Origin of the sequence: Mesorhizobium sp. M1322 (genome assembly GCF_040318085.1) — a bacterium.
Taxonomy (GTDB): Bacteria; Pseudomonadota; Alphaproteobacteria; order Rhizobiales; family Rhizobiaceae; genus Mesorhizobium.
In genome coordinates this window covers 1-57671 of record NZ_JAMYLP010000030.1, presented here as the reverse complement: position 1 = coordinate 57671, position 57671 = coordinate 1, and the positions used below count along the sequence as shown (strand labels likewise).

Genomic DNA, 57671 nt, shown 5'->3' with positions numbered 1-57671 from the left:
GACTTCGTTCCTTGCCGGCGTCGCGCGGACGGTGATCGACCGCAATGTGACGATCAACAACATGCTGCCGGGCAAGCTCGACACCGACCGGCTGCGCCCTCCGCATGAAGCCGGCACGCCGGAAGATCCGGCTGCCGCCGCCGCACGCAAGACCCAGGCAGCAGCCAACGTTCCGGCCAAGCGGCTCGGCACGCCGGAGGAATTCGGCCAGATCTGCGCCTTCCTGTGCTCGGTTCATGCCGGCTACCTGACCGGGCAGAACATACCGGTCGATGGCGGCCTCTATGTCAGCGCGTTTTAGTGGTGGAATCCAAGGTTTGGCACCCGCATGAACGGCGGGGAAGGACATTGCGAACGTTGGAGCCGTAGGCATAAGGTCCGCAATGCAACACTCGTCTCTCATAGCCTTCCTCAACGGCGAGAAACCGCCCGACGAGCTTTGGCAGGAGATTGAAACCGAGGTGACCGCGTGCGTGACCGCCACGACTACGCTTGGCTGCGTGGGGCATGTCATCATCACTGACGGGCCAGATACGATAATTAATCGTCGACATGTGGATGTGCTGGTTAGTCGGCTGGCGGACGGCATCCTACCGGTCCAAGCAGCCGCTTACATTGCCGATGCACTGATCTTTGCGGACGATGGCGTCTCGGAGGTTCTGTTCTTCCTGTCAGACGAGAGCGCGCGCCTTTCGCGAGAAGATGTGCGAGCCCTGCGGAGCCGCCTTTCGACGGGAGCGTAGCGTCTTTATCGGAAGAGCATGGATCATAACTGTGGGTACGGAATACGCCTCTGAAGAGATTTGGCGCACGTCGCTTGCGGCAGCGCGTAGCTATCTTCGTCACCTGCAGGCTCCTGAAAACCTGCCATATGCGGCGAAATCAATTTGTCACGCCATCCGCCGTATCGAGCGGATAAGAGCGGCCGGACTTCTTGAATGGCAGGAGCGAGACAAAAATACGCGTTTCCCCTGACCGCTTTCGACCCGTTACGGGCGCCCTCAGGCCAGCCGAGACACGACGACATTATGCTCAAAACGGCGCTCAGTTCACAAGGACTAGGGTTAATCCGCATGCTATGTCCTGCCTCGCAACCGAAAATGAGACCGGCGGATGGCGTCTTCTATCTATCGCTTTGTTAAGCAAAAACTGCTGTCACACGGTGTTCGAAACACGGCGGACGGCAACCTTGCAATTACCGACAGGAGATTGTTCCTTGACTTCGTTCGTCTAGAACGAGCGGTTAGGCTAGAGGATTTCGCGACAGTCCAGTCTGCCGTGGTGGCGATTGAAAATCGTTCCTTATCAATGGGTAAACGTCACATTGCGGTGTTTGCATATATGTATCTCAGGTTTTCGGATGCGACCCCAAAGCTTACCCATCTGGACATCGGCGTAGGGTGTCGTCGACAGAGCGACTTGTCGGTGAGGGGGCTGCCGTGTGGTACGACCGCTATTCTAAAAGTTTCTTTCGTGCACTTTATGAGAGCAACAGCGCCACAGCGGACTAGTGAAAGAATACCTAATCGTCCGCAAACCAACCGAAGCAGACATTCGGCGTCGCAGCTCGCCGCAGCACCCCGCCCGTCGTCCCAACATTTCAATGGCAGACTGCACAGGCAGGGCGGCGGTGCAAAGCCATAAGCGTCGCGCTTTGCGACACATCACCTCTCGAAAAGCCACGGCTGCATGCTAAGAGACTCAAAACAGCAAACGGACTGAACTGAGGAGCGGCCGGCATGGAAGGCGACAACAAAAAAGCAGCCCGCTCGGACCTCGACGAAGCCGCCCTCTATTTTCACAAGCACCCACGGCCTGGAAAGCTTGAAATCCAGGCAACCAAGCCGCTCGGCAACCAGCGCGACCTGGCGCTCGCCTATTCGCCCGGCGTCGCGGCGCCCTGTCTGGAAATCCGCGACAATCCGGCGGCGGCCGCCGACTACACGGCGCGCGCCAATCTGGTTGGCGTCGTCTCCAATGGTTCGGCGGTGCTCGGCCTCGGCAATATCGGACCGCTGGCGTCCAAGCCGGTGATGGAAGGCAAGGCGGTGCTGTTCAAGAAGTTCGCCGGCATCGACGTCTTCGACATCGAGATCGACGCGCCTGATATCGAGCGCATGGTCGAGACGATCTCGGCGCTGGAGCCGACCTTCGGCGGCATCAACCTCGAGGACATCAAGGCGCCAGAATGCTTTGAGGTCGAGGAACGGCTGAAAGCCCGCATGGCCATACCGGTCTTCCACGACGACCAGCACGGCACTGCGATCATCGTCGCCGCCGCCGTGCTCAACGGGCTGGAATTTGCCGGCAAGACGATTTCCGACATCAAGATCGTCACCTCCGGCGCCGGGGCAGCGGCCCTTGCCTGCCTCAACTTGCTGGTTTTGCTGGGCGCGCGCATCGAAAACATCTGGGTCACCGACCGTTTCGGCGTCGCCTACAAGGGCCGCGTTGATGAGATGGACCGCTGGAAGGACCCCTATGTGAAGGACACCGAGGCGCGCACGCTGGCCGATGTGCTGCCGGGCGCCGACGTGTTCCTAGGTCTTTCGGCCGCCGGCGTACTGAAACCGGAATTGCTCCAGCACATGGCGCCAAAACCGCTGATCCTGGCGCTGGCCAACCCCAATCCCGAGATCATGCCGGAAGCGGCCCGGGCGGCGCGACCCGACGCGATGATCTGCACGGGCCGCTCCGATTTTCCCAATCAAGTCAATAATGTACTTTGTTTTCCTTACATTTTCCGTGGCGCACTGGACTGCGGCGCCAGCGCCATCAACGAAGAGATGAAGATGGCCGCGGTGCGGGCGATCGCGGCCCTTGCCCGCGAAGAGCCGTCGGATGTCGCCGCCCGCGCCTATTCTGGCGAAACGCCGATCTTCGGGCCCGATTTCCTGATCCCCTCGCCCTTCGATCCCAGGCTGATCCTGCGCATCGCTCCGGCGGTGGCCAAAGCCGCCTGCGACACCGGCGTCGCGACGCGGCCGATCACCGACTTTGCCGCTTATATCGACACGCTGAACCGCTTTGTCTTCCGCTCCGGCCTGGTCATGAAGCCGGTGTTCACGATGGCCAAGACGTCGAATGCCAAGCGCGTCATCTATGCCGACGGCGAGGATGAACGCGTGCTGCGTGCCGCCCAGGTGGTGCTGGAAGAAGGCATCGCCGAGCCAATCCTGATCGGCCGCCCGCATGTCATCGAAGTCAGGCTGAAACGTTACGGATTGCGCATCAAGCCGGGCGTCGATTTCGGTCTGATCAATCCCGAGGACGATCCCCGTTATCGCCACTACGTCGACCTTTTAATCGAACTCGCTGGCCGGCGTGGCGTCACGACGGAGGCCGCGCGCACCATGGTGCGCACCGACAACACGGTGATCGCCGCACTTGCCCTCAAGCGTGGCGACGCCGACGCCATGGTCTGCGGCCTGGAAGGACGTTTCGAGCGGCATTTGCGCAATGTCACCCTGATCATCGGCCCGCGCGCCGGTATCAAGGATCACGACCTGTCGACACTTTCCATGCTGATCTCGCAGCGCGGCATCATTTTCCTCACCGATACCCATGTCACCGTCGATCCGACGGCGGAGGAGATCGCCGAGATGACGGTGCTGGCGGCCGAAGAAATCCAGCGCTTCGGCATCGAGCCCAAGGCCGCCCTGCTGTCGCATTCGGATTTCGGCTCACGCGATTCGCCAAGCGCACTCAAGATGCGGCAGGCAGCGGCGATCCTGGCGTGCATCGCGCCAGACCTGCAATGCGACGGCGAGATGCATGCCGACTCGGCTCTGTCGGAGCAGCTGCGCCAGCGCGTCTATCCGCATTCGCGGCTGAAAGGCGAAGCCAATCTGCTGGTCTTCCCCAATCTCGATTCGGCGAACATCACGCTCACCGCGCTGCGCGCGATGATGGACGCGCTGCATGTCGGACCGATCCTGCTCGGCACCGACAGGCCGGCACATATACTGACGCCGTCGGTGACGTCACGCGGCGTCGTCAACATGACCGCGCTTGCCGTGGTCGAAGCGGCCCACAAGGCGCAGGCGGTCGTAAATCTGGGCTAAAACGGCCTTTCGCGGTAAGCTAAGTAATAACTGCAAAGCGGTAGCTTTCGCGGCGGGCGGTTAAACGGAGTTCACGGCGAATGACGGGCGGAGGGTGGAAGCTGACGCGTGCCGCGGCGCTGCTCGCCGTGGCGTTATCAGGCTTTGCCGTCACTGAGCTGCAGGCCGCCTCCGGTGTTTGCCGCCAGCTGGAGGCCGATCTCGCGGCCGCTTCGCGCGGTGGCGGCGGCAAGCCGGCCCTGCTCCGGAAATACGAGGACGCGATCGTGCGGCAGCGCGAGCAGATTTCAAAGGCAGGCCGCCAGTCCGATAGCGCCGGCTGCGGCTTTTCGCTGCTCGGCCGCAATCGCAACGCTTGCGCCGCACTCGAGGCCACGCTCGAGCGCATGAACGCCAATCTCGATGACTTGCAGGCCAAGCGCGCGCAGCTCGCCGGCGGCGGCTCGCGCCGCGATCGCGCGCGCATATTGGCTTCGCTCGATGCGAACGGCTGCCGCGACAACACTATAGTTCCGAGGCGTGCGCCTGTCCTCGAAGCAAACCGTGAAAACGGCAAAGGAAGTCTGCTCGATCGGCTTTTGGGCGACGCCAGAAGTCAGCCCGATGCGCTGGACGAGCCGAGCGATCCCGACCAAGAACGCGGTGTCCGCGCCATGATCAATCAGCCCGATGGCATGATCAATCAGCCAGACGGCATGGACCTGCCGCGCCTTGGCGGCGAATTCCGCACAATGTGCGTGCGCACCTGCGACGGCTATTTCTTCCCGATGTCGAATGCCGCCTCGCTGGGCGATTTCGAGCGCGACCAGAAGAATTGCGATTCAAGCTGCCCCGGCACCGAGATGCAGGTGTTTTATACGCGCGGCATAGGCGACGATTCGGCTGACATGACGTCTTCGGTAACCGGCAGGCCCTACAGCGAACTGCCGACCGCCTATCTCTACAAGCAGCCCGAAACGTCTCGCCTGCCGGCCTGCGGCTGCAACGCTGCACAGAACTTCGAGATCATTGCCGGCAATCCGCCAAGCCCCGAACAGACCGAGGCCGATGTAGAGACCACGCCGCTCAATCCGGTGCCTGTCGCCAAACCCGATCCAGGCGCCGACCCCGAGACTTTGGCTAATGTCGAAGGCGGGCTCGATCGCGAAGCCATCAAGCGCCTCGCCGTCAAACCCTCGCCGACGACCTTACCACCTCCGGAACAGCGCAAGGTCAGGGTCGTCGGGCCAACGTTCCTTCCCGACCCAGCAGCGGCAAGAGATCTGCAAGCTCCGGCCCCGAATGCTGCCCCGTAAGCGCCAGCCTGAGCGGCATGAACAGCGCCTTGCCCTTGCGGCCGGTCACTTCCCTGATCCTGCCCGTCCACTCCTTCCAGACCGACCCGTTCCAGGGGTCTTCCGGCAAAAGGTCGAACGCCTGGCGAAGGAAATCGCGGTCGATGTCGGAAAAGTCCGGCTGCTCCTGCGGGCCGTCGCGAAGTGTGCGCCACCAGATTGCTGCATCGGCCAGCCTGTCGAGATTGCCGCGGACCGCCAGCCAGAAAGGCTCGGCCTGTTCGCCGGAAACGCCGAGCACGATCAGCCTGTCGCGCGCCTCGGAAAACGGCATATGGTGCAGCAGCGTGCGGTTGAGCACGAAGAGCTCGTCCGGGTCGAATTTGGCGGCGGATTTCGAGGTCGCGGCCGGATCGAAGCGCCGGGCAAGCTCGGTCATATCAGGCACCGCCACGACGTTTTCCGAGGTGCCGACAAGCACCGCCAGCGAGGCGACGGCCATCGGCTCGATGCCGGTCTCCCGCAGGCTTTCGATGGACAGCGCGCCGCTCCTCTTCGACAGGCCCTCGCCCGATGCGGTGGTCAATAGATTGTGGTGGCCGAACACTGGCGGCTCGGCACCCATTGCCTGGAACAGGGCGATCTGCACGCCGGTATTGGTGACGTGGTCGTCGCCACGGATGACATGGCTGACGCCCATCTCGATGTCGTCGACTACCGAGGGCAGAGTATAGAGATAAGTCCCGTCCTCGCGCATCAGAACCGGGTCGGAAAGCGAGGCAAGGTCGACGGTTTCCTCGCCGCGCACCAGATCGTTCCAGTGGATTTCGGTGCGCTCCGGCTGCAGCGGGTCGCTGGTGAAATTGGGCAGCAGAAAGCGCCAATGCGGCCGGCGGCCATCGGACTGGTATTCGGCGATCTGCTCAGGCGTCAGCGTCAGCGCTTCGCGGCCGTAGACCGGCGGCAGGCCGCGCGTGCGCCGCACCTTGCGCCTGAGATCGAGCTCTTCCGGTGTTTCGTAACAAGCATAAAGAAGGCGCGCCGCCTTCAACTTCTCCATCGCCGCATCGTAGATCTCGAAGCGCCGTGACTGGTACTCGGTGGCGTCCGGAAAAATGCCCAGCCAATGCAGGTCGTAGAGGATGGCGTCGGAGAATTCCTGCGTCGAGCGGGAGACATCGGTGTCGTCGAAGCGCTGGATGAAGCGGCCCTTGTTGTTCATGGCGAACAGCCAGTTGAACAGCGCAGTGCGGGCATTGCCGATATGAATGCGGCCGGTGGGTGATGGGGCGAAACGAACGGTAACTGTCATGAACGGGGCGTACCGGAAGGTTTTGCTGTTGACAAGACACGCCCCCGCGCTTGGCCGCAGACATAGAACATGACGAAGGCGATGAAAAGGCGGAAGCGCCGCGCGTCCTAGCGCATCGGCCCGAAATCGGAACCGATTTTCGGAAAGCACGATGCGCAGATTCAAAGTGTTCGAGCGTACTTTGTGCGTCCAAGTGGACGCACGTCGCTCTAATGGACACACGGCGCTGTAAGTGTCAGATCGCCAGCCCCTTGGTCAACTCAAGCGCCTGGCGCTCGAACAGCCGGCGGTAGATGCCGCCCTGCAGCCGGATCAGTTGATCGTGCGGGCCCTCCTCGACGATGCGGCCGCGATCGAACACCAGAAGCCTGTCCAGCGCCCGCACCGTCGAAAGCCGGTGCGCGATGACGAGCGTCGTGCGGCCGACCATCAACCGCTCCATCGCCTGCTGGATCAGCACCTCCGATTCCGAATCGAGGCTGGATGTCGCCTCGTCCAGAATGAGTATCCGCGCATCGGCAAGGAAAGCCCGCGCGATCGCCACGCGCTGGCGCTCGCCGCCCGATAGTTTCACGCCGCGCTCGCCGACCAGCGTGCCATAGCCTTTCGGCAGGCCGACGATGAAGTCGTGCGCGCTTGCCAGCCGTGCCGCGTGCTCGATCTCGGCCTGCGTGGCGCTCGGCCGGGCATAGGCGATGTTTTCGGCCAGCGACCGGTGAAACAGGATCGGCTCCTGCTGGACGATGGCGATCTGCCCGCGCAGCGACGCCTGCGTCACCCCAGCAATATCCTGGCCGTCGATCAGGATCGTTCCCGCGTTCACGTCGTAAAGGCGCTGGATCAGCTTGACGAAGGTCGTCTTACCCGAGCCCGAATGGCCGACCAGCCCGACGCGTTCGCCCGGCGCGATGTCCACCGAAAAGTCGCGATAGAGCGGCAGTCGGTGGCTGCCATAATGGAAGATGACGTTGTCGAAGCTGATGCGGCCGTTGGTGATACGGATCGGCTTGGCGCCGGGCACATCCTCGATGCCGAGTGGCTCGGACTGGAAGTCGACCAATTCCTCCATGTCGTTGATCGAGCGCTGCAAATTGCGGATATGCGTGCCGATGTCGCGCAAATAGCCTTGCAGCACGAAGAACGAGGTCAGCACGAAGGTGACATCGCCGGCGCCCGCCTGCCCCCACGACCACAAAAGCAGCGAAAAATCCGATCACCGCTGTTCTCAGAAGCAGCAGCATCGACCCTTGCGTGGTGCCGTTGACGGTGCCGCGCACCCAGGTGCGGCGCGTGCGGGCGCGCCATCTGGCGACGACCTTGGCAAGGCGCGTTTCCTCGCGTTCCTCGGCGCCAAAACCCTTGACCACCGCGTTGCAGCTCACTGCATCGGCCAGCGAGCCGCCCAGGCGTGTGTCCCATGCGTTGGCGAGCCTTGCCGCAGGCGCGACATAGCCAAGCGACAGCAGCGCCGTAACCGCGATGAACAGCACCGAACCTGCGGCAACGACAGCACCCATCAGCGGCCAGAACCAGCCGAGCAGCAGCGTCGAGCCGACAAGCATGACGACGGACGGCAGCAGCGCGATCAGGATCGTGTCGTTGAGCAGGTCGAGCGCCCACATGCCGCGGGTTATCTTGCGCACGGTCGATCCGGCGAAGCTGTTGGCGTGCCAGTCGGTGGAGAAGCGCTGGACGCGATGGAACGCGTCGGCTGCGATATCCGCCATCATCTTCAGGGTCAGCTCGACGATGGCCATGAAGGCGAGGTTGCGCAGCACAACACCGGTGAGCGCCAGCGCCACCAGCATCGAAAACGCCGCCATCGCCGCATTCCACGCGACAGCGTCGGCCGCGGCACTGCTGGCAACGGCGTCGACCAGCCGGCCGGAGTAGAGTGGCGTCAGCACGTCGGCCAAGGTCGACAGCAGGAACGTGCCCATGATGAGCGAAAGCCGCCACGGCTGGCGCCGCCAATGGCTGAGCGTGAAGCCAAGGACGCTGCGAAAGGCGCCCGCGCGCAAATCGATCTGAAAACGAGCCATGATGTCATTCGGGCGCAAACGAGCCCGGTCCCGGTAAAGTCGAAAAATTGAAGAAACCGCGTTGGGCGAGTTAGCACCCAGGAATGCGGAGGTTCGGCATATTTGGCGGCTCGCCCGAAGACGGGCGGCGACCGGCATCGACGAAGGCCTGTTGTCAGACGGGCTTGGCTATGAAGGTGAAAACCTTCCGGCGCGCCGTCTGAGACCTAGGCTTCGCGGCCTCGCATAACGATGTCAAATCCTGCCATTCGGTCCTCCCATTAGAGCGACGTGCGTCCATTTGGACGCACAAAGTACGCTCCAACTTTGAATCGGCGCATCGTGCTTTCCGAAAATCGATGCCGATTTTCGGGCGATGCGTAGGAATCGCGGAACCGGTCTTATAGAGATGCCTCAACGCGTCGCCAAGCCAGAGAGCGACCAAAAGCGCATCTGGTCCAACCGGTGAGACGATTTTGCAACAATCGCGGGTTGTGCGCCGTCGTCGTCCGCTCAGGCTGCCGGAATACGATCGAGCCGCATGTAGCGGCCATCGGTGGACGGCCTGAAGCCAAGTTTTTCGTAAACCGCGTGGGCATCGTTGGTCGACAGGCTCCAGTGCGTCACTGTCTTGCAATCAGGATGATCGATAAGCGCCTGGACAAGCCGCGTGCCGATGCCTCGCCCGCGAAATTCCGGCCAGATGATGACGTCGGCCAGATAGGCAAACACCGTGCGGTCGGTGATCGCCCGGCCGAAGCCGATCTGCTTGCCGTCGGCATAGGCGCCGACGCAAAGCGAGTTTGCGAAGGCGCGGCGGTGAACTTCGTCGCTGCGCCCGCTGCCCCAGTAGCTTGCCATCAACAGGTCGGAGGTTGCCCGGAAGTCGATCCGTGACACGTCGAAGCTGATTTCACAGTCAGGCATGGCTGTCCCACTGATCGTCCGGCCACAGCCATTTCAGCAGCCATTTCACAGGAGCGAGAAACGGCGCTTACCCGCCATCCCTGAACCGGTTGGTGATGGGATAACGGCGGTCGCGGCCGAAATTCTTTTTGGTGATCTTCACGCCGGGCGCTGCCTGCCGGCGCTTGTATTCGGCGATGTAGAGCAGGTGCTCGACGCGCGTCACCGTTGCCCGGTCATGGCCGCGGGCAACGATCTCGTCGACCCCCATCTCGTTTTCGACCAGACACTCCAAGATGTCGTCCAGCACCGGATAGGGCGGCAGCGAATCCTGATCTGTCTGGTTCTCGCGCAGTTCAGCCGACGGCGCCTTGTCGATGATGTTGTTCGGGATCACCTCGCCGGAGGGGCCCAGCGCGCCCGGCGGCACATGCGTATTGCGCCAGCGCGATAGCGCATAAACCTGCATCTTGTAGAGGTCCTTTATCGGGTTGAAGCCGCCATTCATGTCGCCGTAGAGCGTGGCGTAGCCCACCGACATCTCGCTCTTGTTGCCGGTGGTGACCACCATCGAGCCGAACTTGTTGGAGATCGCCATCAAAATGGTGCCGCGCGCGCGGCTCTGCAGGTTTTCTTCGGTGATGCCTTCCTTGGTGCCCTCGAAAAGCTGCGTCAGCGTATGCAGAAATCCCTCGACCGGCTCGAAGATCGGCACGATGTCATAGCGGCAGCCGAGCGCGCGGGCACAGTCCTCGGCATCCTTCAGTGAATCCTTCGAGGTATAGCGATAAGGCATCATCACGGCGCGCAGCCGCTCCTCGCCGAGCGCATCGACGGCAAGCGCTGCGCAGATCGCCGAATCGATGCCGCCGGAAAGGCCGAGCACCACGTTCTTGAAGCCGTTCTTGTTGACGTAGTCGCGCAGGCCCAGCATGCAGGCGCGATAATCGGCCTCCTCCTTTTCCGGGATTTTCGACATCGGCCCTTCGGAGCAGACCCAGCCATCAGAATCATTTCCATTTTGCGCGCCTGCGGCGCGGTTGCGCTTCCAGGTGGTGACGTTGACCGTCTCCTCGAACTGGCTCATCTGAAAGGCCAGCGTCTTGTCGGCGCCGATGGCAAAGGATGCACCGTCGAAGATCAGTTCGTCCTGGCCGCCAAGCTGATTGGCATAGATGATCGGCAATCCGCATTCGATGACCTGGCGGATGACAACCTGTTGGCGGACATCGACCTTGCCGCGATAATAGGGCGAGCCGTTCGGCACCAGCAGGATCTCCGCACCGCTTTCGGCCAGCGTCTCGCAGATGCCGACGTCGCCCCAAATGTCTTCGCAGATCGGAATTCCCAGGCGCACGCCGCGGAAATTGACCGGCCCCTGCATTTCAGGGCCGGCCTGGAAGACGCGCTTCTCGTCGAATTCGCCGTAATTCGGCAAATCGAGCTTGTAGCGCTCTGCAAGTATCTTGCCGCCATCGGCGAAAATGATTGAATTGTGCGTGCCGCTCTTGCGCTTCAGCGGCGTGCCGATGAAGACGCCCGGCCCGCCATCGGCGGTATCGCCGGCGAAATCCTGCGCTGCCCGCTCGCAGGCCTTCAGGAACGCCGGCTTCAGCACCAGATCCTCGGGCGGATACCCAGCAAGGAAAAGCTCGGTGAACAGCACGAGGTCGGCGCCCTGGCGGGCAGCGTCCGCCCTCGCCTCGCGCGCCTTGGCGAGATTGCCGGCGACGTCGCCAACCGTCGGATTGAGCTGGGCGACGGCGATGCGCAATATGTCGGAAGCGGTCTGGTCGGTCATGCCTGCTGACTTAGCGCGCCAGAATTCGCCGGGCAATGGCGATCATTTGGACCACCCAGACCGAATGACACATGTCATTCGTGTCAGACCGATCGGACCGCCGGATACCGATCAGGCCTATTCGCCCATATATTCGCGCAGTGCCTCCGGCGAGTGGTTCTCGCCGATCGACATCGCCAGAATGCGCGAAATATGCCGGCGCGGCAGGCTGGTTTGCGCCGCCCAGGCATTGATCTGGCTCTGGATCTTGTCGAGATCCCTCTTGGAGGTCAGGCTTTCGGCGATGTCCAGGTCGGCGTCGCGCAGCGCGACCGCCATGTCGGTTGAGACGATGAAGGCGTCCCATTCCAACCAACGCAAAAAATACTGGCCGGTGTTGCCGCCGAGCCGACTGCCATGCTTGGCGAGATAGGCCATCAGCCCGACCTGGTCGTCTTCAGGCCAATCGGCGAGGAACTTACCGAAGCCGCCATGCTCCTTCGACACCCGCTCGACGAAAGCCGCGTTGTCGCGGACGGATTTGATCTTCTGCGGATTGCGCACGATTCGCTCGTCGGCTGTCAGATCGTGCCAGAAATCATCGGGCTGGAACAACAGCCGCTTCGGCTCGAAGCGGAGGAACGCTTCTTCGAAACCAGGCCATTTCTGCTCGATGACACGCCAGACAAAACCAGCGGCGAAAACACGCTCGGCCATGGTCGAGAGGATGCGGTCGTCGGTAATGTCCGCCACCGCGGCATTGTCGGGCATAGGTCCCAGCAGCGACGCCAGCGCCGCTTCCCCGCCCTTGCGTTTGGCCGCGCGGGCGCGGATTTTCTGAAAATCCATCATTGTTTTTCCTCACCTAATCGCGTCAATCTACCACTTCCCGTGCGAACCAGTAGCCTCTACCTCTATCGCTGACGACGGAGTCGACGATGAACAAGACGATCGAGGAACTGGCGAACCGTTGGCTGAAGCGAAAGCCGGAGGGCCTCAGCGCACCTGAAAACCGGGTGCTGCAATCAACGCTCGAGCGCACCACGATCTCCAAGGATACCAACAAGGCCCTCGCCTTTCACCAGACCTTTGGCGACCGCCTGGCCGACACCATCGCCCGGATCGGCGGCTCGTGGTCCTTCATCCTGACATTCATTGCCTTCCTGATCCTGTGGACGGCGGGCAATGTCTGGCTTTTGACGCGCGACGCCTTCGATCCCTATCCCTTCATCTTCCTCAACCTCGTGCTTTCCATGGTCGCTGCCCTGCAGGCGCCGGTGATCATGATGGCGCAAAACCGCCAGACCGAGCGCGATCGTATCGATGCCGCGCACGACTACGAGGTCAATCTCAAGGCCGAGATCGAGATCATGGCGCTGCATGAAAAGCTCGACGAACTACGCCACAGCCAGATCATCGGCATGCGCGACGAGATCGCCCGGCTGGCCGAGCAGGTGAAGCGCATCGACGAGATTCTGTCGAAGCAGCGGACGCGTCCATGACGGATGCCATCCATAATCTCATCGCACAATATGGGCTGATTGCCGTCTTTCTGGGCTGTGTCGCCGAGGGCGAAAGTGCCGCCCTCCTTGGCGGGTTTTTCGCGCATCAGCATGTCTTCGTCCTGTGGCAGGCGTTTCTGGCGGCCTCCATCGGCGCCTTTGTCGGCGACACTTTCTTCTTCACCCTCGGACGGAGCTTCGCCGATCATCCGCTCGTGATTAAATTGAGAGGTCGGCCAGGCTTCAGTCACGCCTATCGTCTCGTCTCCAACCATCCCGACATTTTCGTGCTGTCGAACCGCTTCATTTACGGCCTGCGCCTTGTCGGCGGCATCGCGGCCGGATTGTCAGGCATTGCCGTGACGCGCTTTGTCATTCTCAACGTCATTTCATCCATAGTCTGGGCCGGATTGTTCACCACCATCGGCTATGTGTTCGGGCTGGGCGCGGAGCGCATCGTCGGCCAGGCGTTGGCTCGTCACGAGCGATTGCTGATCGCGCTGGCGATTGCGTTGGGCGTGGCCGTCCTTGCCTGGTTAGTCGCTCATCACATTGCCAAAAAGGAGCGTAGCAAGGAGACGTGAGGATCAGTCGATGCCGAGCGCCCGGTCGCCGCGATCAAGGATCAGCGGAATGATCAGGTCTTCCTCATCGGCAAGGTGCCGGGTCAGCATGGCGATCAGCCGGCTGTTCTCGTCGGCATAGGCATCGGCGGCAAAGCGCTGCTTGTCCTCGCTCTCCTGAAGCGTGCGGATGAAGGCGTTTGCGGCCTCGGCATTGCGCCTCCAGCCCCTCATGGATCGTGTGATGATCTGCATCGAGAATCTCGAAGCCGCGCTTCAGCCGGACCTCAGCTTTGGCGAATACCGGGAAATAATGATTGTCCTCGACGTTATGGTGACCGTCGAGATGACCGAGAAAATGGTTGAGGCGCGGCGCGGACCAGCGCGCGAACTCCGGCGCCGTCAGCCTGCCCTCGCGATAGTCGCCGATGCCGTTGGTCAGCATGCCGCCGAGCTCGCGGAACATGTCGTGCCGCTGCAGCCACATAGTGGCCATGCCATGGATGTTGGTGTGGCCCTGCCAGACCTCGCGCGGGTATTTTTCGGTCAGCCAGCGCAGATCGTCCGGCAGGCCTGCCCGCTCGAGCAGCAGAAAATCGGCACCTTCACCCATTACGGTCTCCTTTGGTGACCGTCATATAAGAGGTGAGATACTAGATCGGTAGCCCCGTAATGCGCTCGATGATTGCGATGCCCCAGACGCCGGCAACGATCACCACCGAAATCAGCACCGCCAGCGAACCGCAGTCCTTGGCGAGCTGGATATCGACGTTGAACTCCCGGCTGAACGCATCGCATGCCGCCTCGATGCCGGTGTTCAGCACTTCGACCATGATCAGCAGCAGCACCGCGCCGATCAGCAGCGCGTAGCCGCGCCACGACAATGAAACAAACCAGCCGAGCGGCAGCGCCAGCACGAGCAGCATCAGCTCCTGCTGGAAGGCTTTTTCGCTGGCGGCCAATTTGCGAAACGCCCGCACCGAATTGAAGAAAGCATCGATCAGCCGCTGCATACCATACCTTTCCGAATCACCGGCAGGGGATAGCGCAATGGCCGGATCAAGGGAATAAGGCGATCTCTGCAAAAATCATTCGTCGGCAACCTCGTCACTCATGCGCGACCTTGGTCGACGGCGTCGACTTCTCGAACTGCGGCAGCCCGTCGTCGATCGTGTAGTAGTCGCCTTTGTCGCCGACGAAGATGTGGCATTGGCCTTGAAGTCCCGTCGGCTCATCGAATAGTCCCGCCAGAACCGAGATGTAGGTATCTTGCTGTGGCTTCCAGAACAGCAGCGAGCCGCATGTCTTACAGAAACCGCGTCTGGCAAACGAAGACGCTTCGTACCAGGTGATGCTCTCGGTACCTGATATTGTGATGTTCCCTTCGGGGACATTGGTTGCAGCGTAGAAGTGACCACTCTGCTTCCGGCATTGCGAGCAGTGACAATAGATCACGCCGCGCAATGGCCCCCGCGTCCTGAAGCGCACGGCTCCGCACAGGCATGACCCGGTATGAGTGTCGTCCATCTCGTTCTCCCAACGCAGTCGCCATCCCGGCATTGCGGCAGGATTCCAGTTTTGTAGCCACAGCGCACGAGCAAATGCGACATAAAGCGGGCGTGGTCGAACTGCCAGTTATGAAACCGACCGGCGACCCGATGGCGCCAATCGGCGCTGCGGTAAATTGCGATTGACAAAGATTGCCAAACTCTCATTTATCGAGCGAAGAAGAGGCAGAGGAAGCGACATGGCAACGATGAACGTAAGTCTTCCGAGCGATATGGTCGAATTCGTGGAGCATGAAGTCTCCCAAGGCGGGTACGCTTCCTCGAGTGAAGTCGTCAGGGAAGCGCTGCGCTTGCTGCGACACGAAAAAGCCCAACAGGCGGAGAAACTCGCCATCCTTCGGCGCGAAATCAGTATTGGGTTGGAAGCCGCCGACGCGGGACGCTTCTCGAAGAAAAGCGTAAGTGACATTCTCGACGAGGTGATGCTCGAATCGCCCAGGAGATGAGACACGAGCTTACCGAACCCGCCGAACGCGATATCAGGGACATCTTGCGAAACACGATGCAGATGTTCGGTCCGCAGCAAGTCCGGGCCTACGCCCGCATCATCGAACTTGGTATCCAGCTAATCTCGGAAGATCCGGATCGACCAGGTTCCATCGAGCGCGCCGAACTCGCCACGGGTGTTCGACTGCTGCACCTGGAGATCGCTGCGAGAAGGCGCGGAGGTGCTGCACATTGCCTTTATTATATGAAGGGCCGCCTTTCGGACGAAACGATCGGGGTCATTGTCGTTCGAGTGCTTCATGAGCGCATGGAACCACGGCATAGAGTGATCAGAGCACTCAAGAATGTGGCAAGAGCCAAGGCAGGTAGCCCGAAAATACCCGACGGTGATGAGCCGTCCAGTGGTCCGGGTTCCTCAGGAGCTGGGGATATCTCCGGCGCCTCTTGATGATGGCGACTGAATCAGCCGTTCACGGCCTGCTTGTGCTGGACCGGGTGGCTCTTCTTGAGCAGGTCCGAGACCAGGAACGCCAGCTCGATCGCCTGGTCGGCGTTGAGGCGCGGGTCGCAATGGGTGTGGTAGCGATCCTGAAGCTCCTCGGCGGTGATGGCGCGGGCGCCACCGGTACATTCGGTGACGTTCTTGCCGGTCATCTCGATATGGATGCCGCCCGGATGCGTGCCTTCGGCGCGATGCACCTCGAAGAAGCTCTGAACTTCCTTCAGGATGCGATCGAACGGCCGCGTCTTGTAGCCGGCGGCCTCGATCGTGTTGCCATGCATCGGATCCGACGACCACACCACATTGCGGCCTTCCTTCTGCACCGCGCGCACCAGCTTCGGCAGATGCTCGGCGACCTTGTCGGAACCGAAGCGCGCGATCAGCGTCAGCCGGCCGGGCTCGTTTTCCGGATTGAGCAGATCGATGAGCTGCAAGAGGCCGTCCGGCGTCAGCGACGGGCCGCATTTAAGGCCCAGCGGGTTCTTGATGCCACGGCAATATTCGACATGGGCATGGTCGGGCTGGCGCGTGCGATCGCCGATCCAGATCATGTGCCCGGAAGTGGCGTACCAGTCGCCTGAGGTCGAATCGACGCGGGTCAGCGCCTCCTCATAGCCGAGCAGCAGCGCCTCGTGGCTGGTGTAGAAGTCGGTCTCGCGCAGCGCGTAATTGGTCTCCGAGGTGATGCCGACGGCCTTCATGAAGTCCATCGTCTCGGTGATGCGGTTGGCGAGCGACTCGTATTTCTCGCCTTGCGGGCTGTCCGAAACGAAGCCCAGCATCCATTGATGCACGTTTTCCAGGCTGGCGTAGCCGCCCTGGGCGAAAGCGCGCAACAGGTTGAGCGTCGCCGCCGACTGGCGATAGGCCATCTCCTGGCGTGCAGGATCGGGAATGCGCGACTTGGCGTCGAACTCGATGCCGTTGATGATGTCGCCGCGATAGCTGGGCAGCGTCACGCCGCCCCTGGTCTCATTGTCGGACGAGCGCGGCTTGGCGAACTGGCCGGCAACACGACCGACCTTCACCACCGGCTGCGCACCGGCGAAGGTCAGCACCACGGACATCTGCAGGAAGACGCGGAAGAAGTCGCGGATGTTGTCCGCGCCGTGCTCGGCAAAGCTCTCGGCGCAATCGCCGCCCTGCAGAAGGAATGCGTCACCGGCAGCGACGGTCGCAAGCTGCTTCTTCAGCTTGCGTGCCTCACCTGCAAAAACCAGCGGCGGAAACGTGGCGAGCTGGGCTTCCGTGTTCTTCAGCGCGGCAAGATCCGGATAGGCAGGAACCTGCTGGATCGGCTTTGCTCTCCACGAATTCGGCGACCATTTCGTCATCGTTGCACCCAACGTTCTTTCCAGCGGGTGCTATCGCCCGCCATTTCGCCCCAATATGGGGATCGCGGCTCCATACACGAAGCCGATTTCCTATTCTAGACCGGATTTGGACGTGTGGCGAATGGCCGTGATGCGCCAGAACCGCCGGCGTAGTCGTTGACCAAAGCACCAGCAGCGCCTTGCTAGGCAGCCTTCTCCACCAGCCGAGCCAGTTGCGTCATGACGACGGCCGCCCCTGCCAGACGCTTTTCAGGTGTTGGCCAGTCGCGGCTGAAGACGACGCTCTGGTCGGGCCGGATCTTGGCCAGCGAACCCTGCTCGCCGATGAACGTGACCAGCCCGACAGGATTGGAAAACTCGCGCTTGCGGAAATGGATGACAACGCCTTTTGGTCCGGCATCGAGCTTTTCGACATTGGCCTTGCGGCAGAGCGCCTTGATGAAGACGATCTTCAGCAGATGCTTCACCTCCTCCGGCAGCGGGCCGAACCGATCGATCAGTTCTGCGCCAAAGGCATCGATCTCCTCGGTGTTTTCGAGGTCGCCGAGGCGGCGGTAGAGCGCCAGCCGCAGCTGCAGGTCCGGAACATAGCTTTCCGGGATCATCACCGCCGTGCCGACGGCGATCTGCGGCGACCAGCCGCCATCCTGAACCTCGCCCGAATCCTTCACCTCGGCGACGGCTTCCTCCAGCATCTGCTGGTAGAGCTCGAAGCCGACCTCCTTGATATGGCCCGACTGCTCCTCGCCGAGAAGGTTGCCGGCGCCGCGGATATCGAGATCATGGCTGGCGAGCTGGAAACCGGCGCCCAGCGTATCGAGCGACTGGAGGACCTTCAGCCGGCGCTCGGCGGTGTCGGTCAGCTTGCGGTTGGCCGGCAGCGTGAACAGCGCATAGGCGCGCACCTTCGAGCGGCCGACGCGGCCGCGCAACTGGTAGAGCTGCGACAGGCCGAACATGTCGGCGCGATGCACGATCAGCGTGTTGGCGGTCGGGATATCGAGGCCGGATTCGACGATGGTGGTCGACAGCAGCACGTCGTACTGGCCGTCGTAGAAGGCATTCATGATGTCGTCGAGCTCGCCGGGCGGCATCTGGCCGTGAGCGACAGCCACTTTCAGCTCGGGCACGGATTCACGAAGGAACTCATGGATTTCCGCTAGATCGCTGATGCGTGGCACGACATAGAAGGAATGGCCGCCGCGGTAGCGTTCCCTGAGCAGGGTTTCGCGGATGACCAGCGGGTCGAAGGGCGAGATGAAGGTGCGCACCGCCAGGCGGTCGACCGGCGGCGTGGCGATCAGCGACAGTTCGCGCACGCCGGTCAACGCCAGCTGCAGCGTGCGCGGGATCGGCGTCGCCGACAGCGTCAGCACATGCACATCGCTCTTCAGATCCTTCAGCCGCTCCTTGTGCTTGACGCCAAAATGCTGCTCCTCGTCGATGATCAACAGGCCGAGATTCTTGAATGAGATCGACGAGCCGAGCAGCGCGTGAGTGCCGACGACGATGTCGACCGTGCCTTCGGCGATGCCCTTCTTGGTCTCGGCCAGATCCTTGGCGCCAACCAGCCGCGAGGCCTGGGCGACGCGGATCGGCAGGCCGGAGAAACGCTGCGAAAAGGTCTTGAAATGCTGGCGCGACAACAATGTCGTCGGCACCACCACCGCGACCTGAAACCCTTCCATCGCCGCGATGAAGGCGGCGCGAAGCGCAACTTCCGTCTTGCCGAAGCCGACATCGCCGCAGATCAGCCGGTCCATCGGCTTTCCGGCGCCCAGATCGCCCATGACCGAATCGATCGCCGTCTGCTGGTCGTCGGTCTCCTCATAGGGAAACCGCGCGGCGAATTCGCCATAGAGACCGTCCGCCGGCACCAGGGAGGGAGCGGCGCGCATATGCCGCTCGGCGGCGATGCGGATCAACTGCCCTGCCATGTCGAGCAGCCGCCGTTTCAGCCGCGCCTTGCGCGACTGCCAAGCGCCGCCGCCAAGCTTGTCCAATGTCGCTTCGGCCGAATCCGAGCCATAGCGCGACAGAAGTTCGATGTTCTCCACCGGCAGGAACAGCCGGTCGTCGCCGGCATAGTGGATTTCGAGGCAATCATGCGGCGCCCCGACCGCCTCGATGGTGCGCAGTCCGATGAAGCGGCCAATGCCATGGTCGGTATGGACGACGATATCGCCGGAGGACAACGCCGAGGCCTCGGCGATGAAGTCGGAAGGACGCTTCCTGCGCTTCGAGCGACGGATCAGCCTGTCGCCCAGAATGTCCTGCTCGGCGACGACGACCAGTTTCTCGGTCTCGAAGCCGGATTCGAGCGGCAGCACGGCAAGTACCGCCTGCCCCGGTTCGAGCTTTTCCGCCTCGGCCAGCGTGGCGACCGGCTTGAGATTGCCGAGATGATGTTCGGCCAGGATCTGGCCCAACCGGTCTAGCGAACCTTCGGTCCAGCCGGCGACGATGACGCGGCGGCGAGCGGCCCGCTCGTCGGCAATGTGTTTTACGACGACGTCGAAGACGTTGATGTTGGGGTCGGCGCGTTCCTCGACGAAGCTGCGGCCATGCCGCGAGCCGGCATGGAAGATTTTCTTCGCGCCGGCATAGGGCGCGTTGAAGGGCGTGAAGTCGATCGCTTCGCGCGGCCCAAGCGCGGCGATCAGGTTTTCCGGCGACAAATAAAGCAGGTCCGGCGGCACCGGCTTGTACGGAACGGCGTCCTTCAGCGCGCCGTCCGCCTGCTTCCTGCGCGCCTCGTAATGGTCGAGGATCAGCGTATGACGTTCTGCCAGTGCCTCATGCGCCAGATGGTCGAACACCACAGGCGTGTCCGGCAGATAGTCGAACACCGTCTCCAGCCGCTCGTAGAAGAACGGCAGCCAATGCTCCATGCCGGCGAAACGCCTTCCCTCGCTGACCGCCGCATAGAGCCCGTCGTCACGCGAGGGCGCGCCAAAGGCTTCGATGTAGCTGCGTCGGAAACGGCTGATGGTCTCCGGCGTCAGCGCCACTTCACTCATCGCCTGCAGCGCCATCGACTTGCGCTGGCCGGTGGTGCGTTGCGTGGCGGCGTCGAAGACGCGGATCGATTCCAGCGTGTCGCCGAAGAAATCGAGCCTGAGCGCTTCCGTCCAGCCCGGTGCGAACAGGTCCAGAATGCCGCCACGCACGGCAAACTCGCCGACGCCGCGCACGGTAGGCACGCGTTCGAAGCCTGACGTCTCCAGCCGCGACACCAGTGCGTTCATGTCGATCTCGTTGCCCGGTTGGGCGTGAAATGTCTGCGCCTCGATGAGGCTTGCTGGCGGAATGCGCTGCAGCAGCGCATTGGCGGTGGTGAGGACGACGGCGCGGTGTGGTTTTTTCGCCAGGGCGATCATCGCGGTGAGCGCATCCAGACGCCGTGCGGCAGCATCCGCCCCCGGCGAGACGCGGTCGTAAGGCAGACAATCCCAGGCCGGCAGTTCGAGCACCGGCAGGCCTGGCGCGGCGAATGACAGCGCCTCGACGATCGAAGGCAGGCGCTGGCCGTCGCGCGCCACGAACAGCACCGGCTTGTCGGGCGCGATCTCGTGCGCTGCCTGCACCAGCGCAAAGGCTTCGTAACCGTCGGCGACGCCATCGACGATGAACTGGCCGGCGCGGCCTTTCGGCAGACCGATCGAGGGAATGAGGCTCATGGCTACACGTCGTTCAGAATGTCATCGCCTGGCGCGACACCAGGATCTTTTGCAGGACGGCACAGTCGATATTCGCGGGAACCGGGCGCTCGCCAGTGATCAGGGGCAGGAATTCGGTGTCGGGAATGTCGAGGAGCCTCTCATATTGGTCGAGTTCGTCGCCGGTCAAGGCGCCGATCTCGGCATCTGCGAAACTGCCGAGAATGAGGTCCATTTCGCGCATGCCGCGATGCCGGGACCGAAACAGAAGCTTGCGGCGGCGGGCGTCGAGCCCCTCGCTTGATCGTCTTGTTCCCGTCATCGTCCAGCATCCTTGCCTGAAGCGGCGCATATAGCGTGGATACAGGGCGGTGTCAGCCTTGCGCTGCGGCTGTCTCGACATAAGCTGACATAATGCGCCCTTCCCTCCTCGATCCGCTGTTTGTCCCGATCACCTCGCTTGCCGGCGTCGGGCCGAAGGTCGGCGCATTGATCGAGAAAATCGTGCCGGCCGATCTCGGCGACCGACCGGCGCGCGCCGGCGATCTTCTGTTCGTGCTGCCCCACACGGTGATCGACCGCCGCAACCGGCCGGGCATCGCCGGTTCGGCCGAAGGCGCGATCGTCACCCTCGAAGTGCGCATCGACCGCCACCAACCGCCGCCGCGCGGCAACAGATCGGTGCCGTACCGGGTCTACGCCCATGACGACACCGGCGAGATCGCGCTAACCTTCTTCCATGCGCACGCCGCCTATCTTGAAAACGCGATGCCCGAGGGCGAGCATGTCGTGGTCTCCGGGCGAATGGAGTGGTTCAACGGCCGGCCGACCATGGTCCACCCAGACCACATCGCGCTGGCCAGGGAGGCGGATAACCTGCCGCTGGTCGAGCCGGTGTATCCGCTCACTGCCGGGCTCTCGGGGAAAGTGCTGCGCCGGGCAATCGGCCAGGCGCTCGCTCGCTTGCCGGTGCTGCCGGAATGGCAGGATGGCGAGTTTCTGCGCCGCCGGACCTTTCCTGCCTTCGGCGACGCGCTCGCCCGCATCCACAATCCCGCCGACCCGATCGACGTCTCGGTCGACGGCGCGGCCTGGCGGCGTCTCGCCTATGACGAGTTTCTGGCAGGCCAGGTATCGCTGGCGCTGGTGCGCGCAAAAGTCCGCCGCTTGTCCGGAAGACCATTGGTCGGCGAGGGCCGCATCGTCGAAAAACTGCGCGCCGCCCTTCCCTATTCGCTGACCACCTCGCAGGAAATGGCGCTTGCCGAAATCAATGCCGATCTCGGTGACCCCGAACGCATGCTGCGCCTACTGCAGGGTGACGTCGGATCCGGCAAGACGGTTGTCGCGCTGCTCGCCATGACGCGCGCCGTCGAGGCCGGCGGCCAGGCGGCATTAATGGCGCCAACCGAAATCCTGGCGCGCCAGCATCTTGCGACGATTGCACCTTTGGCGGAACGAGCGGGCCTGCGCATCGCCATTCTCACTGGCCGCGAAAAGGGCCGCGAGCGCACCGACACGCTGGCCGGTCTGGCCAATGGCGAGATCGATATCGTCGTCGGCACCCACGCGCTGTTCCAGGAAACGGTGATGTTCCACGACCTCGTCCTAGCCGTCATCGACGAACAGCACCGTTTTGGCGTCCACCAGCGGCTGGCCATCACCGCTAAGGGCGACGCGCCCGACATGCTGGTGATGACGGCGACGCCGATCCCGCGCACGCTGGTGCTGACCGCTTTCGGCGACATGGACGTGTCGAAGCTCACCGAAAAACCGGCCGGTCGCCAGCCGATCCGCACCGTCACCCTGCCGCTCGAGCGGCTCGACGAACTGGTCGGCCGCATGCGCGACGCCGTCGCCGACGGCCAGAAGATCTACTGGATCTGTCCGCTGGTCGAGGAATCCGAGGAGATCAAGCTGATGTCGGCGGAGGACCGTTTTGCCTCGCTGAAGCCTCTGTTCGGCAACGAGATCGGCCTGGTGCACGGGCGCATGAAGAGCGCCGACAAGGACGAAGCGATGCGCGCCTTCAAGGCCGGCGAGACACGCATCCTGATCGCCACCACGGTCATCGAGGTCGGCGTCGATGTGCCGGATGCCACGATCATGGTCATCGAGCATGCCGAGCGCTTCGGGCTCGCCCAGCTGCACCAGTTGCGCGGTCGGGTCGGGCGCGGTGAAAAATCGTCCTCCTGCGTGCTGCTCTACAAGGATCCGCTGGGCGAGACTGCAACGCGCCGGCTGTCGGTGATGCGCGAGATCGAGGACGGGTTCCGCATCGCCGAGGAGGATCTGAAGCTGCGTGGCGAAGGCGAGCTGCTGGGCACCCGCCAGTCCGGCACCCCGGGCTTCCAGGTGGCGCGCATCGAGGCGCATGCCGACCTGCTCGAAGCCGCCCGGGACGACGCACGGCTGATCCTGTCGCGCGATCCCGAGCTGCAATCCGAGCGCGGCGCCGCTCTTCGCATGCTGCTTTATTTGTTCGGCCGCGACGAGGCGGTGCGGCTCTTGCGCGCCGGCTGAGGCCCGGCGCCGACCGGCGGATTGCCGATCTGGCTACCGATCGGCTTGCCGTTGAACGTCACCATTTTCGTCTTGACCGCCGGCGCCACCAGGCCTGCCGAAACGATCAGCTTGGCACCGTCCTCGACTGTCATGTCGAGCAGCACGATGTCGGATTTCGGCACATACATGAGAAAGCCCGTGGTCGGATTGGGCGTGCACGGCATGAAAACCGCGATCAGCGGATCACCTTCCTGGTCGAGCTTCTGGTTGATCTCGGTTTCCTTCTCGCTGGCGACGAAGACCAGCGACCAGACGCCCTTGCGCGGGTATTCGACCAGCCCGACCTGGCGAAACATGTCGCCTTTGTTCGACAGCACGGTCTCGAAGATCTGCTTCAGCGAGCCGTAGATGCCGCGCACCAGCGGCATGCGGCCGAGCAGCCGTTCGCCGAACAAGACGATGGCGCGTCCGACGATATTGGCGGTCAGGAAACCGATCAGGGTGATCAGGATCAAGGCGACGATCAGGCCGAATCCCGGAACCGGCGCCGGCAGATAGCTATCGGGGTTGTAGCGCGCCGGAATATAGGGTTTCACCCAGGAATCGACCCAGCCGATGAACGACCAGGCGATGTAGGCGGTGATCGCCAGCGGCGCGCAGACGACAAAGCCTGTCAGGAAGTAATTCCGCAGCCGGGTCATGCCTGAGGTCTTGGTAGCATCCGACATGGTTCACCGCAGCACTGGTTGCGGCGCAACATTAATGAACCGCAATCGGCTTTGGAACCGCGAAAATTCTTAAACCACGGCTATTCCACAGTCACCGACTTCGCCAGGTTGCGCGGCTGGTCGACGTCAGTGCCCATGAACACCGCGGTGAAATAGGCCAGCATCTGGATCGGCAGCGCGTAGATGATCGGCGAGATGATTTCCGGCACGTCCGGCAGCACGATCGTCTCCATCGTCTTCACCGTGGCGTGCGCGGCACCCTTGCTGTCGGTGATCAGGATGATCTTGCCGCCGCGCGCCGCCACTTCCTGCATGTTCGACACGGTCTTTTCAAAGATGCGGTCATGCGGGGCTATGACGATCACCGGCATGTTCTCGTCAATCAGCGCGATCGGCCCGTGCTTCAGCTCGCCGGCGGCGTAGCCTTCGGCATGGATATAGGAGATTTCCTTAAGCTTCAGCGCGCCTTCCATGGCCAGCGGGAAATTGGTGTCGCGGCCGAGATAGAGCACGTTCTTATAGTGAGCGAGGTCGCGCGCGACCTTTTCGATCTGGCCGTCGAGCTTCAAAACCTGGTTGGCATAGCGCGGCGCTTCAGACAGTTGGCGCACCAGCGTCGTTTCCTGCTCCCGTGAGATCGTTCCGCGCGCCACGCCCGCCCGCACGGCAAGCGAGGCCAGAACCGACAATTGACAGGTGAAGGCCTTGGTCGAAGCGACGCCGATCTCCGGCCCGGCCAGCGTCGGCAGGATAACGTCCGATTCGCGCGCCATCGTCGATTCGCGGACATTGACGACCGCGCCGATCTTCATCCCCGCCTTGCGGCAATAGCGCAGCGAGGCCAGCGTGTCGGCGGTCTCGCCCGATTGCGAGATGAAGAAGGCGGCATCGGTCTTCGACAGCGGCATCTCGCGGTAGCGGAATTCCGAAGCGACATCGATATCGACTGGCAGCCGCGCATAGCGCTCGAACCAGTATTTGCTGATCAGGCCGGCCAGGTAGGCGGTGCCGCAGGCCGAAATCGCCAACCGATTGATCTCTGCGAAATTAAACGGCAGGTCGAGCGGCTTCGAGACTCCGCCGACAAAATCCACATAATGCGCCAGCGTGTGCGAGATCACTTCGGGCTGTTCATGGATTTCCTTCTCCATGAAATGGCGCCGGTTGCCCTTGTCGACCATGAAGCTGGTGCTGAGCGACTGCTGGCGCTTGCGGTCTACTTTGCTGCCGTCCATGTCGAAGATGGCGACCTCGTTGCGGCGCACCACCGCCCAGTCGCCGTCCTCCAGATAGGTGATCGAATTGGTGAAAGGGGCAAGCGCGATCGCGTCGGAGCCCAAGAACATCTCGCCATCGCCATGGCCGACGGCCAGCGGCGGGCCGTTGCGCGCGCCGACGATGAGATCCTCGTCTCCCCTAAACATGATGGCCAGCGCAAAGGCGCCTTCAAGCCGCTTCAGCGCCTGGTGCGCGGCCTCGACCGGCTTCAGGCCCCTAGCCAGTTCGCGCCCCACCAGGTGTGCGACGACCTCGGTGTCGGTCTGCGAGGAAAATGTGTAGCCGTCGCGCATCAGCTCGTCGCGCAATTCGGCGAAATTCTCGATGATGCCGTTGTGGACGATGGCGACGCCGTCGGAAAAATGCGGATGCGCATTGGTCTCGTTGGGCACACCGTGCGTTGCCCAGCGCGTATGGCCGATGCCGATCATGCCGTCGAGCGGTTCGTCCTTCAGCCGGCGTTCGAGATTGATCAGCTTGCCCTCGGCGCGGCGACGCGAAAGCTTGCCGTGCTCGACGGTGGCCACGCCGGCCGAATCATAGCCGCGATATTCGAGCCTTTTCAGCGCATCGACGATGAGTGGCGCGACCGGCGAGTGGCTGACAATTCCGACGATACCGCACATAGACGTTTGTCCCCGATTCCGGCATGAAACCCAGCGCCATTTAGGATTGGCCGGGCTGCCGCGAAATTCACATTGCGTTTCGTCCCATATCAGCCGGAACGATTTTGCAGATGCACCATGACAGAGCGCTCTTGCAATCCGGTTACCGCAATCGCTCAGTTTCTCCGTGCATCCATCCTACCTCGCCTCGGTGGTTCCTGAAATCCATCAAAGATATGATGCAACTCGTCGCCGAGCCCCGTCAGCCTAGCTTTTTTTTCGGGCCGCCGCAGCCGAAGCAAAACGCTCGCGCAATTCCCTGCCCTTGCCGGCCAGCGTCCTCTGGCGGGCGCGGCCGAAGGCCAGCGCATCGTCGGGCACGCTTTCGGTGATCACGCTGCCCGAAGCGATGTAGCCGCCCTTACCGATTGTAACAGGCGCCACCAGCGAGGAATTCGAGCCGACGAAAGCGCCCTCGCCGATGTCGGTGAAGAACTTCGAGTAGCCGTCATAATTGCAGGTGATGGTTCCAGCGCCGATGTTGGCGCCGGCGCCGACGCGGGCATCGCCTATATAGGTCAGGTGATTGACCTTGGCCCCCTCCTCGATCGTCGCCTGCTTGACCTCGCAGAAATTGCCGACCTTGGCCTTTTGCTTGAGATCGGCACCCGGCCGCAGCCGGGCGTACGGGCCAACATCGCAGTTCGAGGCGATGGTGGCGCCTTCAATATGGCTGAAGGCATGGATCTTGGCGCCAGTGGCGATTTTCACGCCGGGCCCGAACCAGACATTGGGTTCGACGATCGTGTCCGCGCCGATCTCGGTATCGTATGAAAAGAATACGGTTTCCGGCGCAATCAATGTGACGCCGGAGAGCATGGCCTCGCGCCGCCGGCGCCTCTGCCAGATGCCTTCGGCCTCGGCGAGTTCGGCACGGTTGTTGATGCCGAGCACATTCTCGAAGCCGGCTTCCGTGGCGACCACATCGAGGCCATGCGCGCCGGCGATCTCAACGATATCGGTGAGGTAATATTCGCCTTTGGCGTTGTTGTTGCCGACTTGATCGAGCAGCTTCAGCACGTGCTTGCCGGCAACCGCCATCAGCCCGCCGTTGCAGAAGGTGATTTTCTTCTCCTCGTCGGTGCAGTCCTTTTCCTCGCGGATGGCGATGAGCTTGCCGCCCTTTTCGATCAAGCGGCCATAGCCGGAAGGATTTGACGTGCGGAAGCCGACCACAACGACGGCAGCGCCTTCAGCCAGCTTCAGGCGCGCAGCAGTCAGCACCTCCGGATCGATGAGCGGCGTATCGCCGAACATCACCAGGATGTCGTCGTAACCCTTTGAAATCGCGTCACTAGCAGCCAGAACGGCGTGCGCCGTGCCGAGCTGCTTGTCCTGGACGAAGGTCTCTGCCTTCGGCGCGAACTTTTGCGTGGCCTTGCGCATCTCGTCCGCCCCATGGCCGATCACCAGCGCCTGATCGCCGCTGCCTGCGGCTTCAGCAGCCCTCACGACATGGGCGACCATCGGCAGACCGGCGATCGGGTGCAGCACTTTTGGCACGGCACTTTTCATGCGCGTGCCTTCGCCGGCGGCGAGGATGACGGACAGGCAGGTTCTCTGGCTCATGGAAGGGCAACCATATGAAAAGGGTTGGAAATCGAGGCATGCATAACACCGGCGCCATGCTGCACCAATGCGGTTAAATTCCGGTGAGACGGTGGAGCAGCTGACTCTAATCGGTAGGTCTGCGTCGTCCCGGGTGGAAACCGGAAAAGGGGAACTATTATGATCCGGTTCACTTCAATCAGGTGGTTACCCTAGATCTTCGGGTTCCGCTTAGCAGCGGCTGCAAACGCCAAGCGTTTGCGTTTGCTCGGAAATTGGCATCGGAAACGGAATGAACTCAAACAGCCAGCCTGCACGACATACGCTCCTGCGCTCCTGACGTGGGCAATGAACCGGCCACTTCCTGCTGGGTCTTTTCCGTTATATTAGCATCTGATACGTTCGCTTGGGGGAGCTGTTCCTGCCATGCGCAGCGCTTGTTTTATCCTCATTTTATTGTTTACAGCTGTTTCGGCGGATGCGCTCGCAGATAGACGCGTCGCGCTGGTGATGGGTAATTCGGCGTATCAGAACGTACCCGGACTTCCTAATCCGAAGAACGATGCCACTGACATGACCGCCAAATTGAAGGATTTGGGTTTCGAGGTAGTGACCGGTCTGGACCTCGACTTGGACAGGATGCGTGGCACGGCACGCGACTTTATCAAGAAGCTCGATAGGGCGGACATTGCGTTGTTCTATTATTCCGGGCACGGCCTGCAGGTTAACGGCAACAATTACATGGCGCCTGTGGATGCGCACTTGTCGTCTTATGACGACCTCGATTTCGAGACCCTGCCGATGGAACTTGTTCTTGCGGCGATGGAGCGCAGTTCCAAGGTCAATCTTGTCTTCCTCGATGCCTGCCGGGACAACCCGCTCGCCGAGAATCTTGCCCGGTCGATGGGAACACGATCCGGTTCTGTGGGTCGGGGTCTAGCCAAGCTTGGCAGCGGTGTCGGTTCTCTCATCGCATTCGCAACGCAGCCGGGTAACGTGGCATTCGACGGGTCAGGTAGAAACTCTCCCTTCACAACTGCATTGCTCAGGCACCTCGGCACGCCGGGGCAGGATATCACCCGCGACCTCGTTCATGTGCGACGAGATGTGCTCGAAGCAACGTATGGAAAGCAAGTTCCATGGGACAATTCCTCGCTCACGGGCGATGTGGTGTTGAATCCTCTCCCGATTCAGGAGCCGAAGGCGGAATCCGCCCGCACGCCGGTACCCGTCGGGCCCGACAACGCGGTTGAGATCGCTTATTGGGAAACGATCAAGGACTCGGCGGACAAGAGCTTCTTTCAGGCGTACCTGCAGCAATATCCGAATGGTGCGTTTGCAGCCCTAGCTAAGTTAAAGATCGATGCAATAAACAGTCGTGTCGATGAGCAACGGCAGGCGACTGAAAGACAAAAGGCAGAACAAGATCGCGCGCAAGGGAGGCCTTTCGCAAAGGCTTTAGACGACGTCAAGACCGTCGCCAGGCTTGAACATCCCAATCCGGAAGTCCAAGCAGAGAGGTCTTCAGTAGATTCTGAGGGCTCCGGCGAACTTGCTCTTTCCACCCAGAGGGAGTTAGCCCGAATCGGATGCCTTACTGGCCAGGTCGACGGAAAATGGGGCTCCGCCAGCCAGAAAGCTTTGAACGACTATGCGAAGCGGCAAGGGATTAAGCTCGCGTCGGTCGAGCCGACGGGGGACCTTCTAAAAAGGCTGAAAGCGATTCGGGCTAGGGTCTGCCCCCTTTTTTGTCCTGACGGAATGGAGGCACGAGAGGATCGTTGCGCGGGTGCAGGGTCTGCCGGTTTAAGTGCTTTCGACGGAAGATGGGCTTTGACGAGACGTGCCACCAATTCGTTGTGCGGGTGGCGGGAGCTTACAGCAGATGTTTCGATCAAAAGCGGTAAGATTTCTGCCCCATCGTGGGAAGGAAAAATCGCGAGCGATGGCACCTTAAGAATAATACATCGCTTTGTTCACGAGGGGAAAAACGGAAGCAATATTTTGAATGGCAAAATAAAAGGTAATAGAGGTAAAGGTAAATTCTATCATGTAGGCGGAAAGTGCGCAGGCGTTGTTGAAATCAACAAGATGTCATAAATTCAGTAGCAGTATCTTTCTCGCATATTGAGTATAGGTCAATTCTGTGCGCCAGCATGGGCTTGCCGGTACAGACCTATCCCAGTTGCCCTAGTACAGGGAAATTCTCCAGCAGCCAGTAGGACGCGGCCTGCACGCCGCCGGTCAGGAAAAACACCCCGGCGACGACCAGCAGACCGCCCATCGCCTTTTCGACACGGCCGAGATGGACGCGGAATTTCGAGAGAAAGCGCATGAAGGCGCCGGAAAACAGCGCCGCGATCAGGAACGGGATGCCGAGGCCGAGCGAATAGGCGGCAAGCAGAGCCGCGCCCTCGCCCACAGTCTCGCGGCCGCCGGCCAGCGTCAGGATCGGTCCCAGCACCGGTCCGATGCAGGGTGTCCAGCCGAAGGCGAAGGCAAGTCCCATGACATAGGCGGCAACAATACTGGCCGGCTTGCCCTGCGACTGGAAGCGCGCCTCACGCGACAGCAGCGGGATGCGCAATATGCCGAGGAAGTTCAACCCCATCAGGATGATCAGCACACCGGCGGCCATCGCCAGCGGCTCCTGCCAGACGCGCAGCAACCGGCCGATGGTCGAGGCCCCGGCGCCCAACGCCACGAAGACGGTGGAGAAGCCGAGAACGAAGGCGATCGAGGCATAAAGCAGCGCGCTGCGCGCGTTGGCCTTGGCCGTGACGCCGGCATTGCCGCGGAAATCATCGACCGACACGCCGGCCATGTAGCAGAGATAGGGCGGGACCAGCGGCAACACGCAAGGCGACAGGAACGAGATCGCCCCCGCCCCGACCGCGCTGATATAGCCGATATCCAATGCCATTTCCCGAAACTCCAACCCGTAGCGGCGCCGATATAGCGGCGCACGGGCTTGTCCGCCAATCACCATTGCGTGGCAAGTTGCCGCCTCGCATCGAGGAAGAAACGACACGCCAAGCGCGTTGATGCAACGGGGCCGCGACTTTCCGCGCGCTTCTGATCATATCAGGGAGAACGTCATGAAATCGATCACAGTTGGGCTGACGCTGCTTTTGCTTGGCACCGCCGCCTCCTATGCCGCCGAAGCGTGGAAGGAAGCCGATGTCGGCGGCACCAAGATCTACACCGATGCCAACGGTATGACCCTTTACACCTACGACAAGGACGAAACGGGCAAGTCGAACTGCTACGACAAATGCGCCACCAATTGGCCGCCGCTGAAGGCTGAGGCCGACGCCAAGGCCGAGGGCGAATGGACAGTCGTCGAGCGGACCGACGGCACCAAAATGTGGGCCTATGAAGGCAAGCCGCTCTACACATTCATCAAGGACAAGAAGGCCGGCGATGTGACCGGCAACGGCGTCGGCGGCGTCTGGCACATAGCCAAGGCCGACTAATCCCGAACCCGGATCACCGCCTTGACCGGCGGAAATCGCTGGCTGCCGTGTATCCCTGCAGGCCTTCCGGCGGCCAGCTTCTTGCACTGTCCTGCTGGGCATTCCAGCCCAGTGGCGGCGCGAGTATCGCCCAGCCGACCGAGCATCATGCCGGTGTCTCTCCGGCTGGGGCTGGCGCGTGATCGATGTTTCTCCTATATCCGCGGAAGATTTTGTCCCGTTTTCGCGGATTCATTGCCGGCTTGCCCACGATAGGCGGCCCGCTCCCTTATCCGAGATTGCGGATATCACATGACTCGCTCTTGGGTTGTGCACTCAATGCAGGACTGCATTTTGGGCGCTTCCTCTTGACCGGATGCAAAAGCACGGCCATGTGAGCGACAATTGTACGAGATTTCGTCGCGCGCAGCGGAATTCTTCTGCCGCACCACAGCTGATATGAGACCTCATGGACGTCGTCGTCGTCGAATCGCCGGCCAAAGCGAAGACAATCAACAAGTATCTCGGAAAGAACTATAAGGTCCTGGCCTCGTTCGGCCACGTCCGCGATCTGCCGGCCAAGGATGGCTCGGTGCGTCCGGACGAGGATTTTGCCATGTCCTGGGCTGTCGACACCGCCTCAAGCAAACGTCTTGCCGACATCGCCAAAGCGGTCAAGGACGCCGACGGCCTGATCCTCGCCACCGATCCGGATCGCGAGGGCGAAGCCATTTCCTGGCATGTCCTGGAAGTGCTGAAGCAGAAGCGCGCGCTGAAGGACAAGCCGGTCAGCCGCGTCGTTTTCAACGCCATCACCAAGTCGTCGGTGCTGGAAGCGATGGCCAATCCGCGCCAGATCGATGCGCCGCTGGTCGATGCCTATCTCGCCCGCCGCGCGCTCGACTATCTCGTCGGCTTCACCCTGTCGCCCGTTCTGTGGCGCAAGCTGCCCGGCGCCCGCTCCGCCGGCCGCGTGCAGTCGGTGGCATTGCGCCTCGTCTGCGACCGCGAATTGGAGATCGAGCGCTTCATTCGCGAGGAATACTGGCAGGTATCAGCTCTCCTCGGTACGCCGCGCAAGGAAAATTTCGAGGCGCGGCTGACTGCCTTCGACCGCAAGAAGCTGCAAAAGCTCGACATTTCCAACAAGGCGCAGGCCGATGACATCAAGGCGATGCTCGAAGGCGCGACCTTCAAGGCGCTCTCGGTCGAAGCCAAGCCGACCAAGCGCAATCCGGGTCCGCCCTTCACCACCTCGACGCTGCAGCAGGCCGCCTCCTCGCGTCTCGGTTTTTCGGCAAGCCGCACCATGCAAGTGGCGCAGCGGCTCTATGAAGGCATGGACATCGGCGGCGAGACCACCGGCCTGATCACCTATATGCGAACCGACGGCGTGCAGATGGCGCCCGAGGCGATATCAGCCGCGCGCGATGCGATCGCCAAGGAGTTCGGCCCCAAATACCTACCGGAAAAGCCGCGCTACTACACGACCAAGGCCAAGAACGCCCAGGAAGCGCACGAAGCGATCCGCCCGACCGATTTCATGCGCACGCCCGCTTCGGTCAGGCAATATCTCGATGCCGATCAGGCACGGCTCTACGAGATAATTTGGAAACGCGCCATCGCCAGCCAGATGCAGCCGGCCGAGATCGAGCGCACCACGGCCGAGATCGAGGCGGTCAACGGCGCCCGCACCGCGGAGCTTCGCGCCATCGGTTCGGTCGTTCGCTTCGACGGCTTCATTGCCGCCTACACCGACCAGAAGGACGAGGATTCGGAAGACGAGGAAAACCGCCGTCTGCCCGAGATCCGTGCCGGCGAACAGCTCGACCGCGAGGCGATCAACGCCACCCAGCACACCACCGAGCCGCCGCCGCGCTATTCGGAAGCCTCGCTGATCAAGAAGCTGGAAGAACTCGGCATCGGGCGTCCCTCGACCTACACCGCGATCCTGAAGACGCTGGAGGACCGCGACTACGTCAGCATGGACAAGCGCAAGCTGTTGCCGCAGGCCAAGGGCCGGCTGCTGTCGGCCTTCCTCGAAAGCTTCTTCGAGCGCTATGTCGAATATGATTTCACCGCCTCGCTCGAGGAAAAACTCGACGAGATTTCCGACGGCAAGCTCGCCTGGAAGGATGTGCTGCGCGATTTCTGGAAAGATTTTTCCGGCGCCGTCGCCGACATCAAGGAATTGCGTGTCACCGACGTGCTCGACGCGCTCAACGAGGAACTGGCGCCGCTGGTGTTTCCCGCGCGAGAAGACGGTTCGAACCCCCGGATCTGTCCGAAATGCGGCACCGGCAACCTGTCGCTGAAGCTCGGCAAATTCGGCGCCTTTGTCGGCTGTTCCAACTATCCAGAATGCTCCTTCACCCGCCAGCTCGGCGACGCGGCCAATCCCAATGGCGAAAACGCCAATGGCGAAGACGGCACCAAGGTGCTTGGCAAGGATCCCTACACGGCGGAGGAAATCACGCTGCGCAGCGGTCGTTTCGGCCCCTATATCCAGCGCGGCGACGGCAAGGAAGCCAAGCGCTCCAGCCTGCCCAAGGGCTGGACGGTCGATTCGATCGACCACGAAAAGGCCCTCGCCCTGCTGTCGCTGCCGCGCGACGTCGGCAAGCATCCAGAATCCGGCAAGATGATCTCGGCCGGGCTGGGGCGCTACGGCCCGTTCGTGCTGCACGACGGCACCTACGCCAATCTCGACAACATCGAGGACGTGTTCTCGATCGGCCTCAACCGCGCCGTGTCGGTGATCGCCGAGAAGCAGTTGAAGGGCCCGGGCGGCCGCAATGGCGGCACGCCCGCCGCCTTGAAGGAGCTTGGCGAGCATCCGGCTGGCGGCGGCAAGATCGTCGTGCGTGACGGCAAATACGGGCCTTACGTTAATTTCGGCAAGGTCAATGCGACGCTGCCCAAGGGCAAGGACCCGCAGTCGGTGACGATCGAGGACGCGGTGGCGCTGATTGCCGAGAAGGAAGCCAAGGGTGGCAATGGCGGCAGAAAGCCCTTCCGCAAAGCGGCCGCACCTGCCAAAAAGCCTGCGGCGGCCAAAAAACCGGCGGCCAAGAAAGTGGCCAACAAAAAGGGATAGGGCATCGTGGCGCGCAGGGTATCCGGAAGAAGTCATGGCGATCTGCGCACCGCCGACACGAGAGCCAAGGTTAGGGATAACTACCGGCCGTCCCGCGACGAGATCCTGCGCTACATCGCCGAAAACCCCGATCGCTCCGGAAAACGCGATATCGCCAAGGCGTTTGCGCTGCGCGGCGAGGACCGTATCTGGCTGAAGGACATTTTGCGCGACCTGCAGGACGAGGGCCTGCTGACCAAGGAACGCAAGCGGCTCGCCCGCGTCGGCGCTCTCGCCCATGTCGCCGTGCTCGACATCTTTGGCCGCGACGCCGACGGCGTGCTGCTGGCGCATCCAACCGAAGCCGTGGGCAACGGCGAGCCGCCCGTCATTGCGATCCGCGTGTCGCGCGGCGGCGGACCGACACCGGGCATCGGCGACCGCGTGCTGGCCAAGACCTTTCCGACCGATGACGCGACCGGCCCTGCCTATACCGGGCGGGTGATGAAGATCTTCGAGAAGCGCACCGAGGCCGTTCTCGGCGTCTTCCGCGTGCTGCAGGACGGCACCTTCCGGATCGAGCCCGTCGAAAGACGCCAGCCGGAGCTGGTGGTCGACAAGGAGTTCCAGAACGGCGCCAAGAACGGCGATCTGGTCGAGGTCGAGCCGGCGCGGGCCTCCCGCTATGGACTGCCCAGAGCCAAGGTGCTGGCGGTGCTCGGTTCGCTGACCAGCGAAAAAGCGGTCTCGATGATCGCCATCCACGCGCATGACATCCCGCATATTTTCCCGACAGACGTCATTGCCGAGGCGGAGGCGGTCAAACCGGCGGCGCTGGCCGGCCGCGAGGACTGGCGCGAACTGCCGCTGGTCACCATCGATCCGGCCGACGCCAAGGACCATGACGATGCTGTGTTCGCCATATCGGATACGGATGAGAAGAACCCTGGCGGCGTGGTCGTCACCGTGGCGATTGCCGATGTCGCCGCCTATGTACGCTTTGGCACCGCGCTCGACCGCGAGGCGCTGAAGCGCGGCAACTCGGTCTATTTCCCCGATCGCGTCGTGCCGATGCTGCCGGAGCGCATCTCCAACGACCTTTGTTCGCTGCGCGAAGGCCAGGACCGCCCGGCGCTGGCGGTCCGCATGACCTTCTCGGCCGATGGCCGCAAGCTCAGGCATTCGTTCCACCGCGTCATGATGAAATCGGCGGCGAAGCTCGCCTATCCGCAGGCGCAGGGCGCGATCGACGGCGCGCCGGACGACAAGACCGGCCCGATCCTCGACACGGTGCTGAAACCGCTGTGGGACGCCTACGCCGTCGTGAAGCGCGGCCGTGACACGCGTCAGCCGCTCGAGCTTGAATTGCCGGAGCGGAAAATTCTGCTCAAGGAGGACGGCACCGTCGACCGGGTCGTCGTGCCGGAGCGGCTCGACGCGCACAAGCTGATCGAAGAATTCATGATCCAGGCCAATGTCGCGGCGGCCGAGACACTGGAGGCGAAGCGACAGGCGCTGGTCTATCGCATCCATGACGCGCCTTCTCTCGCCAAGCAGGAATCGCTGCGCGAATTCCTGCAGACGCTGGGTCTGTCGCTGGCACGCGGGGCGCAGATGCGGCCGAACCAGTTCAACGGCATTCTGGATCGCGTTCGCGGCGCCGACCATGAAGGGCTGGTCAACGAGGTGGTGCTGCGCACGCAGATGCAGGCCGAGTACTCGCCCAGCAACATCGGCCATTTCGGTCTCAATCTGAAGCGCTACGCACATTTCACCTCGCCGATCCGCAGATATGCCGATCTGATCGTGCATCGCGGGCTGATTGCCGCACTCGGCTTCGGTGCGGGCGGACTGACGCAGGATGAGGCGGAGCGGCTGGAAGAAGTTTCTGCGCTGATCTCAGCCACCGAGCGCCGCGCCATGGCTGCCGAGCGCGACACGGTCGACCGGCTGATCGCCGCCTATCTGGCCGAGCGTGTCGACGATCGTTTCGATGCACGCATTTCGGGCGTCACCAAATCGGGACTATTTGTCCAATTGCCGCAGTATGGCGCAGATGGTTTCATCCCGGTGTCAAGTCTGGACGGCGATTACTATATATACGACGAAACTGCCCGATCGCTTTTCGGAGAACGCACCGGCAAGGGCTATCAGCTTGCCGACCGCGTCGAGGTTCGCCTGATCGAGGTGGCGCCTATGGCCGGCGCGATGCGTTTCGAGATGCTGACCGACCCAAAGCCGCTGCCCGGCTCCAAACGGTCGTTTCACAAGGCCAAGGGCCGCGCCCGTGCGTCGCAATCGCGTCCAGGCTCGCGCGGCAGGAGACGGTAATGCCAAGCGATTTGAAAATGAACCAACAGGTTTTCGGCGGCGAACATCACTCGGGCCGCATCGCCCGCCCGCTGTGGACGGCGATGAAGCGTGGCGCGTTTGGCCGCTGCCCGCATTGCGGCGAGGGAAAGCTGTTTCGCGCCTTCGTCAAGACCGTCGATAAATGCGATCATTGCGGCGAGGAGCTTCATCACCATCGCGCCGACGACCTGCCGGCCTATCTGGTGGTGGTCATCGTCGGCCACATCGTGCTCGGCGCCTTCATGGGCGTCGAAGCGACCTCTACTCTGTCTACCTGGCAGCACATCGCCATCTGGGTGCCGCTGACCATCCTCATGGCGGTGGTCTTGCTGCAGCCGGTCAAGGGCGCCGTCATCGGCCTGCAATGGGCGTTCTATATGCATGGCTTCGGCGGGGAAGAAGATCTGATCGAGTCGCATCCCGAGGCTTGAAACCGAGGCTGGCGCAAATCGGCATGGCTGGACGCCACTTTCGCATCGGAGAAGATTCCGCTAGGTCGTGCACATGGACGGTATGACCAAGGCGGACGTCGACAGAGTTGAGCGGATCGCGCTCGACGCCAAGCCTATACGCCCGCGCGACGCCGCGACATTGATCCTGCTCGACCGCAAGGGCGACGAGTTCCTGGTGCTGATGGGCCGGCGCCACGCCCGTCACGCCTTCATGCCGGGGAAATTCGTCTTTCCCGGCGGCCGCACCGATCCGGCCGACAGCCGAATCCCCGTCGCCACCGCGCTGCATCCTGAGGAACAGGCGAGGCTGACAGCCGGCGTCGGCCGCACCAGCCCGGCCCGCGCCCGCGCCATCGCCCTGTCGGCGATCCGCGAGACCTATGAAGAAGCCGGCCTGCTGATCGGCCAAAAGGGCGCCTTCGCGACGACCAAACGCGATTGGCGGGGTTTTGCCGAGCACGGCGTAAGACCCTCGCTGGAGGCGCTGCGCTTTATCGCGCGCGCCATCACGCCGCCAAATCGGGTGCGGCGCTTCGATACGCGCTTCTTCAGCGCCTGGCGTGAGGAAGTCGCCGTTGAGCTGCCGGACGGCGGTCCGACCAACGAGTTGGAAGAACTGGTCTGGCTGCCGCTCGCCAAAGCCAGGCAGGCCGATATTCCCGACATCACCAGGGCTATCCTCGAGGAGCTGGAAAAGCGGCTCGTCGATGATCCGCTGCTGCGCCCCGGTGGTTCCGTGCCGTTCTACCGGCTCGTCGGCAATCACTTCGTCCGCGAAATTCTGTAGAGCATAGAGCATTCACACCCCATGACAGTCGATACCCAGCAAGAGGTCGAGGAACGCGTACATTGGCTGCCGATGATCGCGGCGATCTCGTCGATCAGCGTCGTCGGCATAGCCATCGGCCTCGGCATGCCGCTGCTCAGCGTCATCCTCGAAACGCGCGGCCATTCGGCGTCGATGATCGGCTTCAACACCGCTGTCGCCGGTCTCGCCTCGATCGTCGGCGCACCGCTCGCCACCCCGCTCGCCATGCGGTTCGGCGTCGCCAGGACGATGCTCGCCATGATCGCCACGGGAGTGCTGGCCTTTGTCGGCTTCCATTTCGCGCCGGACTTCTGGATGTGGTTTCCACTGCGCGTCCTGCTGCACATCGCGCTGACGGTGCTGTTCATCCTGTCGGAATTCTGGATCAGCACATCGGCGCCGCCGCATCGGCGCGGTCTCGTCCTCGGCATCTATGCCACCGTGCTGTCGCTCGGCTTTGCCGCCGGGCCGTGGCTGTTCGCCCATCTCGGCAGCACCGGCTTCCTGCCCTTCGGCGTCATCATGGCGCTGGTGACGCTGGCCGCCATTCCAGTTCTGGCGGCACGCAACGAGAGCCCGACGATCGTCTCCAATGGCGAAACCAGCAACTTCTTGCGTTACATCTGGTTGGTGCCGACCGCGACCGCCGCGGTGCTGGTGTTCGGCGCGGTCGAGACCGGCGGCTTTGCGTTGTTCCCCGTTTATGGCAACCGCATCGGCTACTCCGAGGCCGATGCCGCCCTGCTGCTCACCATGATCGGCCTCGGCAACGTGCTGTTGCAGATCCCGCTCGGCATGATCAGCGACCGTGTCAGCGACCGCCGCTATCTGCTTCTGGCTTGCGCAACCATCGGCCTTGCCGGCACCATCTTCATGCCGCACTTCGCGCAGAACTGGCACTTGATGGCGGCGCTTCTGTTCGTCTGGGGCGGCGTGGTCGCGGCCATGTACACGATCGGCCTGGCCCATCTCGGCTCGCAGCTGTCCGGCCACGACCTGGCTTCGGCCAACGCTGCCTTCGTGCTCTGCTACGGTGTCGGCATGGTGCTCGGCCCGCAGGCGATCGGCATCGGCATGGACCTTTTCGGACCCTCGGGCTTCGGCTGGGCGCTCGGCATGTTCTTCGCCTTCTATATCGCGCTGGTCGGCGCCAGGCTCGTCCGAAAAATCCTGTAGAAAGACCCCGATCGATGCATCGCGGCGTGAGGCTGCTGACATAACCGTGTCAGCAGCACCTGGGTAGATTGTCAGCAACACGCCACGAATTTGAGGTTGCCACCATGATCGACTCCGGGTTCGAAACAAAATCGGTGCGGATGGAATTGCTGCTGCTGGTGACCTTTCAGGCACCGGTCGGCGATGTCGACCGCATCATGGAAGCGGTGGTTGCGATCGCCCCGCTCACCATGGGCAAGTACGACAGCAATGCCTATCAGTCGGCGCACGGCATCGAGCGCTACCGGCCGCTTGACGGTGCTGCCGCCGGCGCCGAGGCGGAATTGCGCCGACGGCCGGGTACGGTGGAAGTGTCGTTTGAACTGCCCGACGACCAGGCGTTGGCGGCCCGCATTGTCGAAGCTATATTCCAGGCCCACAGCTATCAGGAGCCGGTGATCCGCATCCAGCCGATCCTTGCCAGCCGCTCCAAGGGGTTGGACGACCGCTCTAACCCGAACCGCTGGTGGAACACCACGGGAGACTGGAAGAAGGTGGCTCCGCCGGTCAGGGAAGACGCATAGTCAGGAACATTGCCGGCTACGGGCTGGCTCTGATATTGACCGCGGCTTGCGCAAGCGACTGCGCCGAAGCCTCACGGGGTTGACTTTCCGGGCGCGTTCTTTATGTGTCGCGCCAAGTTTCCCGCGTCCGGGTGTTTCCCCGTGCTCCAGCGGCCAAAACTCCACGAACATAACGGACGAACGCAATGGCCAAAGCCGCAAACATCAAGATCAAGCTTCTGTCGACCGCCGACACCGGTTTCTTCTACGTGACCAGCAAGAACAGCCGCACCAAGACGGACAAGCTGTCGTTCCGCAAATACGATCCGGTCGCCAAGAAGCACGTCGAGTTCAAGGAAACCAAGATCAAGTAATCTGGTTTCCTGCTTTAAAAGCCAAAACGCCGCCCCTGTGTGGGCGGCGTTTTATTTTCAAGGCTTTCGAAAAGCGCAAAATTTCCAATGCTTGGCGCAGAGTCCTGATGTATTTTTGAGAATGGGGGCCGGTCGGCGTTTGGCAGCGGTACGAGGAGGCCACTATGTGCCAGCGCCGGCCGGCCGACCCCACGGACCCAGGAGATGCGGCGGACCTGAATCATGGGGTATTCTTCGGATCGACCCGGCGATCTACCCTCGCGCCGGTTCCGTCATTGGTCTGCACATTTGCGCAACAGCCTGTGAAAATCAACAATTTCTTAACCAAGCCCTGCGAATCGCTTGCGTTAAGGTAAATTCGTAACCCTGTCGCACTGACTGGATAATCGGCCTTACGCCGCCTTGGCTACGACGCGGTTGCGGCCGGCGCTCTTGGCTTCGTAGAGCGCGAGGTCGGCGCGTTTCATCAGCCCGGCAACCGTATCCACGCCCTTCAGCACCGACGAGACGCCGACGCTGACGGTAACCTCGATCGTCTTGCCGTCGTGACCGACGGTAAACGGCATAAGGGCGATTTCGGCGCGAATGCGCTCCGCGACCTTTTCGGCGACGGCGCCGTCGGTGTCCGGCATCACCACGACGAACTCCTCGCCACCGAAGCGGCAGGCGAGATCGATGCCGCGCACATTCTTGCGCAGCCGCCGCGCGAATTCGCGCAGCACCTCGTCGCCGCCGTCATGGCCATGCGCGTCGTTGATGGTCTTGAAGCGGTCGAGATCGGTGATCATCATCGACAGCGGCCGCCGCCGCGCCACGGCACGGTCGAACAACGTCTGCAGATGGCTGTCGAGGTAACGGCGGTTGTGCAATCCCGTCAGGGCGTCGGTCACCGCCATCTCGATGGTCTGGGTGACGCTGGCGCGAAGCTGGTCGTTGTAGCGCTTGCGGCGCACTTGCGTGCGCAGCCGAGCGGTCAGCTCCTGCTGGTCGATCGGCCGCATCAGATAGTCGTTGATGCCGAGCTCGAGGCCGCGGACGATGCGCCCCTCCTCACCCTGCTCCGCCAGAAGGATGATCGGCACGAAACGGGTACGATCGAGCGAACGCAGTTGCGAGCAGAGCCTGAGCGGATCGAAATCGGCAAAGGCCGTCGAGATCATCACGCATTCATAGGGCGTCTCGGCGGCTTGGAAGAAGCCGGCATGCGGATCGGTGGCAATGTCGAGGTCGGCGCTGCCGCGCAGCATTTTCTGGACGCGCTCGAAGGAGGATTTGCGCTCGTCTATCAGCAGAACCTTCGGCGTGGTGTCTGCGGATGCGAAGTTGCGGCTCAAAAGCTCCTCGATGCCGATATTACGCGTGGTCGAGGCGCGCAGGCGCAGCTCGTCGGTCAAAGTCTTCAACCTGACCAGGCTTTTGACGCGCGTTATCAATTGCAGATCGTTGACCGGCTTGGTCAGAAAATCGTCGGCACCGGCCTCGAGGCCGCGCACGCGGTCCGAAACCTGGTCGAGCGCGGTGATCATGACGACGGGGATGTGCGACGTCGCCGGGTCGCTCTTCAGCCGCCGACAGACCTCCAACCCGTCCATATCAGGCATCATCACGTCGAGCAGAACGACATCGACCTTGCCGTTTTCGCAGGTCTCGATCGCGTCCAGCCCGTTGGTGGCGGTCAGCACCTCGAAATATTCGGCAAGCAGCCGGACCTCGAGCAGCCTCACATTGGCAGGGATGTCGTCGACGACGAGGATCCGTGCAGTCATCTCATAAAGCTCCGGCTCGGCTGGAAGGGCGCATCAGGCGTCGCCCAGGTAGGATTTGATGGTTTCGATGAAACGCGGCACCGAGATCGGCTTGGAAATATAGGCTTCGCAGCCACCCTGGCGGATGCGCTCCTCATCGCCCTTCATCGCGAATGCGGTGACGGCAATAACCGGTATGACATGGAGGTCGTCGTCCTCCTTCAACCATTTGGTCACCTCCAGCCCCGACACTTCGGGCAGCTGGATGTCCATCAAAATGAGGTCCGGCTTGTGCAGTCTCGCCAGATCCAGCGCCTCCAGGCCGTTGCGCGTGCGTACCGTCTCGTAACCGCTCGCTTCGATGAGGTCCCGAAAGAGCTTCATGTTGAGCTCATTGTCCTCGACGATCATGACCTTCTTAGGCATCAAATTCCCGTCCCGGCCTGCCTTCCGCTCGAAGGTTGCCGTCATGCGCCCTCGCCGGTACGCACCAAACCCTGCTCGACCCTACGGCAATATAATTGACGAAACGGAAACCGGCTGCCGGAAAAGCTTCGGATTTCACCTCGGACACCGCATTGCAGAGCTAGATGGCTTGCCGCAGGCAACGCTTGCGATTACTGCCAGAAAGAGACTCATTCCACTGCGCATGAAGGTAGTGATGGCAAACGCAGCGTCAATGCGCGAGGAAGCGGAAACCATTGCCGTGAAGGCATTGGGCTTCGTCGCCGCCGATCCAGAACTTCTGCCCCGTTTCCTGGCGATCACCGGCATCGAGGCGCATTCCATCCGCCAGGCAGCCGGCGAGCCGGGATTCCTGGCCGGCGTGCTGCAATTCATCCTCGCCCACGAGCCGACGCTCATGCGGTTCGCGGCGGAAACCGACACACCGCCGGCTTCCATCGGCAAGGCGTTGCGGGCGCTGCCGCTTGGCGACGACGATCATGAGCATTCCATATGAGCGACGATCGGATCGCGAAAACGCCTAAGGCGTCGTTTCTTCTTTGCTGTCGTCGCCTTCATCATTCGCAACCGGATCGGCCGGCTTCACCATGACATCATTGACCGTGACCGAACCGTCCGACTTGCCGTTGACGACCCATTCGATGCGGCCGTCCGGCAGCGTCTTGCCGAATCCCTTGATCGCAAGCGCCACCGGCACATATTGCGCGGCTTCCGGCTCCGACTTCGCCGCCGCCTGCAGGCCTTCCACAATTCTGTCGTAGCCCGCGATATCGATCGTCATATTTGCCTCCGGCTTCATGCCGGGGAACGTCATCTCGCCTTCCACAGTGATTTCCATGCCGCCGTTCTTCACCGTGCTGTGGCCGATGACAAATTTCGGCGTCTTGGCCATGAAATCCGCTTTGATCTGGTCGCCAAAGTCCGCCGGCAGCGGCGGATTCTTGTTTAGATCAAAGGCTTCGATCGCCTTTTTCGCCATGCTGTCGAGATCGATGTTGGTGCCGCCGAAATTCAGATCGATGTCGGTGGGCAACAGCGCCGTACCCCAGGCGGGCACAAGATTCTGAGGGATCGTCAATCCTGCGGCCTTGATCGTATAGTTTATTGCTCCGTTCTGGGCGATGCCGTCGGTCCCGAAGCTGGTGCCCAGCTCCGTCGCTCCGAAATGCCCGACCGGGCTTTCGACAGTGACATCCTTCAATCCGTAACTTCCGTCGATCCGCTCCCACAGCGGCAGCGCGGCGAGCAAAAGCGATTTGAGCTGCGCCTGGTTGGCCTTCAGCTTGGCCTCGTCTTCATTGGCGACCGCAAATGCCAGCAGATCGAGAAACGGCTTTGTCCGCACGCCTTTGCCGGTCGCATTCACTGACAGATCTGGTGATTTGATCGTAAGCGGGAATTTCAACCCGCTTTTGGGGTCGTCGAAATCAAGCGCTTCGGCGAAATCGGCGACCGTCTGCGTCGCGGTGAAATCCACGCCGCCATTCGCAGCTTTGGTTGCGTTCATGGTGGCAGTACCGGCGCCGGTGCTCACCTCCGCGCGCTGCATGGTGTCCCGGGATTTCATCGTCATCCCGGCCATCGAGTGGGTGGCGCTGGTGAAAGCTGCCAGTTCGGGATCGTAGACGCCGGAAAACTTGCCGTCTGTAATCGAGAACTGCATGCTCTGCGGGCCCTCTGGCCCCTTGAACTCGAAGGACCCGCTTTGCGACACATCCGCCGAGACGCTCCAAGTCCCGTTGTTGCTCGGCTTGACGAGCAATGCGTAGGGGCTGAAGTCGAACTTGAAGGAATGCTGCGCCGCCAGCAGGTCCACGACAGGTTTGATGTCGACAGCGAGTTTGTAAGCGTCGCCTTTCACCGAAACCTTCAGGAGACTGCTCGCCTTACTGCCGATATAGCGGGACAGATTTTCAGAGAGCTGCTTCGCACCCTCGCTGTCAACGGTCTGGCCGAAGGCGGGCGCGCTGAGCGCGAGGACAAAGACGGCCGGCAGAACACGGTTCACGCAGAATCTCCGTTGCTATTCTTGTGGTAGAAAACTCCAGATGTAACCGTACGCCGAAACGGGCGAGGTGCAATCCCTCCTGGGCGCTAGATCCCCGGGGCAGCAGCATCGACGATGCATCAGCCTATCGCCCCGGCAGAGCTCGCGTCATCGGAGCTTCACATCGCCTTCTTCGGCGTGACGACGCAAGCGGCGCGGGCATTGAGCAGGCCCCAGCCGAAGACGGCATCCTTGCCGGCGCGCCGAGGTCTTCCGCCGACTTGCCGAGCGCGTCGTGAATGTCGGCTGCGGTGGCGCTGCTGTTTGCCGATTTCATCAACGCCGCTGCGGCGGCAACAAACGGCGCCGCGAAGGAGGTGCCGGTCTTCCGCCGTGCGCCGCTGACCGACGCCGCCGTCCATACGTCGACTCCGGGGGCGGCCAGGTCGATATGCTCGCCGCGGCCGGCACGTCTGTAAGGGCGTTTCATGTGGTCCACCGCCGTCACCGCGATCACATCCGCGTAGGCTGCCGGATAGGCAGGTCCGGCCTTGGGACCTCCATTGCCGGCGGCGGCGACGATCACCATGCCGCGTTCGGCAAGTCTTCGGACAAACTGCTCGAGAAGAGCATTCGGGGGACCCGACAGGCTCGTATTCGTCACCTGCACCCCGCGCACGGAAAGAAGATCGAGCGCGCGAAGAAGATCATAGACGTCCGAGCGGTCATCCTGGCGATCGCTCCGGTGAAACGCATCGACCGCGATAAGCCTGGCGTGCGGCAGGAGGCCGGGGGTACGGCTGTCGGCGCCGCCGACGAGCAGGGCCGCGACGGCGGTGCCGTGCTGACGTCCGGACTCGGGAAGGCCGTCATCCGACAGGCGAAGAACTTCGACCCGGCCTTTGGCGAATGCGGGATGCGCAGGATTGATCGCCGTGTCGATGAGGCCGATCGTGACATTGCCACCGCAGCCGGCGGGAAGGCCGGTATCGGCCGGCCAGCCGATCAGGCCTGTGGCGGCGCAGTGGGGTCCCGCACATTCGGTTTCTTGTCCGGGCCGGTAGTAATGCACGAAATCTGTCGTCGATTGCGGAGCGGCGTCGATGACAAGATCGCGCGCAGCCTCCAGCGGCATATTGGGCGGTATGCGCAGCCGGATCAGTTCCGACCCCAGAAGCTGGATGTCGGCGCGGCCGAGGACGGTGAAGCCCGTTGCCTGAAGCCGACCGATTTCAGGCGAACTCAGCCCGGTCGCAACGATCTGGTCCGGCGTCCGAGACGGCAAAGGGACGGCTGGCCGTTGCGCGCGCCTGCCGCCGCGTCTTGGCGGACGCGAGAGAGACCGATCTGTCAGCGTGCGAAACAGATTCGGTTCAGAGCGGGATTGGCCGTCATCTTCATCATCGTCATCGTCACCACCATCGTCGTCATCGGCGAACGCCGATTTTGGCCCGAACTCGCCAAGCGTCATCTGGCCGCTCGGCGCCTGGGGATCCACCAGCAACGCGACAGCTACCCAGACAGGCAGCAGGGCTTTTGGTGTCAGCCATGAGGTGGCGCCCATAGTCTCCCTTCCGGCCGTTGCCGATTTTCAACATCGCGAGGCTAGCGGACCCATCCGGCAATAAGCTAGCGTTGTGAGGAACGGGCGCGGGGCCGCTTTATTCCAAAAAAGCTTGGAGCAACATGCCGGAAAAAACCGACAGCGTCCAAGACCAGCTTGTCGCCTTTCTCCCGAATCTCCGCCGGTTCGCGATTGCGCTCTGTCGGTCCCGCGATATTGCGGACGATCTCGTTCAGCGAGCCTGCGAACGGGCGCTCGCCAACGAGCAGCGTTTCGAGCAAGGAACGCGCTTCGACGCGTGGATGTTCAAAATTCTCCGAAATCTGTGGATCGATGACATCCGCAGGCGCAAGATCGCCGGGCCGCAGGACGATATCGACGAGCGCCATGACATCGCGGGCATTTCCGGTGAGCGCGAGATGGAGGCGCGGCTGGCGCTGAACAGCGTGGCGCAAGCCATCGCCGAACTTGCCGGCGATCAGCGCGACGTGCTGCTTCTGGTCTGTGTCGAAGAGCTTTCCTACAAGGAAGCCGCGGAGGTCCTTGCCGTGCCGATCGGGACGGTGATGAGCAGGCTGGCCCGGGCGAGGAAAAATCTGGCGGAGGCGACTGGAATATCCGCGGCGCCCACCCGTTCTCCGGTCACAAAAGGGGCTAGGAAATGACCGAAGAGACTTTTTCGGACGAGATCCTGATGCGGTTCGCCGATGGCGAGCTTGATCCGGACATGGTCGCCAGGATCGAGCAGGCGATGGAAACCGACGACCGTCTGGTTACCAGGATTGCCATGTTCATCGAAACCAGAGCGCAGGCGCAGGCCGCGCTGAAGCCGCTGCTGGACGAGCCGGTGCCGGAAAAACTTGTCGCGGCCGTCGAGCAAATGATCGAGGCCAAGCGCGCCGGCGAGAAGCCAGCGGCGGCATCGGTATTGCCCTTCGGCGGCGGGCGCGCAGCGGCACCTGCATCGAGGTCTCAATGGAGGCTGCCGATTGCCGCCTCTCTTGCGGCGGCCGCTGTCGGCGCGCTCGCCGGGTATTGGGCAGCAGGCACCAACGAACGCACGCAGGGCGGGCTGTGGGTTGCCGGCGTCATCCGGCCGGCCCTGGCCCAAGCCCTTGCAACGGTCGAATCCGGCAAGGAAATCAGGCTCGCCGGGATCAGCGACCGGTTCCGGGCTATCGCCACCTTTCGCAACAATTCGCAGGATTTGTGCCGCGAATTCGAGGTCGACTCGCAGGACCGCTCGACGGTGGTATCGGTTGCCTGCCGTTCCGGCGACGAATGGCGCGTCAGCTTCGCGGTCGTGGCGCCCGGCGACGCCGGAGGCTATGCCCCGGCCTCGTCGACCGAAGCCCTCGACGCCTATCTTTCGGCGATCGAAGCAGGCGCTCCGATGTCGGCCGAGGAGGAAGTCCAAGCGCTGACCGAGGTCCGCCAGAAGGACCGCAAGTGAAGCTGCAGCGAGCCGTTGCTTCTCTGATTCTCTGAATGGAATAAAGCCGGCAATCGCCCGTTACTCCGCCGGACCGCAACTGCCGGTCCAGTCTGAAACAAGGAGTAACCACCATGACAAGACACTGGAAACTCAAGTCGACACTGGTCGCAGGAATGGCAGCGCTCGCGAGCACCGCGGCGCAGGCGAAGGAATATCCCGCGGCGTCACCGGAAACCGAGCGTACGCCGGCCGCAATGACCAGCCAAAGCGACGGTGCCTACATCGTCGCGGGCAATAGTTCGTCAAATTCGAGCTCCAATTCGTCGTCCAACGGTTCATCGAATTCCAGCTCCAACTCGTCGAGCAATTCGAGTTCGAACTCCAGCTCCAATTCGTCGAGCAACTCGAATTCGAATTCATCGTCGAACAGCTCCTCCAATTCGAATTCGAACAGTTCGGATCGCGGTCCGCGCAACTGGCGGTTCCGCTAGCATCGGACCGAGATAGAGCGGAAGTCTGCCTAGCATAAAGAAATGGGGGCCGGCGGCCCCCGTTTCGCATTCTTCTCCGGAAAAGGTCTAGTTCCTCTGCACAGATGATTTGGTTCTTCGACTGAGCCTGAAAGCGACTGTGGACGTTCGCTGCCGATCAGCCCCGACCTGTCAAAATCACTGACCCCAAAAGTGGGTACCGGCTTTGGGAAGATCCGAGGCTCAAACAAAAGATAGAGCGCCCACACGCTTCGACTTGAACGTCCGGCGCTCCAGCAATCCATAAAGAAACGGGGACCCAGCGGCCCCCGTTTCGCATTCTTCTCCGAGAGAAAAGTCTAACGGGCCGCGCGGGCCCATTTGCGATACCAGCCTTCACTCGCAATCGTGTTGCGGTAGACCGTTTCGCGCTCCGTCGCCTCGGCTCCGGTCTCCGCCCGGATCTCCGCCTTGAGTGCCGCACCTTCGCGGCGGACCGGTATGACCTGGACGAGCGGCGTGCCCTTTTCGATGACGTAAAGGCCGTCGGGCGCGGTCGCGAAAAACGGAAAATGGATGTCGGCTGCATAGGTATCGGTATCGACGATGCCGGCGACGCATTCGAAAGGTTGAGCCGGCCTGTTGAGTGGCGGCAGGAACAAAGAACTCCAGCCCGGCGGGGTACGGATCGACCAGTAATTGTGAAACTTGCATGGCGGTGCCGGTTCCTTCGGGTTGCCTGCGACCTGATGGGCGCCATGGTTGCTCACCATCACCCTGTCGAACTCCCAGCCGGCATCGACGGCACGGCCGCCATTCTTGATCTCGAGGCGGACGGTCGCCGCGAGCGGCAGGATCCAGCCGGTTGTCATCGCATCGAGAAACGGCATGCAGCGCTTGACGGTCAGGCCATTGTTGGTGGCCGATGCATACTGCGAATCGACCGCCGGCAATTTGCGGAACCAGTCCGGCAGAACCGTCTTGGCTGCCACTGGCGGCGCGATGACGCCATGGTCTTCCGGCCGACAGACAAACCGGATCGAGCGAGAGGTCTGGGAAAAATGGAACATCGATAGCCTCCATGAAAAATCCGAGGAGGAACGGACCGCAGGCAAATTTATTCCTGCTGACCGCATTGCATCACAAGCGATCCTGGCCGCCACCCGTCAGCCAATGCTGGACGTCAAACACCTGATAACGCAAGCGGCCACGATGGTTTGGCGGCCGCCGTGGCAGAGCAGCGACCGCGGCGCACAGCAGCACTCAGCTAAAGCACTAATCGCATCAGCGGCCGGCCCGCCTTGCGCTCGACCAGCCTCTCGAAGCCGGCTTTCTCGAAGACGCGCGACGAGCCGACGAACAGTCCGATGGAACGCGAATCTTTCGACAGGTCGATCGGACATGCTTCGACCAGCCGCGCACCATTCTGGCGAGCAAACTCGATGCCGCCTTCGACCAGGCGGTGCGTCAGCCCCCTGCCGCGTGCCTTGACGCGGATGTAGAAGCAGGAGATCGCCCAGACGCCCGGATTCGTGGCGTCGGCGGGATCGACGGGCGCCGACCCCCTGCCCTTATTGTTCCACTCGGGCACATCGGCGCGCGGGCCGATCTGCATCCAGCCGACCGCCTTGCCATCCTCGAACGCCAGCAGGCCCGGTGGCGGCCCAGCCTCGATCCGCGACTTGATGTGATCCTTGTTCCGCTCCCGGTCGCTGGCGCGGCGCGCTGCCGGCGAAAGCCGGAAATGTGTGCACCAGCAGCCGTAGCAGGCGCCTTGCTTACCGAAAAGATCTTCAAAATCCGCCCAAAGCTCGGGCACCAGTGGCGCTATGGTCGTATTCATGAGCTCTCTCCCGGCCCACCGCCTTGTCGTGGCGTCCGTCCTGACGTACCATTGCATTTGTTCTCTTTATGTTCGCAGTGATGGCGGCTCCTGTCAACAATCCCGATCATGGTTTTTGCCGCGACTGCCTGACCTTCCAGCGCAGCGAGGCACGGCGCTGCGAACGATGCGGCAGTCCACGGCTTGCCCGTCATCCGGAGCTCTATCGCCTGCATCTCGCCCATATCGACTGCGACGCGTTTTATGCGGCGGTCGAAAAGCGCGACAACCCGGCGCTGAAGGACCGGCCGTTGATTATCGGCGGCGGCAAGCGCGGCGTCGTCTCCACCGCCTGCTATATCGCCCGCATCCATGGGGTGCGCTCGGCGATGCCAATGTTCAAGGCGCTCGAAGCCTGTCCGGAAGCGGTCGTCATCCCGCCCGACATGGAAAAATATGTACGCGTCGGCCGCGAGGTGCGCGCCATGATGCAGGCGCTGACGCCGCTGGTCGAGCCGATCTCCATCGACGAAGCCTTTCTGGACCTTGCCGGCACCGAGCGCCTGCATGGCTTGCCGCCCGCGGTGGTGTTGGCGCGCTTCGCGCTCGGCGTGGAGAAAGAGATCGGCATCACCGTTTCATCAGGCCTGTCCTACTGCAAGTTCCTGGCCAAGGTGGCGTCGGATTTTCGCAAACCGCGCGGCTTTTCGGTGATCGGTGAGGCCGAGGCATCAGGCTTTCTGGCCGAGCAGCCGGTGACGCTGATCTGGGGCGTGGGAAAAGCCTTCGCTGCCACACTTGAACGGGACGGCATCCGCACCATCGCCCAATTGCAGCGCATGGAGCGCAGCGATCTGATGCGCCGCTACGGCGTGATGGGCGACCGGCTCTACCATCTTTCACGCGGCGAGGACGACCGCCGCGTCCATCCCGATCAGGATGCGAAAAGCGTCTCGGCGGAGACCACTTTCGACACCGATATCGCCTCCCTGAATGAATTGGTTTCGGTGCTGAGAGCGCTGTCGGAAAAGGTCTCGGGGCGGCTTAAGAAATCCGGCATTGCCGGGCGTACCGTCGTGCTGAAGTTGAAGACCCAGGATTTCAAGACCCGCACGCGCAACCGCCAGCTCGGCGACCCGACACGGCTGGCCGACCGCATTTTCTCGACCGGGCTCGAGCTGCTGCGCAAGGAAGCGGACGGCACAAGATACCGGCTGCTCGGCATCGGTGTCAGCGACCTCTCGAATGACGAAAAGGCCGATCCACCCGACCTCGTCGATGTCCAGTCGCGCAAGCGCGCCATGGCCGAAGGCGCCATCGACACGCTCCGCGACAAGTTCGGCCGCAGAGCGGTGGAGACCGGCTACACCTTCGGCAAGGGCCGCAACGCCCATACGCCCGAGCCGATCGAGGACTAGGCGCTTTACGCATGATTCCCGAAAATTCGAATCCAGCTCGGAAAAGATCATGCTCGACAAAAGGAAAGATAGAACGGCCCTCAGATGCGTCGCAAATCGATCCGGCTGGTCATCACGCGCTCACCGGTTTTCGGGTCGACGTCGATAACGGTCAGCCGCATGCCGTCCTCGCCATTCTTCTCGACGGTCATTTGCGCGGTGCGATCGCCGTTGACCTCCTTCGCCCAACGGATACCGAGATTGATCGCATTGCCGGAGCGCTTGCCGCTGAGCTGCGCCGGCCCGGTGCGGGATCCGATATAGGTGCCGGTGTACTTCGTCCCGCTGGACTCCAGATCAGCACTGATGGCGCGCGACACCACGACGAGACCGCGGCAGGTGCCGTCCAGCGACAAGGAGCTCGATGTCGCGTCGGAATTGAAGCGGCAGGAGACGTTCACCGTCGGCGCCTCCGTGGTTACCTTGACGGTGCCCTTGCCGGCGAAACTCCCCTCGAACGAGCGGAGAAATTCGGCTTCGTCGGCGCGAGCTGCGCCAGTTGCAGCCGCCAGGCAGCCGGCAAGTACAAATCGTGCGAATGATTTCATTGGATCTCTCCCCGTTGATATCGGAATCACGACATTTTCACCGAACTGGCTGTTGGACCAACGCTCGCCGTCACGGCAGGTTCCGCCTTCAACATGACCGTTCTGCAACATCGCTTCTGGCCCAGCCGAATGCGTCGACTAGTGGTTGCGGTGAAAGTCCCGGCTTGCGACATAGCGCGCATGGCACCCTCACCCTCGATCCCCAAGGCCGCGTTCTGGATGGCGCTGTCGATCGCATCATTTCTGACGATGTCGGTCGCCGGCCGCGCCACGACGGCCGAGCTCAACGTATTCCAGGTGCTGGAGCTGCGCTCGGTGATCGGCCTCTTCATCCTCCTGCCGCTGGTGATGATGTCAGGCGGTTTTGCGGCAATGCGCACCAAACGCCCCTTGGCTCATATCGCCCGCAATGTCGTCCATTTTGTCGGCCAGGCGGCATGGCTCTACGCCTTGACGCTGATCCCGCTGGCCGTGCTGATCTCCATCGAATTCACGACGCCGATCTGGACGGCCATTCTGGCGGTCGGCTTTCTTGGTGAAAGACTAAGCCGGCCAAGACTTGCGGCCATCGTGCTCGGGCTGATCGGTGTGGTGATCATCGTCCGTCCGGGCGTCGGCTCCGTCGATCCGGGGCATGTTGTCGTGCTGGGTGCTGCGGTCTGCTTCGGTATATCTGTGGTCCTGGTCAAATCGCTGACGCGGACGGACAGCGTCGTGTCCATCATCTTCTGGATGCTGGTCATCCAGTCGGTGCTCGGCCTTGTCCCGGCGCTCTACGAGTGGCGCAACCCGCCGCTCGAACTGTGGCCGTGGATCCTGCTGATCGCCTTCACCGGCATGTCGTCGCATTTCTGCATGGCCCGCGCGCTCGCCTATGCCGACGCGACGGTCATCTCGCCGATGGACTTTTTGCGCGTGCCGCTGTCGGCGCTGATCGGCTGGCTGCTCTACCAGGAGCAGATCGACGCCTTCACCGCCGGCGGCGCCTTGCTGATCCTGCTGGGCAACCTGCTCAATCTGCAGAAAAAGGCGACAAAACCTGCGGAAGTGGCAGCATCGTAGCATTTGCAGCCAAAACGTCTTCGTTTGGCGTCCGAACGCGGTTTTGGTTCCAAAAAAACCGCGCTCTAGTCTCGCATTTCAGTCGCCATCGTCGGGGATTTTGAGGAGATGGCCGCAGGCCTTGCAGTGGACGGCATCAGGCTCGTGCCGCTGAAGACCGCATTGCGGGCAAGGAAAGAACACCTTGGTGGGACGGAAGAGCGCCTGCGCCAGCCTGACGAACAGCGATATGCCGATGATCATGGTGACGATCGAGGTGAGCTTGCCGGCGATACCCGGCAGAACGATGTCACCGAAGCCGGTCGTGGTCACCGTGGCGACGGTGAAGTAGAGCGCATCGACATAGCCTTCGAGACCGGCGCCGGTGCGGAAGAAGAAGGTGTAGACAAAGCCAGTGATGACAAGCAGGAACGTCAGAAGATTGATGACTGCATGGCTCGCCTCGCGCCATCGCCTGAGGCCGCGCATCTCCAGATACCGCCACAGCGCGCCGCTGCGCGACAGCGACCACAGCCGCAATATGCGCAGGAAACCCAGATTGGCCAGCGCTGAAGGCATCAGCAGCGTCAGCAGGATGAATGCATCGACCCACGACGCCGGCTGTTTCATCAGGCGCAGCATGTCGTTGGAGGCGAGCAGCCGCGCAATCATGTCAGCGGCGACAAGGGCTGCGACAGAATAATCGAGCCAGAGGAACGAGGGCGACTCCTGGATCATCGGTGTGGCGATGAAGAAGGCGATGATGGCAAGGTCGATGACAATCGCCGCCAGTTGAAACCGGAAAGCCGCAGGCGTGCGCCCGTGATAAAGCTTTCGCAATGTATCACGCAGCCGTGCCAAGGCTGAAAACTCCTGCGCTCCGTCCTTGTCAGTCGACTTCATGACAACTGCGATAGCGGTCGATGCGACAGCCGTCCAGTGGGCAGAGCAGGGAGAAGCCGCCGTGGGTTGAGAACATCCGGAGAGTTTCAGACCCGGAAAGCAATCAGACCGGTTGCGCCTCGATGATGCTGATGCGAGGTCCGGCTTCGACAATATTCGCGACCCGGAAATCCGATGCCGCAAGCAGCAACCTGAATTCTTCGGCCGTGCGCTCCTGCCCGCCCGGCATGATCAGCATGTTCAGATCGCCGAATTTTGCGCTGGCGCCTTCGTTGGGCGGCGCCAGAATGCTCTCGAGCACCAGCAGCTTGCCTTCTGGGCGCATCGCCCGGCGGCAGGTTTTCAGGATCCGGATGTTTGTGTCGTCGTCCCAGTCATGCAGGATCCATTTGAGCACAATCGCATCGGCGCCCTCGGGCACCGAGACGAAGAAATCGCCGGCGACGACGTCGCAGCGATCGGCCACGCCCGCAACCTCAAAGACCGGGCCGGCCTTCGCTACCACCTGCGGCTGATCGAAAAGAATGCCGCGCTGGCCGGGATTGCGGCGGAGGATTTCGGCAAGTAGCGCGCCCTGCCCGCCCGCGACATCCATGACGACGGAGAACGGCCGGAAGTCATAGGCCGCGGTCACCGCGGCAGCGACGCCACGCGACATGGCGGTCATCGCCCGGTCGAAGATGACGGACTCTTCCGGATGCTCCGCCCGGTATTCCCAAACGCCCTGGCCATGAGCGTGGCGAAAGGCGTTTTCGCCGGTGCTGACACTGTGCAGCAGGTCGCTCCATGCCTGACGGAAATACGGCCGTCCGGCCAGAATCGCCCACGGTGCGACCGAATGCTGAACATCGGATCGCAACGCGCCGCCGACCGGGGTCAGCGAGAAAAACCGGTCTTCCGCTTCATGGAACACGCCGACCGATGCAAGGGCGCGCAGCAGCCGGTAGAGCGCCTGCGGATGGGTATTGGTCAACGCGGCAAGTTCACCGCTGGTGCGTTTTCCGTCCTTGAGATGATCTGCGATACCCAGCGTGGCGGCGACGCATATCGCCTGAGATACCTGGAACCCATTGACCATCTTCTGGAGTTCGGCAGCGGCATCCCGCTCATCCATGACCCGCTCCCCCGGCCGCTAAAAAGACCCAGGCCGCCGAACTCACAATACCAGCGGCATTGTCACTGGGCAATGCCGGCGCTGGGCTGGCGCTGGCTGGCGGAACACGGTCGAAACAAACGGACCCCGCTAGCTCACACCAGCTCCACTTCCACCACGCCCGGCACGGCGCGCATAGCCGACGCGATCTGTGGCGAGACGCGGTAACGGTTGGGCAGTTCGATCTCGACCTCGCCCTGCGCCTCATCCTTGATGACGATGATGCTCACCTGACTGTCGCCGCGTTGGGTAAGCTGCGATTGAATCGCCGACGCCGGTCGGTCATCCCTTACAAAGATGCGCAACGCCTTCTGGATGCGGCTTGCCTCGTCCTCCAGCGACTGCACGGTCTGGATGCGCAGATTGACGCCTTCGGGCCTGTCCTCGGCCGAAACGGTGATCACCACCGATCGGCCGGGCTCGAGCAGGTCGCGATACTGGGCCAGACCTTCGGAAAAAAGCACTGCTTCATAATGGCCCGACGTGTCGGAGAACTGCACGACGCCCATTTTGTTGCCGGTGCGCGTCTTGCGCTCCTGCTTGGTGGTGACGGTGCCGGCAAGCCGCCCGGCGGCAGCACCGCGTTTGACCGCGGCCGAGAACTCGGCCCAGTTCTGCACCCGCATCTTCTGCAGCGCCGCCTTGTAGTCGTCCAGCGGATGCGCGGAGAGATAGAAACCGACCACCTGGAATTCGCGGTGCAGGCGATCGGCGGCAAGCCAGGGGTCGGTCGCCGGCAGATTGAGCGCCTGCGACTGTGCGCCGAGCGAAGCGCCGAAAATGTCGTGCTGGCCCGACATTGCATTCTGCTGCGCCAGCGACGCCAGCCCCATCATCCGCTCGACGCCCACCATCATCGCGGCGCGGTCGTGGCCGAAGCAGTCGAGCGCGCCGGCCATGATCAGGCTTTCGAAGACCCGCTTGCCGACGATTTTCGGATCGACCCTTTCGCAGAAATCGGCGAGGCTTTTGAACGGTTTTTCGCCGCGCATGGCGACGATATGCTCGACCGCCGCGTCGCCGACGCCCTTGAGCGCGGCCAGCGAATAGAAGATCCGGTTCTCGCCGACTTCGAAGGCGCGGAAGCTGGTCATTACCGACGGCGCCACGACATCGATGCCGAGGCGCAGCGCATCCTGGCGGAAATCGGCGAGCTTGTCGGTGTTGCCCATGTCGAGCGTCATCGACGCGGCCAAGAACTCGACCGGGTAGTGCGCCTTCAGATAGGCCGTCTGGTAGGAGACGACGGCATAGGCAGCGGCATGCGACTTGTTGAAACCGTAGTCGGCGAACTTTGCCAGCAGGTCGAAAATGAAGTCGGCTTGCGGCTTGCCGACGCCGCGCTCGACCGCGCCCGAAACGAAGCGCTCGCGCTGCTTGTCCATCTCGGCGCGAATCTTCTTGCCCATGGCGCGGCGCAGCAAATCCGCTTCGCCTAGCGAATAGCCGGCAAGCTCCTGCGCGATCTGCATCACCTGTTCCTGGTAGACGATGACGCCTTGCGTCTCCTTCACCAGATGGTCGATCTTCGGATGGATCGACGCCATCTCCTCCTCGCCATGCTTTCTAGCGTTGTAGGTCGGGATGTTCTCCATCGGTCCCGGCCGGTAAAGCGCGACCAGCGCGATGATGTCCTCGATGCAGTCGGGCCGCATGCCGATCAGCGCCTTGCGCATGCCGGCACTTTCCACCTGGAACACGCCGACCACTTCGCCGCGCGACAGCATGGCGTAGGTATCCGGGTCGTCGAGCGGAATGTGGGCGAGATCGATCTCGATGCCGCGGCGGCGGATCAGCTTGACCGCGGTTTCCAGCACCGTCAGCGTCTTCAGGCCGAGAAAGTCGAACTTCACCAGCCCGGCCTGCTCGACATACTTCATATTGAACTGGGTGACCGGCATGTCGGAGCGCGGGTCGCGGTACATCGGCACCAGCTCCCACAGCGGCCGGTCGCCGATGACAATGCCGGCGGCATGCGTCGAGGCATGGCGGTAGAGCCCTTCCAGCTTCTGCGCCATGTCGAGCAGCGTCTGCACGATCGGCTCCCGCTCGGCCTCTTCGGCAAAACGCGGCTCGTTGGCGATGGCGTCGGCGAGCTTGACCGGATTGGCCGGGTTCGACGGCACCATCTTGCTGAGCTTGTCGACCTGGCCATAGGGCATCTGCAGCACCCGGCCGACATCGCGCAGCACTGCGCGGGCCTGCAGCGTACCGAAGGTAATGATCTGGCCGACCTGGTCGCGGCCGTACTTCTGCTGGACGTAGCGGATGACCTCCTCGCGCCGGTCCTGACAGAAATCGATGTCGAAGTCAGGCATCGACACGCGGTCTGGATTGAGGAAGCGCTCGAATAACAGCGAGAAGCGCAGCGGATCGATGTCGGTGATGGTGGTCGAATACGCGACCAGCGAGCCGGCGCCCGAACCGCGGCCCGGCCCGACCGGAATGCCTTGCGCCTTCGCCCATTTGATGAAGTCGGCGACGATCAGGAAGTAGCCGGGATATTTCATCCTCTCGATGACGCCGAGCTCGAAATCCAGCCTTTCGCGATATTGTGCGACCGTGTAGCCGGGAGCCAGGCCGTGCGCGGCGATCCGCGCTTCCAGCCCTTCATGCGCCTGTCTGGCAAGCTCCTGCGCCTCCGCCTTCACCGCCGCATCGGCGTCGGCGACATCGCCGCCGGCAAAGCGCGGCAGGATCGGGTTGCGGGTCTTGGGATAGTAGGAGCAGCGCAGCGCAATTTCGACGGTATTGTCGATCGCTTCCGGCAGATCGGCGAACAGCCTCGCCATGTCAGCCTGGCTTCGCAGAAAATTGTCGGGCGACAGGCGGCGGCGGTTGTCGACGGCGACGACCGAACCTTCGGCGATGGCGATCAGCGCGTCATGCGCCTCATAGTCGTCGCGCGAGGAGAAAAACGCCTCATTGGTGGCGACCAGCGGCAAGTCATTGGTATAGGCGAGATCGACTGACGATTTCTCGATGGCCCGGTCATAACCGGAAACCCGCTCGAGCTCGACATAGAGCCGGTCACCGAACAGCGCCTTGAGCGCCAAAAGCCGCGTCTCGGCGAGATCGCGGCGGTCCTCTTTCAAGGCGTTGCCGCTCGGGCCCCGCCGCCCCCCGCAGAGACACAACAGGCCGTAGCAAAGGCCATGCAGCAGCGCGGTAGTCAGAAAGAATAGTATAA

Annotated in this window: 49 protein-coding genes and 2 pseudogenes (1 of these 51 running past the window's edge); 24 read left to right on the top strand and 27 right to left on the bottom strand. The window is 62.2% G+C overall.

Annotation, left to right across the window (positions count from 1 at the left end):
* From NKH12_RS13965 to NKH12_RS13950, 4 genes are all read left to right on the top strand, one after another.
* Window positions 1–301 carry the 3' end of an SDR family oxidoreductase gene (locus NKH12_RS13965; RefSeq protein WP_352953645.1) on the top strand. It extends 479 nt beyond the left edge of the window, so 301 of the gene's 780 nt are visible here — the last part of the coding sequence; its start codon lies off the left edge, out of view; its stop codon occupies window positions 299–301.
* An 82-nt stretch (window positions 302–383) separates the two neighbouring features.
* Complete coding sequence (locus NKH12_RS13960) at window positions 384–743, top strand: hypothetical protein (RefSeq protein WP_352953644.1); 360 nt, start codon at window positions 384–386, stop codon at window positions 741–743.
* A gap of 996 nt (window positions 744–1739) precedes the next feature.
* Window positions 1740–4064 (top strand): NADP-dependent malic enzyme, encoded by a 2325-nt coding sequence (locus tag NKH12_RS13955; RefSeq protein WP_352953643.1) that lies wholly within the window; start codon window positions 1740–1742, stop codon window positions 4062–4064.
* An 80-nt stretch (window positions 4065–4144) separates the two neighbouring features.
* Window positions 4145–5359 carry a DUF2865 domain-containing protein gene (locus NKH12_RS13950; RefSeq protein ID WP_352953642.1) on the top strand — a complete coding sequence of 405 codons (1215 nt, stop codon included), beginning with the start codon at window positions 4145–4147 and terminating at the stop codon, window positions 5357–5359.
* Here the strand turns inward: NKH12_RS13950 and gltX are convergent.
* The 5 genes and pseudogenes from gltX to NKH12_RS13925 all read right to left on the bottom strand — a co-directional run bounded on the left by gltX (window position 5277) and on the right by NKH12_RS13925 (window position 12209).
* Window positions 5277–6650, bottom strand: coding sequence for a glutamate--tRNA ligase (gltX, locus tag NKH12_RS13945; RefSeq protein WP_352953641.1), 1374 nt, complete (start codon window positions 6648–6650; stop codon window positions 5277–5279). The genes NKH12_RS13950 and gltX overlap by 83 nt on opposite strands.
* A 235-nt stretch (window positions 6651–6885) precedes the next feature.
* Window positions 6886–8692, bottom strand: a pseudogene (locus tag NKH12_RS13940) (ABC transporter ATP-binding protein).
* Window positions 8693–9184: 492 nt separating this feature from the next.
* Window positions 9185–9598, bottom strand: coding sequence for a GNAT family N-acetyltransferase (locus NKH12_RS13935; RefSeq protein ID WP_352953640.1), 414 nt, complete (start codon window positions 9596–9598; stop codon window positions 9185–9187).
* A 67-nt stretch (window positions 9599–9665) separates the two neighbouring features.
* The gene (locus tag NKH12_RS13930) at window positions 9666–11378 is read right to left on the bottom strand and encodes an NAD+ synthase (protein ID WP_352953639.1); all 1713 of its coding nucleotides are present in this window, start codon (window positions 11376–11378) and stop codon (window positions 9666–9668) included.
* 117 nt (window positions 11379–11495) lie between these two features.
* On the bottom strand, window positions 11496–12209 hold the full coding sequence (locus tag NKH12_RS13925; RefSeq protein WP_352953638.1) for a DNA-3-methyladenine glycosylase I: 714 nt from the start codon (window positions 12207–12209) through the stop codon (window positions 11496–11498).
* An 86-nt stretch (window positions 12210–12295) separates the two neighbouring features.
* Between NKH12_RS13925 and NKH12_RS13920 the strand changes: the two genes are divergently transcribed.
* Complete coding sequence (locus tag NKH12_RS13920; protein ID WP_352953637.1) at window positions 12296–12859, top strand: DUF1003 domain-containing protein; 564 nt, start codon at window positions 12296–12298, stop codon at window positions 12857–12859.
* On the top strand, window positions 12856–13443 hold the full coding sequence (locus NKH12_RS13915; protein WP_352953636.1) for a DedA family protein: 588 nt from the start codon (window positions 12856–12858) through the stop codon (window positions 13441–13443). The genes NKH12_RS13920 and NKH12_RS13915 overlap by 4 nt, the downstream gene beginning before the upstream one ends.
* Window positions 13444–13446: 3 nt before the next feature.
* Here the strand turns inward: NKH12_RS13915 and NKH12_RS30600 are convergent.
* The 3 genes and pseudogenes from NKH12_RS30600 to NKH12_RS13895 all read right to left on the bottom strand — a co-directional run bounded on the left by NKH12_RS30600 (window position 13447) and on the right by NKH12_RS13895 (window position 14949).
* Window positions 13447–14035: pseudogene (locus NKH12_RS30600) on the bottom strand (hemerythrin domain-containing protein).
* 40 nt (window positions 14036–14075) lie between these two features.
* Window positions 14076–14435: a diacylglycerol kinase gene (locus tag NKH12_RS13900; RefSeq protein ID WP_352953635.1), complete on the bottom strand. Its 360-nt coding sequence runs from the start codon at window positions 14433–14435 to the stop codon at window positions 14076–14078.
* A 94-nt stretch (window positions 14436–14529) separates the two neighbouring features.
* Window positions 14530–14949, bottom strand: coding sequence for a GFA family protein (locus NKH12_RS13895; RefSeq protein WP_352953634.1), 420 nt, complete (start codon window positions 14947–14949; stop codon window positions 14530–14532).
* Between the two features lie 220 nt (window positions 14950–15169).
* On the opposite strand from NKH12_RS13895, the gene NKH12_RS13890 reads away from it, so the two are divergent.
* Window positions 15170–15436 (top strand): type II toxin-antitoxin system ParD family antitoxin, encoded by a 267-nt coding sequence (locus NKH12_RS13890; protein WP_352953633.1) that lies wholly within the window; start codon window positions 15170–15172, stop codon window positions 15434–15436.
* Window positions 15433–15885 carry a type II toxin-antitoxin system RelE/ParE family toxin gene (locus NKH12_RS13885; protein ID WP_352953632.1) on the top strand — a complete coding sequence of 151 codons (453 nt, stop codon included), beginning with the start codon at window positions 15433–15435 and terminating at the stop codon, window positions 15883–15885. Before NKH12_RS13890 ends, NKH12_RS13885 begins: the two co-directional genes overlap by 4 nt.
* Window positions 15886–15899: 14 nt before the next feature.
* Here NKH12_RS13885 and NKH12_RS13880 read toward each other — a convergent pair whose 3' ends face one another.
* The 3 genes from NKH12_RS13880 to NKH12_RS13870 form a co-directional block, all read right to left on the bottom strand.
* Window positions 15900–17273 carry a class II 3-deoxy-7-phosphoheptulonate synthase gene (locus NKH12_RS13880; RefSeq protein ID WP_352953648.1) on the bottom strand — a complete coding sequence of 458 codons (1374 nt, stop codon included), beginning with the start codon at window positions 17271–17273 and terminating at the stop codon, window positions 15900–15902.
* A 182-nt stretch (window positions 17274–17455) separates the two neighbouring features.
* Window positions 17456–20953 (bottom strand): transcription-repair coupling factor, encoded by a 3498-nt coding sequence (mfd, locus tag NKH12_RS13875; protein WP_352953631.1) that lies wholly within the window; start codon window positions 20951–20953, stop codon window positions 17456–17458.
* Window positions 20954–20966: 13 nt separating this feature from the next.
* Window positions 20967–21254: a succinate dehydrogenase assembly factor 2 gene (locus tag NKH12_RS13870; protein ID WP_352953630.1), complete on the bottom strand. Its 288-nt coding sequence runs from the start codon at window positions 21252–21254 to the stop codon at window positions 20967–20969.
* Window positions 21255–21346: 92 nt separating this feature from the next.
* On the opposite strand from NKH12_RS13870, the gene recG reads away from it, so the two are divergent.
* Entirely contained in the window at window positions 21347–23455 is a 2109-nt protein-coding gene (recG, locus tag NKH12_RS13865; protein ID WP_352953629.1) for an ATP-dependent DNA helicase RecG, read from the top strand.
* Here the strand turns inward: recG and NKH12_RS13860 are convergent.
* From NKH12_RS13860 to glmU, 3 genes are all read right to left on the bottom strand, one after another.
* Entirely contained in the window at window positions 23407–24165 is a 759-nt protein-coding gene (locus NKH12_RS13860; RefSeq protein ID WP_352953628.1) for a DUF502 domain-containing protein, read from the bottom strand. The two genes, recG and NKH12_RS13860, sit on opposite strands and share 49 nt — an antisense overlap.
* A gap of 80 nt (window positions 24166–24245) precedes the next feature.
* The gene (gene glmS, locus NKH12_RS13855; RefSeq protein WP_352953627.1) at window positions 24246–26069 is read right to left on the bottom strand and encodes a glutamine--fructose-6-phosphate transaminase (isomerizing); all 1824 of its coding nucleotides are present in this window, start codon (window positions 26067–26069) and stop codon (window positions 24246–24248) included.
* Between the two features lie 246 nt (window positions 26070–26315).
* Window positions 26316–27677: a bifunctional UDP-N-acetylglucosamine diphosphorylase/glucosamine-1-phosphate N-acetyltransferase GlmU gene (gene glmU / locus NKH12_RS13850; protein ID WP_352953626.1), complete on the bottom strand. Its 1362-nt coding sequence runs from the start codon at window positions 27675–27677 to the stop codon at window positions 26316–26318.
* A gap of 405 nt (window positions 27678–28082) precedes the next feature.
* Between glmU and NKH12_RS13845 the strand changes: the two genes are divergently transcribed.
* Window positions 28083–29756 (top strand): caspase family protein, encoded by a 1674-nt coding sequence (locus NKH12_RS13845; RefSeq protein WP_352953625.1) that lies wholly within the window; start codon window positions 28083–28085, stop codon window positions 29754–29756.
* Window positions 29757–29832: 76 nt separating this feature from the next.
* On the opposite strand, the gene NKH12_RS13840 is transcribed toward NKH12_RS13845, so the two are convergent.
* Complete coding sequence (locus NKH12_RS13840) at window positions 29833–30579, bottom strand: cytochrome c biogenesis CcdA family protein (protein ID WP_352953624.1); 747 nt, start codon at window positions 30577–30579, stop codon at window positions 29833–29835.
* Window positions 30580–30754: 175 nt separating this feature from the next.
* On the opposite strand from NKH12_RS13840, the gene NKH12_RS13835 reads away from it, so the two are divergent.
* The 8 genes from NKH12_RS13835 to rpmG all read left to right on the top strand — a co-directional run bounded on the left by NKH12_RS13835 (window position 30755) and on the right by rpmG (window position 39891).
* Window positions 30755–31132, top strand: a complete 378-nt coding sequence (locus NKH12_RS13835; RefSeq protein ID WP_352953623.1) for a COG4315 family predicted lipoprotein — start codon at window positions 30755–30757, stop codon at window positions 31130–31132.
* A gap of 448 nt (window positions 31133–31580) precedes the next feature.
* A complete protein-coding gene (gene topA / locus NKH12_RS13830; protein ID WP_352953622.1) occupies window positions 31581–34208 on the top strand; it encodes a type I DNA topoisomerase in 2628 nt (875 codons plus the stop codon).
* Window positions 34209–34214: 6 nt separating this feature from the next.
* Window positions 34215–36518, top strand: a complete 2304-nt coding sequence (rnr, locus tag NKH12_RS13825) for a ribonuclease R (protein ID WP_502910795.1) — start codon at window positions 34215–34217, stop codon at window positions 36516–36518.
* Complete coding sequence (locus NKH12_RS13820) at window positions 36518–36970, top strand: DUF983 domain-containing protein (protein ID WP_352953621.1); 453 nt, start codon at window positions 36518–36520, stop codon at window positions 36968–36970. Before rnr ends, NKH12_RS13820 begins: the two co-directional genes overlap by 1 nt.
* A gap of 73 nt (window positions 36971–37043) precedes the next feature.
* The gene (locus tag NKH12_RS13815) at window positions 37044–37778 is read left to right on the top strand and encodes an NUDIX hydrolase (protein ID WP_352953620.1); all 735 of its coding nucleotides are present in this window, start codon (window positions 37044–37046) and stop codon (window positions 37776–37778) included.
* 21 nt (window positions 37779–37799) lie between these two features.
* Entirely contained in the window at window positions 37800–38975 is a 1176-nt protein-coding gene (locus NKH12_RS13810; protein ID WP_352953619.1) for an MFS transporter, read from the top strand.
* A 104-nt stretch (window positions 38976–39079) separates the two neighbouring features.
* Window positions 39080–39538 (top strand): YqfO family protein, encoded by a 459-nt coding sequence (locus tag NKH12_RS13805; protein WP_352953618.1) that lies wholly within the window; start codon window positions 39080–39082, stop codon window positions 39536–39538.
* Window positions 39539–39723: 185 nt separating this feature from the next.
* Entirely contained in the window at window positions 39724–39891 is a 168-nt protein-coding gene (rpmG, locus tag NKH12_RS13800; protein ID WP_006201775.1) for a 50S ribosomal protein L33, read from the top strand.
* Between the two features lie 392 nt (window positions 39892–40283).
* On the opposite strand, the gene NKH12_RS13795 is transcribed toward rpmG, so the two are convergent.
* Together NKH12_RS13795 and NKH12_RS13790 are read right to left on the bottom strand one after the other, a co-directional pair.
* Window positions 40284–41657, bottom strand: a complete 1374-nt coding sequence (locus tag NKH12_RS13795) for a PleD family two-component system response regulator (RefSeq protein WP_352953617.1) — start codon at window positions 41655–41657, stop codon at window positions 40284–40286.
* A gap of 33 nt (window positions 41658–41690) precedes the next feature.
* Window positions 41691–42047, bottom strand: coding sequence for a response regulator (locus tag NKH12_RS13790; protein WP_287247952.1), 357 nt, complete (start codon window positions 42045–42047; stop codon window positions 41691–41693).
* A 250-nt stretch (window positions 42048–42297) separates the two neighbouring features.
* Between NKH12_RS13790 and NKH12_RS13785 the strand changes: the two genes are divergently transcribed.
* Window positions 42298–42597: a DUF3572 domain-containing protein gene (locus NKH12_RS13785; RefSeq protein WP_352953616.1), complete on the top strand. Its 300-nt coding sequence runs from the start codon at window positions 42298–42300 to the stop codon at window positions 42595–42597.
* Window positions 42598–42621: 24 nt separating this feature from the next.
* On the opposite strand, the gene NKH12_RS13780 is transcribed toward NKH12_RS13785, so the two are convergent.
* Both NKH12_RS13780 and NKH12_RS13775 read right to left on the bottom strand, forming a co-directional pair.
* Entirely contained in the window at window positions 42622–44109 is a 1488-nt protein-coding gene (locus NKH12_RS13780; protein ID WP_352953615.1) for a hypothetical protein, read from the bottom strand.
* Between the two features lie 124 nt (window positions 44110–44233).
* Window positions 44234–45373 (bottom strand): S8 family serine peptidase, encoded by a 1140-nt coding sequence (locus NKH12_RS13775; protein ID WP_352953614.1) that lies wholly within the window; start codon window positions 45371–45373, stop codon window positions 44234–44236.
* 99 nt (window positions 45374–45472) lie between these two features.
* Here NKH12_RS13775 and NKH12_RS13770 point away from each other — a divergent pair, with 99 nt between their 5' ends.
* Window positions 45473–45640 carry a hypothetical protein gene (locus NKH12_RS13770; RefSeq protein ID WP_352953613.1) on the top strand — a complete coding sequence of 56 codons (168 nt, stop codon included), beginning with the start codon at window positions 45473–45475 and terminating at the stop codon, window positions 45638–45640.
* 77 nt (window positions 45641–45717) lie between these two features.
* On the opposite strand, the gene NKH12_RS13765 is transcribed toward NKH12_RS13770, so the two are convergent.
* A complete protein-coding gene (locus tag NKH12_RS13765) occupies window positions 45718–45933 on the bottom strand; it encodes a hypothetical protein (RefSeq protein WP_352953650.1) in 216 nt (71 codons plus the stop codon).
* Here NKH12_RS13765 and NKH12_RS13760 point away from each other — a divergent pair.
* The gene (locus tag NKH12_RS13760) at window positions 45844–46317 is read left to right on the top strand and encodes an RNA polymerase sigma factor (RefSeq protein ID WP_352953646.1); all 474 of its coding nucleotides are present in this window, start codon (window positions 45844–45846) and stop codon (window positions 46315–46317) included. The genes NKH12_RS13765 and NKH12_RS13760 overlap by 90 nt on opposite strands.
* A complete protein-coding gene (locus NKH12_RS13755; RefSeq protein WP_352953612.1) occupies window positions 46314–47105 on the top strand; it encodes an anti-sigma factor family protein in 792 nt (263 codons plus the stop codon). The genes NKH12_RS13760 and NKH12_RS13755 overlap by 4 nt, the downstream gene beginning before the upstream one ends.
* 259 nt (window positions 47106–47364) lie before the next feature.
* Here NKH12_RS13755 and NKH12_RS13750 read toward each other — a convergent pair whose 3' ends face one another.
* From NKH12_RS13750 to NKH12_RS13740, 3 genes are all read right to left on the bottom strand, one after another.
* The gene (locus NKH12_RS13750) at window positions 47365–47562 is read right to left on the bottom strand and encodes a hypothetical protein (protein WP_352953611.1); all 198 of its coding nucleotides are present in this window, start codon (window positions 47560–47562) and stop codon (window positions 47365–47367) included.
* Window positions 47563–47916: 354 nt separating this feature from the next.
* A complete protein-coding gene (locus NKH12_RS13745; protein WP_352953610.1) occupies window positions 47917–48627 on the bottom strand; it encodes a DUF6065 family protein in 711 nt (236 codons plus the stop codon).
* Between the two features lie 197 nt (window positions 48628–48824).
* Window positions 48825–49400, bottom strand: coding sequence for a GNAT family N-acetyltransferase (locus tag NKH12_RS13740; protein ID WP_352953609.1), 576 nt, complete (start codon window positions 49398–49400; stop codon window positions 48825–48827).
* 68 nt (window positions 49401–49468) lie between these two features.
* Between NKH12_RS13740 and NKH12_RS13735 the strand changes: the two genes are divergently transcribed.
* Window positions 49469–50797, top strand: a complete 1329-nt coding sequence (locus tag NKH12_RS13735; RefSeq protein WP_352953608.1) for a DNA polymerase IV — start codon at window positions 49469–49471, stop codon at window positions 50795–50797.
* Between the two features lie 80 nt (window positions 50798–50877).
* On the opposite strand, the gene NKH12_RS13730 is transcribed toward NKH12_RS13735, so the two are convergent.
* On the bottom strand, window positions 50878–51384 hold the full coding sequence (locus NKH12_RS13730) for a hypothetical protein (protein WP_352953607.1): 507 nt from the start codon (window positions 51382–51384) through the stop codon (window positions 50878–50880).
* Window positions 51385–51564: 180 nt separating this feature from the next.
* Here NKH12_RS13730 and NKH12_RS13725 point away from each other — a divergent pair, with 180 nt between their 5' ends.
* Window positions 51565–52446, top strand: coding sequence for a DMT family transporter (locus tag NKH12_RS13725; protein WP_352953606.1), 882 nt, complete (start codon window positions 51565–51567; stop codon window positions 52444–52446).
* A 78-nt stretch (window positions 52447–52524) separates the two neighbouring features.
* Here the strand turns inward: NKH12_RS13725 and NKH12_RS13720 are convergent, their stop codons facing one another.
* The 3 genes from NKH12_RS13720 to dnaE all read right to left on the bottom strand — a co-directional run.
* A complete protein-coding gene (locus tag NKH12_RS13720) occupies window positions 52525–53328 on the bottom strand; it encodes a potassium channel family protein (protein WP_352953605.1) in 804 nt (267 codons plus the stop codon).
* 103 nt (window positions 53329–53431) lie between these two features.
* The gene (locus NKH12_RS13715) at window positions 53432–54442 is read right to left on the bottom strand and encodes a methyltransferase (RefSeq protein WP_352953604.1); all 1011 of its coding nucleotides are present in this window, start codon (window positions 54440–54442) and stop codon (window positions 53432–53434) included.
* 134 nt (window positions 54443–54576) lie between these two features.
* Window positions 54577–57671: DNA polymerase III subunit alpha (gene dnaE / locus NKH12_RS13710; RefSeq protein WP_502910794.1), on the bottom strand; the 3095-nt coding region annotated here is incomplete at its 5' end.

Excerpts from the sequence above, each read along its gene's own strand:
- topA (WP_352953622.1), top strand. The coding sequence starts at position 31,581 with ATGGACGTCGTCGTCGTCGAATCGCCGGCCAAAGCGAAGACAATCAAC.
- NKH12_RS13925 (WP_352953638.1), bottom strand. The coding sequence starts at position 12,209 with ATGATGGATTTTCAGAAAATCCGCGCCCGCGCGGCCAAACGCAAGGGC.
- NKH12_RS13735 (WP_352953608.1), top strand. The coding sequence starts at position 49,469 with ATGTTCGCAGTGATGGCGGCTCCTGTCAACAATCCCGATCATGGTTTT.
- NKH12_RS13820 (WP_352953621.1), top strand. The coding sequence starts at position 36,518 with ATGCCAAGCGATTTGAAAATGAACCAACAGGTTTTCGGCGGCGAACAT.
- NKH12_RS13840 (WP_352953624.1), bottom strand. The coding sequence starts at position 30,579 with ATGGCATTGGATATCGGCTATATCAGCGCGGTCGGGGCGGGGGCGATC.
- NKH12_RS13920 (WP_352953637.1), top strand. The coding sequence starts at position 12,296 with ATGAACAAGACGATCGAGGAACTGGCGAACCGTTGGCTGAAGCGAAAG.
- NKH12_RS13935 (WP_352953640.1), bottom strand. The coding sequence starts at position 9,598 with ATGCCTGACTGTGAAATCAGCTTCGACGTGTCACGGATCGACTTCCGG.
- NKH12_RS13955 (WP_352953643.1), top strand. The coding sequence starts at position 1,740 with ATGGAAGGCGACAACAAAAAAGCAGCCCGCTCGGACCTCGACGAAGCC.
- gltX (WP_352953641.1), bottom strand. The coding sequence starts at position 6,650 with ATGACAGTTACCGTTCGTTTCGCCCCATCACCCACCGGCCGCATTCAT.
- NKH12_RS13755 (WP_352953612.1), top strand. The coding sequence starts at position 46,314 with ATGACCGAAGAGACTTTTTCGGACGAGATCCTGATGCGGTTCGCCGAT.
- NKH12_RS13790 (WP_287247952.1), bottom strand. The coding sequence starts at position 42,047 with ATGATCGTCGAGGACAATGAGCTCAACATGAAGCTCTTTCGGGACCTC.
- mfd (WP_352953631.1), bottom strand. The coding sequence starts at position 20,953 with ATGAGCCTCATTCCCTCGATCGGTCTGCCGAAAGGCCGCGCCGGCCAG.
- NKH12_RS13815 (WP_352953620.1), top strand. The coding sequence starts at position 37,044 with ATGGACGGTATGACCAAGGCGGACGTCGACAGAGTTGAGCGGATCGCG.
- NKH12_RS13870 (WP_352953630.1), bottom strand. The coding sequence starts at position 21,254 with ATGACGGGAACAAGACGATCAAGCGAGGGGCTCGACGCCCGCCGCCGC.
- NKH12_RS13720 (WP_352953605.1), bottom strand. The coding sequence starts at position 53,328 with ATGAAGTCGACTGACAAGGACGGAGCGCAGGAGTTTTCAGCCTTGGCA.
- NKH12_RS13725 (WP_352953606.1), top strand. The coding sequence starts at position 51,565 with ATGGCACCCTCACCCTCGATCCCCAAGGCCGCGTTCTGGATGGCGCTG.
- NKH12_RS13805 (WP_352953618.1), top strand. The coding sequence starts at position 39,080 with ATGATCGACTCCGGGTTCGAAACAAAATCGGTGCGGATGGAATTGCTG.
- NKH12_RS13895 (WP_352953634.1), bottom strand. The coding sequence starts at position 14,949 with ATGGACGACACTCATACCGGGTCATGCCTGTGCGGAGCCGTGCGCTTC.
- NKH12_RS13740 (WP_352953609.1), bottom strand. The coding sequence starts at position 49,400 with ATGAATACGACCATAGCGCCACTGGTGCCCGAGCTTTGGGCGGATTTT.
- NKH12_RS13715 (WP_352953604.1), bottom strand. The coding sequence starts at position 54,442 with ATGGATGAGCGGGATGCCGCTGCCGAACTCCAGAAGATGGTCAATGGG.
- NKH12_RS13745 (WP_352953610.1), bottom strand. The coding sequence starts at position 48,627 with ATGTTCCATTTTTCCCAGACCTCTCGCTCGATCCGGTTTGTCTGTCGG.
- NKH12_RS13810 (WP_352953619.1), top strand. The coding sequence starts at position 37,800 with ATGACAGTCGATACCCAGCAAGAGGTCGAGGAACGCGTACATTGGCTG.
- NKH12_RS13730 (WP_352953607.1), bottom strand. The coding sequence starts at position 51,384 with ATGAAATCATTCGCACGATTTGTACTTGCCGGCTGCCTGGCGGCTGCA.
- NKH12_RS13860 (WP_352953628.1), bottom strand. The coding sequence starts at position 24,165 with ATGTCGGATGCTACCAAGACCTCAGGCATGACCCGGCTGCGGAATTAC.
- NKH12_RS13835 (WP_352953623.1), top strand. The coding sequence starts at position 30,755 with ATGAAATCGATCACAGTTGGGCTGACGCTGCTTTTGCTTGGCACCGCC.
- NKH12_RS13890 (WP_352953633.1), top strand. The coding sequence starts at position 15,170 with ATGGCAACGATGAACGTAAGTCTTCCGAGCGATATGGTCGAATTCGTG.
- NKH12_RS13950 (WP_352953642.1), top strand. The coding sequence starts at position 4,145 with ATGACGGGCGGAGGGTGGAAGCTGACGCGTGCCGCGGCGCTGCTCGCC.
- rpmG (WP_006201775.1), top strand. The coding sequence starts at position 39,724 with ATGGCCAAAGCCGCAAACATCAAGATCAAGCTTCTGTCGACCGCCGAC.
- NKH12_RS13960 (WP_352953644.1), top strand. The coding sequence starts at position 384 with ATGCAACACTCGTCTCTCATAGCCTTCCTCAACGGCGAGAAACCGCCC.
- NKH12_RS13930 (WP_352953639.1), bottom strand. The coding sequence starts at position 11,378 with ATGACCGACCAGACCGCTTCCGACATATTGCGCATCGCCGTCGCCCAG.
- NKH12_RS13880 (WP_352953648.1), bottom strand. The coding sequence starts at position 17,273 with ATGACGAAATGGTCGCCGAATTCGTGGAGAGCAAAGCCGATCCAGCAG.
- NKH12_RS13885 (WP_352953632.1), top strand. The coding sequence starts at position 15,433 with ATGAGACACGAGCTTACCGAACCCGCCGAACGCGATATCAGGGACATC.
- NKH12_RS13795 (WP_352953617.1), bottom strand. The coding sequence starts at position 41,657 with ATGACTGCACGGATCCTCGTCGTCGACGACATCCCTGCCAATGTGAGG.
- glmU (WP_352953626.1), bottom strand. The coding sequence starts at position 27,677 with ATGAGCCAGAGAACCTGCCTGTCCGTCATCCTCGCCGCCGGCGAAGGC.
- NKH12_RS13785 (WP_352953616.1), top strand. The coding sequence starts at position 42,298 with ATGGCAAACGCAGCGTCAATGCGCGAGGAAGCGGAAACCATTGCCGTG.
- NKH12_RS13915 (WP_352953636.1), top strand. The coding sequence starts at position 12,856 with ATGACGGATGCCATCCATAATCTCATCGCACAATATGGGCTGATTGCC.
- glmS (WP_352953627.1), bottom strand. The coding sequence starts at position 26,069 with ATGTGCGGTATCGTCGGAATTGTCAGCCACTCGCCGGTCGCGCCACTC.
- NKH12_RS13845 (WP_352953625.1), top strand. The coding sequence starts at position 28,083 with ATGCGCAGCGCTTGTTTTATCCTCATTTTATTGTTTACAGCTGTTTCG.
- NKH12_RS13900 (WP_352953635.1), bottom strand. The coding sequence starts at position 14,435 with ATGCAGCGGCTGATCGATGCTTTCTTCAATTCGGTGCGGGCGTTTCGC.
- recG (WP_352953629.1), top strand. The coding sequence starts at position 21,347 with ATGCGCCCTTCCCTCCTCGATCCGCTGTTTGTCCCGATCACCTCGCTT.